Source organism: Thioclava pacifica DSM 10166 (genome assembly GCF_000714535.1).
Taxonomy (GTDB): domain Bacteria; phylum Pseudomonadota; class Alphaproteobacteria; order Rhodobacterales; family Rhodobacteraceae; genus Thioclava; species Thioclava pacifica.
In genome coordinates this window covers 54085-110223 of record NZ_AUND01000002.1, presented here as the reverse complement: position 1 = coordinate 110223, position 56139 = coordinate 54085, and the positions used below count along the sequence as shown (strand labels likewise).

Genomic DNA, 56139 nt, shown 5'->3' with positions numbered 1-56139 from the left:
ACCACTTCTTGGGACGCGATCTCTCCCGGTCGGAAATAAGCAGAAAACTCGGGTCGATTTCAGTTGCGGCCATCGAGGCGGCTCCCTTTCGGATGATGGATGAGCGAGCAAACGAATGTCTCTTATAACAGGTAGAGTTAAAACCGACATTGCGCGATTGCAAGGGGGTGAAACGAACGCCGAAAAGCCCCCTGCGCGACACGCTCGCGATCAACCTCAGATCACTGCGTGCAGAGCGCGGATGGTCGCAGGAACGTCTCGCGCTCGAGTCTGGTCTCAACAGAACCTATTTGAGCGCCGTGGAGCGTAGCGAGCAGAATATCTCCATCGACAATCTCTGGCGTCTCGCGCAGGCGCTCGATATCGATCCTGCTGCCCTGCTCCAGGCGAAGCTGCGGAGTTGACCGCTCACTTGGCTTAGAAAGCGATTGGCTCGAGTAGCTTCGCAATCGTCGCCAATCGACCGCCCGCCCCGTAGCGCTCACGCCCCAGCGCATGCCCCATCACGTCGCGCCGGATCCGCTCGTCGATCTCCGCCGCGAGCATGCGATCCTCGAGCGCGTGCCGCAGGCTGTAAAGCGAATGCCGCTCGCTCTCCAGGAGACCCGCCTCCCGGAGATATCCGTTCACCTTGGCGCTAAGCGTGGCAGAGCTTTCGCGATAGCGCGAAAACCCCTCCGGAAACGCCCGCATCGCCTCGAACGACACGCCGAGCAGAGGCATCACCCGCTCCGCATTCTGCGTCTTCAGGACCCGACCGATCGGCTGCAGGAGCAAATGCGGGATCGGATCGTCGAGCCGGATCTCCTCGGGCCGCAGCGCCGCGATCTCGCTCGGACGCAGCCCGGTATTCACCATCACCAGCAGGATCGCCCGCGCTTGCGGCTCGAGACCATCGAGCGCCCCAGGGGCAAGCAACTGATCCCGGATCCACCCATCCGAGAAGGGTGGCCGCCGCGCCGCCCTGCCTTGCCGGAAGCTAAGATCCCCGAGCGGCAGCTTGAGCCCCAGCCGCTTGTCACGGTTCACGCGCTTGAGCACAGCCCCGAGATGCGTCAGGTCCTTGTTCGCGGAATTCGCCGTGAGCCCCTCGCGCTCCAGCCGCTCCGCCCACCAATCGCGAAAATCGAGAAAATCGTCGATCGTGAGATCGGCCAGCGGCTTGTCTCCGACTACCGAGATGAAATTCTGCACCGCCTTGATATGCGGATAGCGCCACCGACGGATCTGGTCTGCACTCTTGCCCAGGGTCTTGTCGCGCGCGAGCCCCCAGAACAACTCGAGCGCCCGCGACACGGTGATCAGCGGCAACTCAGCCCCGCCAAGAAGCGAATCTGCCCCAAGCGGATCGCGCATCTCGTCGCCAGCGGTGAGCTCGATACGCGCAAGCAGCTCCTGCACCGGCAGCCGCGCCACCTTGCTTGAATCGAGAAACCGGTAGCCCTGAACCTTCGCAAGCCGCTTGGCCGCAGCGAACCGTGCCTCCGCATCACCCGTCGCGCCGTCGAGCAGCGCCTCCCAGGTCTCGACCTGCCGATCCCACAGGAGCGGCGCTTTCTGTCGCGCCACCTCTTCGGACCCCGTTCGAAGGCTGATCACCACCTCGCGGCGTGGATCGACCGGGGCATAGGCTTTCGGAACCCGCCGACGCAGATGCCAGACTTCGCCGCGCTTGGTGATATTCATCGCACACCTCCGGGAAAGAACCCTTGTGTATCAACATGTGTAGCACGAAAGCCGCCTGGACCGGGTGAAATTCTGCCTAACTTATTGATTGTGAAATATTCTGTTGTAATTTTGACTCGCAATCAGCTGCAAATATGTCGGAGAGGAATACCGAGCAGAAAACCCCACCAAAGGGCAACGTCGGCATCCCTTCAGCGCGCGAGCAGCAGTAAATTTCAGCGCTTCCGGATTGGTCGTCAGGAGGGCGAGAAATTGCCTCCAGCCGCCTCCATCATCCGAATATGACAGGCACCCCGAAAAGGGCCCACAGGAAGTCCGGCCGACCGACGCAAGGAGGCGACAGAAAACGGGTGTACGACGGCAACAACGCCGCCACTCACAGTCTTTATTTCAGGGATTTAAGTGGTGCCCGGAGGCGGATTCGAACCACCGACACGCGGATTTTCAATCCGCTGCTCTACCAACTGAGCTATCCGGGCACTTCGACCTGACGGTCTTGGTGGAGCGGTTACTAGACGAGGGCGCCGGGGCTGTCCAGAGGGATTTGACAGAAAAATCCGCGATCTCGCGAAACGATCTCAATGCGGCTTGCCGGGGGGCGTGTCCTCGCCGGTGGGACCGGTCGGGGCGCGCTCTTCCTCCTCGGCGATATCGCCCGGAATGACGTAGGACCCGTTCAGCCAGCGCGCCAGATCGACATCGGCGCAGCGCTTCGAACAGAAGGGGCGATATTTCGGATCGGTCTCCTTGTTGCAGATCGGACAACTCATGCCGCCCCCCCGTTCCGGCCACGCAGAAGATGCGCGAGCGGCACGCGGTCGCGCTTGCGCTGCATCTCGAAATTGCCAAGCGGCGTCCAGCCGGCGAGCGCGGCCTCGGGCTCGCCCTTGATCGCGCGTTGCAGCTGCTGTTCGAGCGCCTGGCGGTCGCGTTTGGGCATCGGCGCGAAGTCGATCGCGATCTGGCCACCCAGGCCCCGCAGACGCAGCTGGCGCGGCAGCTCGCGCGCGGCGGCAATATTGGCCTTGAGCGCGGCGGCAGGCGTCGTGTCATTGCCGGTATTGATGTCGACGGCGATCAGCGCGCGGGTCGGCTCGATCATCATATGGGCGCTGCCGGGCAGCTCCACGCGCGGGGACAAAAGCGCCTCGATGGCATCCGTCGCGCCGTGATCGTCAAAGCCGCCCTCGATCACCTCGTCAGGAACCGGATCGCCCCAGTCACGCCAAGCCTCTTCATGCGGGTCGGGTGCATCGACGAGCAGTTCGGGAGCCCCCTCTAGATCACCCGTGACCGCCTCGGCCAGCTCGCGCATCGCGGCGACATCCTCGCCGACCTCTTCGGGCGAGGCATGGGCCGCGGCCGAGCGCAGGATCACCCCCATATCGGAGCCTTCCATCACCGCCGTCGCAACCTCTTGCAGTTCCTCGCGCAGGCCTTCCTCGCGGATGCGGCGCGAGACGTTGATGCCGGGCGCGCCGGGGGTGACGATTGCCAGGCGCGATTTGAACAGAACCCTAAGCGTGACGGGGAGCGCCTTGCCGGGCTCGGTGCCGCCCGAGACCATGCAGATCACGCTTTGACCCGGAGCAAGTCCCTTGGCCTCGCGCAGAAAGCCGCGCGCGCCATCGGGCAAATCGACGAAGACCCCGCCCTGCCCTTTCATCTGGCGCCCCACGACGCCGCGAAGGATCGCACCGGGCGCGAAGGCCACCTCGTCAGAGGCATCCACGATCAGGTCTTCAAGCTGGCCGTCGACCATCAGCGCCGCAGCTTCGCGACCGCCGATCTCGCCCAGCAGAACCACGCGTCCCTTCATGCCACTTCTCCCCGGATGCCCGCGCTTGCGAGCAGGTTTGCGGTCTCGGCCAGCGGCAGCCCCACGACGCCCGTGAACGAGCCCTGGATCCACGGCACGAAGGCTCCGGCCCTCCCTTGGATCGCATAGCCACCGGCCTTGCCGTGCCATTCGCCGGACGCCAGATAGCCGTTCACATCCTCGTCGCTGAGCGGCTTGAACTTCACCAACGTATCGACAAGCCGCTCGCGCAGCCCATCCACGGTGCGCACCGCGACTGCCGTCAGCACATGATGCCGGCGACCGGACAGCAGCCAGAGAAACTCCGCCGCCTCTTTCTCGTTTTCGGGTTTGCCGAGGATACGGCGCCCGCAGGTCACCGTGGTATCGGCGCTCAGGATGGCTTCGCCTTCCGAGATCGTCAGCGCCATCGCCTTTTCGCGGGCCATGCGGGCGACGTAATCGCGCGCGGGCTCGCCCTTCAAAGGCGTCTCGTCGATATCGGCCGGGCGCACGTCATGCGGCTCCAGCCCGAGCTGGGCCAGAAGTTCGCGCCGTCGCGGGCTCGCCGAGCCGAGGATCAGCCTCACTTGAAGCGGTAATTGATACGACCCTTCGTCAGGTCGTAGGTGTTCATTTCCACCTGAACCTTGTCGCCAGCCAGAACGCGGATGCGGTTCTTACGCATCTTGCCCGCCATATGCGCGATGATCTCATGGCCGTTTTCCAGCTCGACCCGAAACGTCGCGTTAGGCAGGAGTTCCTTCACGACACCGGGGAATTCGAGCATTTCTTCCTTGGCCATGGTCACTCCAAAAATCGTTACCCGCGCCAGTTGCGGGCGAGCGTTAAATGCGCCCGTGAACCGAGAAATTCAAGGGAAATATGAACCTTCCACCATCATTCCAATCGGAAGAGGCGGTTTCAGGTCAGAACAGGTCTAACCTACGGCCGTCCCGGCCGCTCTGTTCACTTCGGCACGTTTCGCCTCAGTGCTAGCTTCGAAACGAAGCCCCCACTGGAGAAGAACACGGGCAGAAGCTTCATCCCGTCCCATCTTGCAACCGCAACTGCAAGAATGCTCGCGCTCAGAAAGAGCCTTTTTCCTCATAGCGCCACATTCAGGGCAACATTGGGAAGGCTTCAAAGCGCGCGTGGACGCTTCAAGTAACTCCGCACCAGCTTCTTCCGCTTTGTATCGGAGCATGTTCAAAAATGTTGAGGGAGCCGTATCGAGAATCGCTCGATTGAGACCCGCTTTCTGGGCCACGTTTCGCCCCGGAGCCTTGGCCGTGCCGCGCGCAGAGCGCGTCATATTTCGTGGGCTTAGCATTTCGGTCGCAATAAACCGGTGCTTTGCGACTAGCTCTTGAGACACCTTATGAAGAAAATCCTTACGCCGAGCCGAAATCTTTGCATGTTTCCGCGCAAGGGATTTGCGATGTTTACGCAGAGCCCTCGAAGAGATTTTTCTTTCACGGGCTACGATGGAAAGGCTACGCTGCGCTTTACGAAGATCTTCAGCCTCGGTCGCTAGATGCCGAGGATTGTGGATCACCTCGCACTCACCCGCCTCAGTCGCGATCGTCGCGAACTCTGACACCCCCCAATCCAAACCGATTGCAGGACCATGAGCACGTTCGCGCTGCGCACATCCGGTTTCTACAACGAGATTTAACATCCAACCGCGTGCCGCGCGGATGACATCCGCCTTCAGAACTCGTCCAGGCGTCCGTGCAATGCCACGCATCCGCATTCGACCAATGCCGAAGAGGGTAACGAACCCGTGGCGGCCACCGACTCCGATCTCGACCTTGAAACCATTGCCATGCTGCTTATACCCCCACCCCCTAAACCTCTCTGGGGCACGGAAGCGCGGAAATCCGGGAGCACCACCATTTCTTAGTCGACGAAAGAAGCTGGCGAACGCAAGATCGAGGCGCTTAAGGACAACCTGCGCCTCGTGCGTGTGCACATATGATGACCAACTTGGCACATCTGACCGGATGAACTTGAGCGATTTTTCCTGATCTGAAAGCCAGATGTGCACGCCCCGGCGCCACGCTCCAATCCGCTCCTCAAGTGCTGCATTCCAGAGATCAGTCAGGAGGCAGTGCTTACGCCAAAGAGACGCCGCCTGAGAGCGGCTCGGATAGCGCTTATAAGAAAGGGATCGAATATCTGACATTAAAGATATTATAATAAAAAACAGAAAAACCCACAACGCCAAAACAATAAATAAATAAAAAACATCATCCGCACCAAGCTTCAAACTCGCTTAAGGGAAGCCCAAGAAAACCAGAGCGGTAGCAATAATACCCGCGCCAAAAATAGTTAAAGTCACAAATAGAAAGCTTCTTGGCGCCAATATGCTTAACAAAGAAAACATTTTCGGAAATTCGTCTGGCGAGGAAACTCACCTTAGCTCATGGTGCCAGCCCCATTGGCCAAGGGTTAAGACGATGCGGCGCACCCCAAAAACCAGCCCCCTGCTCACACTGGTGACAAGAAGCGAAAGCTGGACCCAAAGTTAAAATTTGCCGACTGCGACAAACCCGGCCTCTGCTTCCTTCAGCACCCTCGGTCCTGACGCCTCTCGCCATTCTCGAAAGCTACCAAAGCTTCCTTGTCTGCTCCGCCCAATGTTTGAAAGGCAAAACGGTTCCCTCGGCGCGACTTCGGGCCACCTGATCGAGGTCCACTTTCGCCAGCACCCAGCCGGGTGAGTCGAGCCCTCCTTCGGCGACCACGCCGCTCTCGGGCCAGAGCCCGTCAGGCGGCGCGAAGATCGCGGCCGCGCCCCGGTTTTCATCCACCGCCGGGCACCAGAGCGCATCGCCCACGGTCGGCGCCTGCACGGTCACGCATTGGTTTTCCAGCGCCCGCGCCATCGTCCCGATCCGCACCCGGTTATAGCCCGCGACCGTGTCGGTGCAGGAGGGCACGAGGAGGATCTCCGCCCCGGCCTCGGCCAGTGCGCGCGCCAGCAGGGGGAATTCGCTGTCGTAGCAGATCGTGACGCCGATCTTGCCAAGCGCGGTGTCGAACAGCACCAGCCCGTCACCCGCATCGACATGCCAGATCTCGCGCTCGAAACGCGTCATGATCGCCTTGTCCTGATGCCCGATCAGCCCGCCGGGGCCGAAGAGGCTCGCGCGGTTCACGCGTTTCGCGCCTTCAATCACCGGGCCGGAGGGGGCAAGGATATGCACGCCATGCTGCGCCGCGAGAGACGCGAACAGCGCCTCCATCTCCGCGCGCAGCCCGGCGACATGGCTCAGCGAGGCGTCCAGATCGGCGGCCACTTCGGTCCCACCAAGGCTCGCCAGTTCCATCGCCGCGTATTCGGGAAAGACCAGAAGCTGCGCGCCCTGACCGGCCGCCTCGGCGACCCAGGCAGCAACCTTGGCCGCATAGCCCGCCCAATCCTCGAACCAGTCGAGCGGATAGGCCGCCGCCGCGATCGTGACCTCGCGGCTCACAGCTTGCGCCCCCAGAATTGCAGCGCCTTCTTGGTCTGGCGATCGTCCCCCAGATCGGTCCATTTGAACCGCGCGATCACGCCCTCCATCGGCGCATAGCCGCGCTTGCGCCAGAACCCGTCGAGCGGGCGGTAATCGGCGGGCTTCAAGGGGTGATCGTCGGGCCGGATCACCGAGCAGAAGACCGAATGGCTGCGCCCCAGCGCGCGCGCATGGGCCTCGCGATGATCGAAGAAGGCGTGGCCCAGCCCCTGCCCGCGATACTCCGGCAGCAGGACTGACTCGGCGCAATAGAACACGTCCTGAAGCTTGAGCCCCGTTCCCGCGAAAGGCGCCGCGAAATCATCGGAGTGATCTTCCAGCGGGGTGCCCGTGGCCGCCCCCACCAGTCGCGCGCCATCGAAGGCCCCGACGACCACCGCCGCCTCGGAGTCCCGGTAGCTCTGGATATAGCGCCGCTCATAGTCCAGAGAGCCGTCATAGATATAGGGCCAGTCCCGAAACACCGCGATCCGCAGCCGCGCCACATCGTCGAGCACGGCATCGAGCGTCTCGCCAGTGAGCCGCCGCACCTCCATCACGAGACCTGCGCGATCCAGTCGGCGAGGTTGTAATAGGTGACGACCCGCGTGATCTTGCCCCCGTCGAGCGAGAAGAACGCCCCCGCCGGCAGGACATAGGATTGCCCGCGCGCCTCGGGCAGCCCGTCATCGGTCTCCAGATAAACACCGTTCACGATGAACTCCGCCGCCCCGCGCGTGCCCGCGTCATTGGCCATGATCACCATCTCGGTCAGCTGCTCGCGATAGCAGCGGGTCATATGCGCGTTGAACGCGCGAAACGCCTCGACCCCGTGGCGGATTTTCCCCTCGTTCACATGATGCGCGAAGGGATCGCCCAGAAGCGCCTCCATCCCCGCGGTGTCGCCCGCGTTGAAAGCGTCATAGTAACGCGTGATCGTGTCGAGGGCGCGGGCGCGGGGCATGGGCTTACTCCTGAGGTGGACCGAAACGGTTGATGATATGGCGGCGGATCTGGTCGCGCGTGTCGCGATAGGCGGCAAGCTTGGCCTCGCGGCTCTCGCCGATCCCGGTCGGATCGAGGATCGGCCAATATTCCACGTCGAGATGGAAGAACCGGGTCAGTTCCAGCGCCTGACGCTGCGAAGCGGGCGACAGCGCGATCACCAGATCGAAGGCAGACAGGTCATCGCCCCATTCCTGCAATTCCTGGAAAGTGCGGGCGCGATGCCGTTCGAGGTTCACCCCGATCTCGGCCATCACGGCGATGGTGAACCCGTCGATCTCCAGATCGGATTTCACGCCGACCGACTGCACATAGCACTCGGTGCCATAGAATTTCTTCATCATCCCCTCGGCCATGGGGGAGCGCGTGGAATTGTGATCGCACGCGAACAGAACCGAGTTGGGAAGATCGCCCATTCCGCTTACCTCGGGGCGAGCACGGCAACGAGGGTGAAGAGGCGGCGCGCCGTGTCGATATCAATCTCGGCCTTGCCTTCGAGACGTTCCTGCAAGATGCGCGCGCCCTCGTTATGGATGCCGCGCCGCGCCATGTCGATCGCCTCGATCTGGCTCGGGGGCAGCTTCTTCACCGCCTCGAAATAGCTTTCGCAGATCTGGAAGTAATCCTTCACCGCCTGCCGGAACGGGCCGAAGGACAGATGAAACTCCGCCACTTTCGCGCCGCTCTCGGTCTGGGTGTCGAAAACCAGCCGCCGGTCGCGCACGCCAAGCGTCAGGGCAAACGGCCCTTCCGGCGCGGGCTGACCGTCCCGGCCCGGAATGTTGAAACTGTTATCCTCGAGCAGGTCGTAGATCGCGACCTTGCGCTCCTGTTCGATCTCGGGCGAGGGAGCTGGGATGCCCCCGGTATCAAGCTGAATATGAGAGATCCGGGCCATCACTGCCCTCCTTCGTCATTGAGCGCATCGAGCCGCGCGCGGACCGACAGCCCATGCGCCTCGAGGCTTTCCGATTTCGCCAGCACCTCCGCCGAAGGGCCGATAGCCTTCAGCGCGCCGGGCGTCATCTTCGCCAGCGTCGTGCGCTTGACGAAATCCATCACAGAGAGACCCGACGAGAACCGCGCCGAGCGCGCCGTGGGCAGGACGTGGTTCGGCCCGCCGATATAATCGCCGATCGCCTCGGGCGTGTAGGCGCCGAGGAAGATCGCGCCCGCATGGGTGATCGCCTCCGAGAGCCAATCGGGATCGGCCACGCAAAGCTCCAGATGCTCAGGCGCGACCCGGTTCGACAGCTCCGCCGCCTCCATCAGGTCACGCGCCACGATCACCGCGCCGAAATCGCGCCAGCTCGCGCCTGCGATCGCACGACGCTCCAGCGTCTCGAGCCGTTTCTCGACCGCCGCCACGACCGCCTTGCCGAAGGCTTCATCGGTGGTGATGAGGATCGCCTGCGCGCTCTCGTCATGCTCGGCCTGGCTCATCAAGTCGAGCGCGATCCAGTCCGGGTCGCCCGTGCCATCCGCGATCACGAGGATCTCCGAGGGCCCGGCGATCATGTCGATGCCGACGCGCCCGAAGACCCGCCGCTTGGCGGCCGCCACGAAAGCGTTGCCCGGCCCGGTGATCTTGTCGACCGGCGTGATCGTCTCGGTCCCGTAAGCCAGCGCGGCAATCGCCTGCGCGCCGCCCACCCGGTAGACCATATCGACGCCCGACAGTTGCGCGGCCAGCAGCACCAGCGGATTGACCGCCCCGCCCGGGGTCGGACAGGCGACCACCAGCCGCTCCACGCCCGCGACCTTCGCCGGGATCGCATTCATCAGCACCGAAGACGGGTAGCTCGCCAGCCCCCCCGGCACATAAAGCCCCGCCGCCGAGACCGGCCCCCAGCGCCAGCCCAGCTCCGCCCCGCTCGCGTCGATCCAGCGCGCGTCATGCGGCATCTGACGCTCGTGATAGGCACGGATGCGCTCGGCCGCCAATTCCAACGCCGCGCGCTCCTCGGCGGGCACCTTGGCCACTTCTGCTTCGATTTCCTCAGCCGAAAAGGCCAGCGTCTCGGGCGTCAGCTCCAGCCGGTCGAATTTAGCGGTCAGCTCGATCAGCGCCGCATCGCCGCGCGCGCGGATATCCGCGATGATCCCGGCCACGACGGCATCCACATCGGGACTGTCCTCGCGCTTCATTCCCAGAAGCTCGACAAACCGGGCTTCGAACCCATCCTCGCGCGTGTCCAGAAAATGCGGCATCGACAGTCTCCTATTCCGCCCCTCGGATTAGAGGCTCTGGCCCCGCCCCGCAAGCGCCACCCCTCCCCGCAAGGGCGATTCCGCTTCTTCTTGATGAAAATATCTCCGCCGGAGGCATCCCGGTCGCGACACGCGGCTCAGTCGGGGTGATGCGGCGCGTGGCCCGAGGGCGCACGATAGGGCCGCTCCACGTCACGCAGATCGACATCGAGGCATTCGACATCCGCCGCAAGCGCGCCATCCCCGGCCAGCGTCAGTGTTACACGTCCCGCGCCGTCCTCGGCCTCCTCGAAGGAAATATCGAGGACCGACAGCACAACATCGCGATCCGAACGATCAATCCCCATGCTCGCGACATGGGTCACATCCGAAAGCACCAGAAGCGACCGCACCCGCTCATAGGGGCGCTTCTCGGCCTCGGCCGCCGCCTTGTCCTCCCAGCGGAAGCGGTTGATCAGCAGCGCCAACCTGCGGGCCTTCGCTTCCCAGGCGATCTCGGTAATGGGCAGGATCGCGTCCTGCACCAGCGCCGCGATCACCGCGAGGTCGTCCTTGGTCTCGGCGCGCAGCGCGATCGCACCTTCGCCGCCATCTTCGAATGTCGCATCACGGGTCATGGGCCACCTCTGTTTCTCGATATGGGAAGACCTGGCGCGATTGCCAGCCGATCAGCTCGCTTTCACACGCTCGATATGGGCACCGACGCCCTTGAGCTTCTCCTCGACCCGCTCGTAGCCGCGATCGAGGTGATAGACGCGGCTGACCACGGTTTCGCCCTCGGCGGCGAGCCCCGCGAGGATCAGCGAGACGGAGGCGCGCAGATCGGTCGCCATGACCGGCGCGCCCTTCAGCTTCTCGACGCCGTGGACGGTCGCGTGGCCGCCATGCACCTCGATATTCGCCCCCATCCGCATCAGTTCCGGCGCGTGCATGAAACGATTCTCGAAGATCTTCTCTTCCAGCACGCTCGTCCCCTCGGCGGTGCAGAGCAGCGCCATCATCTGCGCCTGCAGGTCGGTCGGGAAGCCGGGGAAGGGCTCGGTCGTCACGTCCACCGCGCGGATTCGGCCATTCTTGCGCGACACCTTGAGCCCGGTATGGGTCTGCTCGACCGAGATGCCCGCCGCGTCGAGCTTTTCGCAGAAGCTCTCGACCAGGTCGATCCGGCCGCCCAAGCATTCCACCTCGCCGCCGCAGATCGCGGGCGCGAGCATATAGGTGCCAAGCTCGATCCGGTCGGCAACCACGGGATGGGTCGCGCCATGCAGACGGTCAACGCCCTGGATCACGATCTCCGAGGTGCCGTCGCCCTCGATCTGCGCGCCCATCGCGCGCAGGCATTTCGCCAGATCGACGATTTCCGGCTCGCGCGCGGCATTTTTCAGCACGCTCGTGCCCTTCGCCAGCGACGCCGCCATCAGGAAGTTCTCGGTCGCGCCCACGGAGGCGAAGCGCATCTCATGCGTTGCGCCCTTGAGGCCACCCTTGGCCTCGGCATGCAGATAACCATCCTTCAGTTCGATCTCGGCCCCAAGCGCAGAGAGCGCATCGACATGAATATCCATGGGGCGCGCGCCGATCGCACAGCCGCCCGGCAGCGACACGACGGCATGGCCCAGACGCGCCAGCAGCGGGCCGAGCACCAGATTCGACGCCCGCATCTTCCGAACGATATCGTAATCCGCGACCGGGTTGATCTCGCCATGGCACGAGGTCGCGAGAACCTTGCCATCCTGCAGCGCCGTCACCTCGGCCCCGAGAGAGGCCAGAAGCTCGGTCATCGTGCGAATGTCGGACAGGCGCGGCGCGTTGGTCAGCGTCAGGGGCTCGTCGCTCAGAAGCGTCGCCGGCATCAGCGCCAGACAGGCATTCTTTGCACCCGCGATCGGGATCTGGCCCGAAAGCGGCCCGTTGCCGCGCACGACGATGCTATCCATCTCAACTGCCCTCGCTCTTATTTTCCTCGGGCGGGGCGGCGTCTGGCTTGCGCGCACGCGCCTGCGCCTTGCGCCGGCGCAGATTTGCCCGCAATGCCTCGGCCAGCCGCTCTTCGCGGGTCTTGCCCGCGTCACGATCCTTGCCCGATCCGTCTGTCGTCCCGCCTGTCATGGCGCCCCGTTTAGCCTGCCAAAGAAATCCTGTCGAGAGAGAGCAAGATTTACCCTTGCACCCCTCGGCGATTGCGTCTAAATCCCCGCCCACGGTCGAAGCGACGGACCGAAAACCGGCGCTGCTGTAGCTCAGCGGTAGAGCACTCCCTTGGTAAGGGAGAGGTCGAGAGTTCAAGTCTCTCCAGCAGCACCACTTCCCCCCTGATAAAAAACGACCTGCGATTCGTCTGCGGCGTGCTTGTGTACGGCGCTCTCTGGCATCTGCCTGCGCACGCCCCTCGATACCTCTGACCTGCGCCGACGAAAAAGGGCCGCCTCTCGGCAGCCCCTTCCCTGCTTTCCATTCAATGCCCGTCATTCCGCCGAGGAGATCACCCAGGTCACGCGCGGGTATTCCTCTTCGGGGCTGGAGCTCGGCAGGCGCATCAGAGCGCCCGGACGGGTCACACCCGCAGGCGCGCCGGAGGTGGTGTAGGGGAAGCCGAGGATATCGGTCTCCACGCCCACCTCGAAGCCGTAGCCCTGGCCACCATTGATGCCCACGCCGCCGAGGCGACGATTCAGCACGAGCCCCTCGGTCACCGTCAGGTCGATCCGGTTCGACTGGCTGAAGCTGTACTTGCCGTCGTTGATCGCCAGCGTCTGCGCATCGGCCACGGTCGAGAGCTGATCGTAGACCGCCTGCGCCAGCACCGAGAAGCCTTGCTGGTAGAACCAGACATCGCCGCCGATCACCACGTCGAGACCATTGAGCACCGGCCCGGCATGGCTCACTTGCCCCGTCGTGATCCGACCGCGAACGAGGTTGAGCGTGCCGCGCGCCGTGTCACGGCCCGTCAGGCGGTCGCGCACATCGTCGAAATACTGACCCTCGGGGATGAACAGGATCGGACCGTCCCCGATCGAGGCCACATCGACATAGGAGGCCATGCCGTCGTCATGCCCGTCGATAGTCAGCGCGAGCGCATCCTCGGGGGTCATGTCATAGAGCTGGGCGTCGATGTAGTCGGCATGCAGCCCCAGCGTCTTGCGCACGTTCACGAAGCCCGCATAGAGCGTCGAGCCCGGATTGCGCGCACGCAGATCGGCATTGTCGGGCGCCTGCGCCTCGCGCAAGCCGTAGAGCTCGGGATGGATCAGCGCCATCGCGGTCTCATCGGCCAGATCGACGCTCGCCCCCCCGATGATGTTCACGTGCAGCGCATCATCGGCCGCCAGTGTCACATCGGTCCGCGCACCCAGCACGCCAAGCTCCATCGCGCCACCCATCGTGTCGAGATAGAGCCCGCCATTCTGGGACAGCGCGAAGCCCACCCGCAGATCGCCTGCGGTCTCCCTGTAGTTCACGTCACCATCAGCGTAGAAGTGGCCCGTGGTGCCGGGGGACATGTCGCCCATGAAGGTCGCGCTCGTCTCACCGGTGATCGCGCCACCGAAGGCGAAGAGCCGCACATCGCCGCCCGACATCGTCGCGCCATCCGAGCGGATATCGCCCGTGCCCGCCGAAATCACGATCGGCGAGGCATCACCGGAGATGACATCGCGCACGGTGATCGGGCCACCCGCATAGAGGTCGATCAGCCCGCCATCGGTGCGCAGCTGATCCAGCCGGATCGCGTCGCGCTCGTTGAGGTGCATCGGACCGTTCGCGACCTGCGCCGTGACATGATCGAAGGCGACCGGCAGCCCATCGGGGCCGACCGGGGTCAGCGCGCCGAGGGTCAGGACCGCGCCCGCACCGGCAGCATTCGCCTCGAGCACCGTGCCGCTCTGGCCCGAAGTAATCGAGAGCGCGCCATCGACCGTGACGGTCAGCGCCGGGTCAGCCGTGCTTTGCGTCACCACATGCGATGCGATCATATCGCCCTTCACCCCGATATTGATCGTGCCGGTTCCAGCGTCGATCGAGGTGCCGGCCGCCTGTTCCAGCAAGCCCGCGGACAGGATCGAGATCGCACCGTCATGGCTGAGGATATCGGCATTCGCGACGAAGCTCGTCACATCCAGACCGATTGCCCCGCCCTGCGTGGTGATCCCCGGCCCCGCCAGAAGCGTCAGCGGCGCGTTGGTCGAGCTCAGAGCAATCGCACCCGAGCCGCCTGCCGTGACCTCTTCGATATCGGTCGCACGATCGCTCAACCCGATCCGGATATCGCCATCCACGGTCTTCGCGTAGAGGCGCCCGGTGGTCACGTTCAGCGGCGCCACCGACCCGATCGCGCCATCTGCGCTCAGCTGGGTGCGGCTCGCGATGATGCGGCCCTCGGTGATCGAGCCCGCGGCGATGTGGACTTCGTCGGGCGACGTGAAGGTGCCGATGGTCAGCGCTCCACCCACGACCAGATCGGTCATCGAACCGGTGGTGATCTGGGTCAGGTTGGAGATCGTCAGATCATCCGCCTCATGGAGCCAGAGCGGCGTGAGCGCGGTACCGGTCGCGGTGTAGTTCAGCCCGACAAGCGCGGTCTCGAAGCGCTTGGTTTCGGTGCCAACCGAACCGCCAGTGACGATGCTGAGCGTGCCGCCCTGCACATCGGTGCCGTTCGACCCAGTGAGATCAATGCCGCCTTCCGTGCTCAGCGTCAGCGCCGATCCGGTGCCGAAGCTTATCGTGTCAGTGCCAATGAAGGACAACAGCGCATCGGTGCTGAGGGCCCCGCCGCCCGCGATCGAGGCCCGCGTGATCGGCAGGTCTCCCGTGGCCGTCAGCCAGGCATCACCCGAAAGCGTCTCGAGATCGAGTGCGCCGCCATTCGCGGTATCGGTCAGTTCGATCGGAAGCGGCGTCGCCTGCGTGCCGACCGAGGCGCCCGAGAGCACCAGGCTGCCCGCGCTGATACGCACCGCACCCGTCGCCACCGCATCGGTGATCGCGCCAGTCGCACTGATGCGCGCGGCACCCGGTGCATAAATCTCGGCCAGGGGCAGATCGCCGGTCGCCGCGATATTCACCTCGACGCCCGAACGCGCGGTCAGCATGCCGCCCGCACGCACCGCAACGGTCAGCGGGTTGTCCTGCGTCGCGATCGGTGCGTCATTGCCGCTTTCGAGAATGATGATCCGACCGGTGACCGCCGGAGCGCCGTCATGAGCATCCGACATCATGCCATTGATCTTGACCGTCACGTCACGCGCTGCGTTCACTTCATGCAGCGCGGCCGGGGTCTCGGCGCCGAGATAGACATCGGTGCCCGCCGACAAGGCCGTGAGCGTGCCGACCGGCACATTGTTCACGTCGAAGCCGGTGAAGGCGAAGTTCAGATCCTCGGCGCGACGCACGACAACCTTGCCGTCATCGGTGAAGGTCAGATCCGACGGCTCGGCCTGCGACAGGATTTGAAGATCCTGCGTAAGGTCATTGGTCGAGCCCACCGTGTAGGGATCGAGCATCTCACCGACCGTTCCGCCGGCGCTCAGCGTGATGCTGCCATAGGCGGTGACATTCGGATCCTCGATCCGGGTATTGGTGTCGCCCGTGCCCTTGATCAGACCCGCGCGGATCCAATGCTTGAGCTCATCCGTGGTCCAGCCGATCCCTTCGAGGATCTGCGCCTGATCGGTGGCGGTCGGCACGTAGGTGAAGCTCTCCTGCTCCGCGGCCTCCGCGTTCCACTCCGCGTAGAGCCCCTGCTGCTCGGCCACGTAATTGTCGAGCTGCGCCTGGGTCCAACCGCCAGAGGTCAGCGCATCGGCCGTCGCCTGATCGATCGTGTAGTCGATCGGATCGCCGCCCGCCGCACGCCGCTCGCGCCAGTATTCGCGATAGGTATGCTCGCGGGCATTGGCCAGCGCATCGAGTTGCTGCTGCGCGCGATCGTCCTGCGCGACCGTATCATCGAGGCCCATATCCTGGGTCCAGAGCTTGGCAAGCTCGGCCTCGGACCGGATATCGCGCACCTCGACATTGTTGCGATCGAGGATCGACCCGTTATCCGCCGTCAGCGTAACCGAGCCCAGCTGCGAGGTGACGCCATGCAGCGGCAGATCGCCCGCAAGCGCGCTCACATAGACATCGTTGAGCGCGGTCACATCGAGCACACCACCCTCATGGGTCACCCAGATCGGGGCGCCGGACTGGCCGACCGCGCCGTTGATCGACACCATGTCGATCGAGCTCGCGACGATGCCGCCATTCGAGGAGTCCGCCATGGTGATGTCACCATCGGCCGTCAGCGTAACGACCCCGGTCATCGGCGCGTCGGTTGTGGCCGGACGGTCCTTGGTGGTCACACTCACGAGGTTCATCGCCCCGGACAGCTCGCGGATATTGACCGCGCTGCCGCCCGCTGCCGTCAGCGTCGAGCCTGCCGACTGGTCGATGCGGAACGCGCCCGAGCTGCCAGCGATGCGGCCATTGACCGCCGAGACATCCAGATCGGCCAACGTCGCGGTGACTTCCGACCCTGCCGTCAGCACCGAGCCCTCGCTCGAAGTGATCTTGCTATCGCCCACCACGTTGGAGACCGTATCGGTGAAGATCACATCGCCTTTGGAGGTGATGTTGAGCCCGCCCGTATCCGAGCCGCTGAACACGATGTCGATCGCGTAATCGGCCTTCAGGCGGTGCGTGTAGAGCACGTTCGACGTGACCGTCTCGTTCCAGGTCTTGTAGACGTCACCAATCCCGAGGATGCGGCGGTCATCTGTGGTCACCGTGCCTTTCTTGGTGTTCTGCGAGGTCAGCGAGCCGGTAAAGCCATAGTCATACGAGCCGCCGTTGATCGAGGTGTTTTCGGGCGCGACGTAATTGCCATCGGCCCCGAACGCGACGGTCGGATCGAGCGGCGTGACCTTCGGATCGTAGACCGTGGACGAAATCGACTCGCCAAGCTTGAACCAGAAATAGGAGGTCTTCTGGCTGTACTGGACGACCTGCGTCACGATCTCGGATTGCAGCACCACGAAATCGCGGTTCGTGACCGGTTGGTAGCTGCCTGCGCGTCCATCACTGACGGTGCTCGACGAAACCAGGGTCGTCGGGATCACGCGGGTGACGCTGACACTGTTGGGATCCGTAGGATCGCCGTAGGTAAGCGTCTCGGTGTCGAAAGTGCTGGAGTTGTCCTTGACGTAGAGCGTGCTGCCGATGCGGGTGTATTCGGTAACCCGCGCGGCCCCGTTGACCGCCTTGGCCGGATCGGTGTCGGTGATGCGCACCACGCCTTCGATGCCCTGCCCGTTCGCTCCCGGATCGCCGGTATCGACGCGACCGAGCACAACCGGAAGCGAGGTGTCGTTGTTGACGGTGATACTGCCATAGCCATCGAGCGACTCGATCTTGCCGCCGCCGGTGGAGAGGATCTGGCCAGTGATTTCGACGCGGCCACCCTGCACGACCATCGGGTCGATCACGATCGCGCCGGTCTGCTCGCCCTTGTCGTTGAGCATGGTCGGATCGTATTTCACCCAGACGTCCGAAGTGACATTGGCATTGCGCGTCACATTGGGCGTGACCGGCTCGGACGGGTCGAACAGAACCGTCGGCGTGGTCGTCGAGAAGCCAGAGATGTCATTCATCAGCCCTGCGGCAATGTCGATCTCGTAGGAGCCCACACCGGCCTGGATCAGCCCGTTGATGTTGAGCTTGTCGGCGGTGATGTAGACATTGCGCCCGGCACGGATCGCAGTCGGTCGCGCGCCAAGCGCGAAAGTGGCGACATTGCCAACATCGAGCGTGGTGGTCGAGATCGGGACCGTCAGGTCGCCGCCTGAAATGCCCGTCACGGTGAAGCCGCTGGTGATCCAGGCGCGCGCATCGTCATCGACCTGCTGGAAGTAGCTGTCGTAGATCGCACGCGGATCGCCCGAGACATTGCGCAGGCCCGGCGTGTAGCCCTGCGTGAAGTCGCGCCCTGCGCTCAGACGGATCGTTTTGGCGGAAATGTCGGCCTGCACGTCGAGATCGCCGAAGTTGGAGTTGATCAGGACCGTGCCACCCATGTTGGTGATCGGTCCACCAACCTCGATCGAGCCGTTGCCATAGGTCACGACCTCGATCTTCGGCTCGCCCGCATCGGTGCCCGAGATCATCGTGTAGTCGATCGGGGCGCCTTTGGGATTGGCGAGGTTCTGGATGTCCTGCGGAGTCTTGACGGTCACGTCATTGAAGACAATGCGACCGCCCTCGTTCCACGGGATCTCCATCGAGCCGGTGTTCACATAGGCGTCGGAATAGACATGCACGAGGATCAGCGCATTGCCCGGCGCATCCAGCGTACCGGTCGAAGCGCCCTGCACCGTGTCAGCGCGCAGGTAGATGCTGCCTTCCGAGGCACGGATATCGGGCAGGTCGATGAAATCGGCATTGCCGCTGAAATCGGCCTGGCGGGTGATGAGCGAGGCGAGCTCGTCATTCCACGCCTGCACGGCCTGTGCATCCTGGCTCAGGATCGGATCGTTGATCTTCGATTGAAGCTCCGCGATGCGTTGGTCGAGCAGATCGCTCAGCGGCACGTTCTCGCGGATCATTGCCGCGATTTCCGCAGCAGAATTGGTCGGATCCTCGAGGATGCCACGGGCGTCCTCGTCGGTGAACCAGACCTGTTGGCCCGAGCCGTTGACGTAGTATTCCGACGAATTGTCGAGCTGGTTGTTCTGATCGAGGATCAGGATCTGCTTGTTGCGCGAGCCCGCGCGGACATAGCCGTTCACGGTGATCAGGTTGTCGCCGGTATCGGTCGAGGTACCGCTCTCGATGTCGAGGCTGACCGGATCACCACCGAAGGCTTCGCTCAGCGCCGAGCCGATCGCCGCCGCGACCTCGCGATAGAGATCCTTGCCTCGGCCATAGCCCAAGACCTCTCCACCGCCACGCTCGGCGAAGATGTAGACGTCATGCACTGCCGTTACGCTGGACCCGGTGCCGATATTCACATGCTGGTTGGCATTGGCCGTTGCATCCGCGACCGGGGTGATCGGGATCGGGATCGCGGTCTTGTTGAAGACACGCGTCTCGGCCTTGACCGCGACCTGCTGCGCCCCGTTCGAGGTATAACCGGCCTTGAGCTGGACATCGGTAAGCGATTGCAGATCCGCACCCGAGTTCAGCGTGATCTGGTTATCCGCGTTATAGGTCGCGTAGGTCTTGCCCGAAGCCGCGCCCGAGAGACCGTAGGAGGTCGTGTCCACTTCGGAATAGAGGTTCGCATCGCCGCCCGCATAGAGCTGGAGCACGTCGACCGCGAGCAGCTTGGCCGAACCGATCGTCAAATGCGCGGTATTGCTCTGCACGTCGAGCGTGCTCTGGCCGATCGGGCTCGCGATCGCGCCGCCGGAGTCGAGCTTGAGCCGGTCGGTCAGCGCCATGTTGGTCGCAGCCCCGATACGGAAGACCTGGTTGTTATCCGGCAGACCGGTCTGCACCAGCGCCGCGCCATCATTGACGAAGACATCGGTGGTGGCGTTGACGGTCACCTGACTGCGCATCGCTGCCACGTCGATCGCACCGCCCGAACCGGAGACGACATTGTAGCCGTCATCGGGCCGGTTCATCGAGGTTTCCGCCCCGATATCGATGTTCTTCGCCGCGATCGTGGTCTTGCTGCCCAGGGTCAGCGCGGTCGTCGCGCCGATCGTGGTTTCGCTGAAGGCGCCCGAATAGCCCACGGCCGCCGCGCTTGTGGAATCCACATGGCTGCCGAAGCTGCCCGATTGCGCCGCAGTGATCTGGAGCTGATCCGATGCGGTGATGACGGTGGTGGCCGTCGCGCCGATATTGAAGATCGAACGCGTGTCGGTAATCACGTGGGTCTCCGCGCCCGAGCCCGAAACAAGCCCGCCCGAGCCCGAGTCCGAATTGGCTTTCGCGCTCGGCGCGTTTCCGGTCGAGAGCGTGATCACGCGGCCGCGCAGCATGGCGCCGTCGAGGTTGAAGACCACGTCGCCGCTACCGCCATTCGCGGTGTCCTGACCGGCGGTCGCCAGCGTCAGGCCAACCGCGACCGCGCCGCCCGAACGCCCTGTGGCATAGGCTTCGGCGCTCACCGCGCTTGCATCTGCGCTCAGCTGGATGGTGCCCGACGCGATGAAGTTGCCCGTCATCGTCGAGGTGATCCCGTAATTCGTGAAGGCCTTGGCATCCGCGCCATTGCCCGCAAGCAGACCGCCCGAGGTGGACGCGGCTTCGGCATAGCTCGTGACATTGCCAGCGTTGAGCAGGATCTCGGAATTGACGGTGATGTTGTTCGCGGTGACATCGGAGGCGAAGATCGTTGTCACGTTCATCCCGGAGCGCGAGGTCGCAACCCCGGCGCCGATGGCGATACCGCCGCCCACCGCGATGCCCTTGGCATATGCTCTGGCCGAGCCCGCGCTGGTGTTTTGCAGATCGAAGTTGCCCGAGCTGGTGAACGTATAGTCGCGCGCCGTGACGAGGCTATTGCCGCTGTTCGTCGCGGTCACGATCACCGCGTTGACACCGCCCGCGATGCCGCCAGAGCTGCCCTCGCCCGTCGCCGTGACCCGCGTGGTGTCGCTGGTCGAGATATTGGTGCCGCCCGAGCCGCTGCTGATCGTTCCCGAATTGCCGCCTGCGGCGCCGATCGTGATCGCGCTGGTGCCGACGCTCTTCGCATCCGAGACCGCAACGCCCACCGCGCCGACGAGTGCGACGTTCACATTATAGCTGTCCGTGCTGACCAGACCCGAACGATCCGCGCTCAGCGCAACCGACTTGCCCGAGATCCCGACGGAGTCGCCCACGGTGACTGAGGATCCCGCGTCGAGCTTCGCAACCGCAACGCCCGCGCCGCCGGTATATCCACCCGAGGCCGAGGCCGTGGTGACCGAGGTGGAGATCAGCGGATTGGCATCGAGCTGACCGGTCGCGGCGCCGAGATCGACCGCCCCACCCGCGCTCAGCACCGCGCCGTTTTGCACGTCGATGCCCGCACCCGTCGCGACATTCGAAATCGCGATACCGCTCGAGGCGCCGCCGAAGATCGAACCCGACCCTGCGCCCGCGTTCTGCGTGAGGCGGATCTTTGCTGAACTGTCGACCTTGATGTCGCCGTCGGAATAGAGCTTGGCCGAGCCGATCGTGACCGAGACCTGGTCGGTGCCCGCCGCAGACGGGTCGAGGCCCTGACGCGTGGCAACGATCTGGCTTTGGGTATCGGAACCGCCTGCGAAGCCAATCACCGATCCGCCGGTATTCTGCCTGTCCTGTTCGGTCGCATCGGCGTCGAGACCGCCATCGCCGCTCTGATCGCTCGACAGTTCGCTGTTGATTGAGGCGAGCGCATCCGAGAGATTGCCGCTTTCGTCATCGACAGTGCCGCCCAGCTCGGCGATGGACAGCGCCGCACCGACGCTGATTGCACCGCCGCCGATCGCGACCACGGTCGAGCCGAGTTCACGCTCGGACGCGGCCGAGATGGTGATGCCCTTCTGGCCCACCCCGCGCGTGCCGCCTGCGTTGTAGTTCGCAGTGATCGAGGCATTGTCGCCGATATTGACGGTCGTCGTGCCCTGGAGGTTCGCGTAATCGAGGCCAAGCCCAACGCCTGTTGCGCCCGCGCCAACGGAGCCTGCGACGCCGGTGATCGTGGCCTTCTCGAAGGCGGTGATATCGACCCTTCCGTCGGCGCTCAGGCTCTGGTTGTCGGAGAGCGTCACGCCGGTATAGGTCCGGTCGACGAGGACATTTGCCGAGAGCGCGACGCCCACGCCACCGACAGCCCCCGCACCGACATAGCCCTGCTGGGTCAGGTAGGATTTCGCGTTGACCCCGAGATCCCCCCCTGCCGTCAGATACGCCTTCTGGCCGGCGCGGCCATTACCGACAGTGATCTTGGAGCTGCCATTGGCCACGGCCACCTGGATCGCGCCGCCTACCGCGACGAGGCCTCCACCGCCGCTGCCGGTCATCGCATAGATGTCGTTGTCGATCTTGCTATCGATGCTCAGCGCGCCACCCGCATTGAGCGAGCCGCCACCGATGGCGATATCCGCCGTCGAGGAAAGCACGTTGACATTGCCGTTGCCGGTCACCCCGACGAAGCCGCCACCGATCCCGGCCACGAAGCTCGTGAGCACGGATTTGCTGTTGGCGTTGATCGTCAGTGCGTCGGCGGCGCTGACCTGTGCATCGTAGGTCGCAACCTTCGCGGTCGAAGTAACGACCGTGGTCGCTACGCTCGCGCCAACGCCCGCAGTGCCGCCGATACCCACATTGACGGTGTAGGAGGTCGAAGAGTTCGCCACATCGGCATTCACCAGAACATCCTGACCCGCATTCGCGGTCGTGGTGCCGATATCGTCCCCGAAATCGGTGTCGGATTCCGGGTTGATCCGCACCAGGCTCGAACCCGTCTCGGAACCGAGCTGCACGCGCGCTTCATCGTCGACCAGGTTAAGAGCGAAGAGCGCGCTCACACCCGCGACCCCGCCAACCGAGCCATTCGCGGTCAGCATCGAGATCGCGCTGCGCGCCTGCGCATTCACCGCGAGCCCGCGCGTCGTGCGCGTCACACCATCAGCATCGTTCCAGCTGACCGTACTCCCACCCAGCGCGGTCACGCGCGCGGTGTCGAGAACCGCCGCCTTGACCCGGTTCTTGATCGTATTGATCGAGGCCGAGACGCCGACACCCGCCGCCGCCCCGCCCGAGAACGAGAGGTTGAGAGCCGGCGTGTCGCCGCGCGCATCTTCGGTCGAGCCAGGCTTCGATTCCTCGGACCCGCCAAGAAGCGAGATGATGGTCCGCGATTGCGCATCAACCAGCATCGAGCCGCGCGCCACCACATCCGAGCCGTAAAGCGTATTCGCACTCAAGCCCGTATCCGGATCGACGAGCGAGATCGGCTCACCCTGGATCAGCGCCTCGACGGTGTTCGCGGCGGTGTTGTTCACGCCGGTGCCGGTCACGCCGACCGTGCCGCCAGCTCCCGAGATCGCGCTGCCCGAGAAGGTCGTGGTCTCGTAAGCGCCAAGGACCACAGAACGTCCGCTGCGCACGGTGCTCGACGTGATGTCGGCGCGCACGGTCTGGTTGGAATTGTTGATCACGATGCCAAGGCCGACAGAGGCTCCTCCCGAACCCGCGAAGGCACCGGCCTTACCCGTCAGCGACGGCGTCGATGTGGCGGTGACCGAAAGGCTGCCCACCTGGACCTCGGAGCGACGCAGCCCTGCATAGACCTCGCCATTGGCCACGTTGACGGCAAAGCTGCCTGCGAAGGCACCGCTGCCACCGCCGCCCGCGCCGACCGAGAGCGAATCCAGCGTCATTGTTTGCGTCGCCGCGATCGTCAGCGCTCCCGCATTCTCCAGCGGCTTGGTCGCATCCTCGGTCTCCTGCCGTGCGAGGATCGTCGCATCCTCGACCGCCGCCTCGGTATCGTCGGACATCACATTGACGACGATCGCGCCGCCGATACCCGCCTGACCGCCGATCCCGGCAGAGCCGGCCAGCGCCTGGATCGTGCCGGTTTGCGTCGTCGTCAGCGAGACATCACCGCGATCGGTGCGCAGCGCCGCGCGCGCGCCGGATCCGTTGCCACGGATATGCGCGTCGGCCTGACGGTTCATCACGTTGACGAGGATCGAGCCCGCCCCGCCGACACCGCCCGAACCACCGCCCGACACGGCGGCCGTCTCGATCGTGCCGGTCTGCGTCGCGCTCAGCGCGACCGAGGGCGCAAGCGTTTCCGCATCCGACGGAAGCACGAGTTCGGCTTCAGTCTTGCCAAAGAGCAGGTTCACGCCGAGGCCAACGCCGACCCCTGCGCCGGTGCCGCCAATCGCAACCGCGCCCGCAAGCGAACGGATCGTGCCGGTGGTCGAGGCATTGATCGTGGTCGCAGGAAGGGCAGGCGCCGTGCCCGAAAGCTCGACCCGCGCGCGGGTGACCGCATCTGCATCCAGCGTCAGCGCGAGTTTATTCGCGTCGAAATCGGGCGCCTTGGTCGTGTTGCTGACGCTCGTCGCGAGATTTGTCAGCGCGGCATCCCGAAGGTCGGAAACCTCGTTTTGTGCGCCACCGACCGGATCATCACTCGCCGGTCCGGGCAGCGGATCGACGCTTGGGCCATCCGTGCCGGGCTGGCCGATCTGCGTATAGACAACAGAACCACCAACCGCAGCCTGGCCCGAGGCCGCGCCCGAGACCGCAATCGCGTCGATCCCGGCAGTATCGGTCGCCGTGACGGACAGCGAGTCGCCGGTCACAGCCTTGGAACTCACGAGATCGGCGGTCGTGCCGCCATGAATCGACGCCACGGTCAGTGCGACACCCACCGCGGTCGCGCCACCCGCACCGGCAGCAGCACCTGAGAGGATAGAGATCTGCCCCGTGCGCGTCGCGCTAAGCGAAATCGCCCCGGTACCCGCGTCGATCGAGGTGTCGGTCGCATTGACGGAGGTCGTGTTGCCGATATCGCCGATCGCGAGCGAGCCCGCCACGGCCGTCGGACCTGCGCCCGTAAGCGTCAAGCCAACGGCAGCGGTTTTGAGCGTCGAGCCATTCGTCGCCGTCAGGTTCACGCCCTCGCCCGAAAGCGTCGCGCCATTCGTCAGAACGCCGGTGTCATGGGCGATGAAGTTGGCCGAGACCGCACCGCCGACACCGCTGCCGTTCGCGCTCAACACAGCGCCGCCCGCGAGGCTCTCGATCGTACCTGTATCGTCCGCGGTCAGGCTCAGTACGCCGCCCGCGTCGAGCGTCGCGCCGACGCTCGAGACCTGCGTGGTCGCTTCCGAATAGTTCACCGTCACCGCCCCGCCCAGCGAGGTGTCGCGCGAGGCGCTCAGCGCCACGGCAGCCGAACGGATCGTGCCATTCGCAGTCGCCGTCGCCACGATCGTGCCCGCCCCGGCGGTGCCAAGATTCGCGCCGTCGAGATTGATGCTCGTGGTATTCTTCGTGAGCAGGTTGAGCGTGCCCGCAAATCCGCCCGCGCTGCCATTGGAGGCCGCCGCGCCACCGCCAATGCTCGAAATCGTGCGGGTGCCGGTCGCGTTCAGCGCAATGCTTTCCGCATCGAGCGCCTCGGTGCCAGCCGCCGAAACGATGACGCCTGCACTGATATTGTTCGCCGAGAGCCCCACGCCGGCAGCCGTCTGTTCATTCGCCACCGCACCAGCGACAGCAATCGAGAAGATCGTGCTCGTGCCGGTCGCAGTGAGCGAAATCGCACCCGTTCCGCCGGTGCCGCCCTGCCCGGTGACCACCGCATCGGTCATCGTCGCCCCGGTATCGGCGGTGATGACGTTAACGGTCGCAGCACCGCCATAGGCATTGTCGCCATTGGCAAGCGCACCGCCGAGCGAGAAGATCGAATTTGCCTCGGTTGCGCCGATATTGATCGAGCTGGCCGAGATGCTCAACCGGTCCGCATCCGGCCCGTTGCCGGTCACATCCGCCCGCGCGCCGCCGGTGATGTTATTGACCGAAACAGAGCCCGCGATCCCGGTCTTGCCGGAACCCGCCGAAACACCAAAGCCGTAGATCGACTGGGTGCTGTTGGCGATGATCCCGAAAGCGCCAGTGTCAATCGTGCTCGCCCCGGTGAGCTTGGCCGTGGCGCTGCGGGTGACCGTATTGACCGCGATGCCGATACCGACGCCGTAGCCCTTGGTCTTGTCCATGTTGATGCCGACGCCGCCGCCGATCGAAACCGTCGTCGAGCCATCGGTGGACGAAAGATCGAGCTGGCTCGACGTGATTTTGGCATCCGAGATGCTCGCCGTCGTGCCGCCATCAAGCACCGCCACCGCAACCGAGCCGGCCAGCGCGATATCACCGCGCGAGGTGCCCGCGCCGCCCACGGCCACGTTCACCACCGTCGCGTGATCCTCGGCCCCGATCGTCACCGCATCGCCCGCGTTGATCGTGGCGTTTGAGACCTCGGAATTGAGCTTGCGCGTATCGACCATCACCGAGAAAGCCCCGGCGAGCGCGTTCGTATCCTGCGCCTGGCCCAGGCCCGCCGAGACGGCGCCGCCAACCGCGATCTGAACCGCGTTGTTCTTTGCCGTCTGTGTCAGCGTCGAGGCGAGTTCGATCGTCCCTTGGGTATTGATCGCCGCCGTCGTCTCGTTGCCGAGCGACAGGTTGAGCGACGCGACCCCGGTGACCGCCCAGCCCGACTTCTGCGTATTCCCGTCGCTGTCGGAGGGCGTATCCATGTTCTGCTGAGAATTGATCGCGTCATTCTCGTCCTCGGCAAAGAGCCAGGACGGAATGATCATGTCATCATTCTGATTGGTCTGGGCCGGTTGAGGTTCCTGCGAGGGCTTGCCCTGCACCTTGGAACCGGCCACGCCGACGACCACGTCGACAGTTGCGTTCTCGGCAGTGATGACGAGGCTGTCAGCGTCGATCACCGTCTTGCCAACGTTGGCGGCCGGCGCTGCCGGATCGTCCGGGCCAATCCCTGCCCAGACCTTGCGGGTGGTGATGTTGAGGCCGATCGAGGCGCCGACACCGATGTTTTCCGAAGCAGAAATCGCACCTGCGGCCGCCCAGTCGACGGACTCGTCCTTGGCCGAGATCAACACCGCCCCGGCCGTAACCGCGGCATCATCACCGATCCGCGCCGTGGTCTCGGCATCTGCGATATTGGTCGCCACCGTCGCGTTGACGGCGGTGCTTGCGCCCTGCCCGCCCGAGAAGCTCAGGATACCCATGATGTTGCGGGTATAGGCGGTGACATTGGTCGCGTTGCTGCCCGCATTGATCGTCGCACCGGATTCGATCACCGAGGAGACCTTGCTGCCGACGCGGTCGAGATTGATCGCGACACCGATCGCGTCATTGACCTTGGCATCGCCTGAGATCGGGTTCTTCTTGGGCAGGTTGGCGACGTGGAGGAACCAACCCTCCTGGCTCGAAAGCACATTCATATCGCCGGTCAGGTTCAGCACCGCCCCGTTTCGCACCACGGCCTCGGTGGTGTTGTCGGTGTTGAAGACATTCGCGGTGATGCCGATGGCGAGCTTCTGCTGATCTTCGGGAACGACCGGGCGCGAGCCATCGCTCGGCACGGGGGCTTCGGCTTTGCTCTTGACGTCGGTGGTGATCAGGTTGAGCGGATTGAGCGTGTCGAGAAGCCCCGGCGCGTCAGGCGTCTCGAGATTGGCGGCATCGGTCGGATTGTCGGGCAACGCTTCGTAAGCGGTGACCTGACCCACGAATTGCTCCCACTTGTCGCGAATATCCTGAATCGGATCCGCATGCGGGAACCTGGTCTGGGCCTGCACCGTGGCACCGGCTGCATTCACCGTGGCGTCCGACCCGATCTCGGCCTGCGTGTCGCCCGCCATGGTCGAGACTGATGCGGTCAGCATCAGCACCTGCGAATATTTTCCGAGCAATTCATCTTGGGTGATCGTCGCGTTCGGATGCGCGGCATTGTACCGGTCGAGCACTTTCTTCGCCGCGAAGTTCAGCGTTCCAAAGGCCGCCGAAACGCTGCGCGAAAGTGAACTGCCACCTTCGGTCACCGAGGCAAAGCGATAGGCTGAATTCACAGATACATTCTGACCCGTCGCGGTGACCGTGGTCGTGCCCAGCGCGGTGAGCGCATTGGCATTGCTCAGGTCGTGGTAATTCCCGCCCAGCGTCGCGTAGGTGCTGTCATTGTCGACCTGCACATCAATCGCAACGCCAAAGCCGATATGCGGCGCGCGGTTCGGATCGACCGGCTTGCCCTGAATCTTGCTCTGCGCGCCGGGGATCGCCTGAACGAGGGTGCTGTCGGCTGCCTTCTGCTTGGCGATCTTCGTCGTCGGATTGGCCACGCCCATCGTCGCGGTGGTCGCGTGAACCTTGTTGAAGAACAGCGTCTCAGCGTCGAGATCGAGTGCACCGCCGGTATTGACCGTGCCGCCCAGCGCCGCCTCGGTAAGCGATTTGGACACATCGATGCTGACCGCGAGCGCCCCGAGGCCTTCCATGCCGGCATTGGCGCCGGTGGTGATCGAATGGGATTTGCCGGTATAGGCGCCGGCATAAAGCGCGCCCGCCGAAGTCGTCGTGCCCCCTTCGACAAGCAACTGATTGGTGAGGTTGCGCGTCGTGACCACGACCGCCGCCGCGACATCCTTCACCTTCTTCGCAGCGATCGAGACCGTGTGATCCTCGGCCGCGGTGCTGGCGAGGCGCATGTTGCCTGCCTCGGTCGTCAGCGTATTGCCCGAAAGCAGCACCTGGCTCGCCACCTGGCTATCCGCCACGACAACGCCCAGCGCATAGGCCTTGGGTGCGATCGAATAGCTTGTCTGAGCATGCGACTGGATCAGCATCGCATCTTGCGAGGGATCCCACGCCGCCGGCAGGTTGATCGACAGGCTGTAAGGCACGCCGCCGCCCAGCAGGCTGCCGGTCGCGTTATCAATAACGTCCTGCGGGGTCGAATTGAAGCTCAGCGGCGGATCGGACAGGAAGCCATAGGTATTCTCGAGAAGGCCGGTAGCACCAAGCTGACCATTATCGGCCGCCGTGTCCGTGTTGAGCACGCGCGGTGCGAGGTTACGGTCCTTCCAGTTGCCATCCGCCGTCAGGGTGCTGTCGGTGATCGTCACATTGGACTGCGCGTTGAGCACCTGAACCTGAAGCGGCACAAAGCCGTTTGCGGCCGTCGCCCCTTGGGTGAACAGCCCCTCCATCATGTCGATGCCGGAATTGACGGTGGTCAGCAGGCTGTCTTCGTTCGTCGCGTCGTCGAGCCCCTCGACTTGCGCCGCTTCGACGCTGTCGACATCACTGCCCAGCGTGTTCGACACGGTCGCGACCGAGTTCACGACGATGGAGCCCGCCTTCAGATCGGCACTGGTGATCGTGATCGAGGCGGTCTCGGTGTCGGGGTTGATTGCCCAGACGATCCCCGTGTTGAACGAACGCGCCGAGAGCAGCAGCATCCCGCCGCCATCGGCCCCGTTGCTGTCGGCCCGGATCGTGGTTCCAGCTTCGACGCTGATATCCTGCGCTGCGACATAGATCGACCCTGCGGTGCCCGCACCGGGGCCGCCGGTGATCGGATCACCCGCGCCATCGGCGCGCGTCGAGATATTGTTGCTCAGCGTGACGGTCTTGTCCGCCGCAATGGCGAGATCGCCGCCATGGGTCGTGATCGTGCCCGCCGTCGAGATATCCTGCCCGCGCAGGAAGACCGAGCCCGCCGTGCCGCTCGGCGCTGACATGTCGAAATCGCCCTGAGCGCTCAGCGTATTGCCATCGGTGAGCCCAGCGCGCAGCACGAAGGCCCCGCCATCGCCCGCGGTCGAGCTCGCATCGACCTTGAGGCTCGGCTCCATCGAGGCCGACCCTTCGGTATAAAGGAAGATCGTACCGCCCTTGCCCGTGCCGGTCGGATCGCTCGCCCCCGTGCCGGAGACATCGTAGGTGCCGCCCGCGCTCAGCGTGCCCTGCGCTTCGCCGAGGACAACACCGCCTGTTGCCGTCGGTCCCGTGCCGCGCTTCGCCGTGATCGTACCCGAGCTGGAGATCCCGCCCTTCGACACGAGACGGATCACCCCGCCCTGACTGACAAGCCCCGCCGCCTGCGGCGTTCCGTCAACGTTGACGCCGACCGAAACCGGACCGAGCGCCGTCGGATCCTCGACCGTGATCCGGCCGCGCAACAGCATCCCCGCGCCGCCCGAACGCAGCGCCAGTCGCGCCGCGTTGATCTGCCCGTCGATGGTGATCTGGCCGGTATCGCTGAGCGGTTCGGATCCCGCGAAAAGCTGCGCCGTAGGCGAGTCGAGACCCACTGTAAGGTTGCCATCCGCTTCATTCGTCAGGTTCGTGACAAAATCCGATGTCGGGGCGCTCATCGTCAGCTGCCCGGCATTGATCGTACCGGTCGCACTGACGACGAACCCGTCAGAGTTCACGAAGAAAACGTTGCTGCCGATCGCGGTCGCCGAATTCAAGACATTCGGATCAACGATTTTCATCGCATTCAGCGTGCCCGCGATCGTGCTCTGCCCGCCATTGATGATGTTGACCAGCGCATCCGTGTTGAGCGGCTGATACACATTGACGGTCGTGCCAGCATTCACGTTGAACTGGCTGAACTTGTTATAGGCGGTCGAGCCCTGAATGTTGGAGGTGGTGACGTCGGTGGTGTTGCCCGAGGTCGCGACAGTCGTTGTGGAGGTGGCCGCGATCACATCCGCAAAAGTCGGAAGGGCTGCGAAGAGCGCCGCCGCAGAGACGCTGGAGAACCAGCCGAGCCGCATGAGGATCAGGCGGCCCAACGGGCGGTTCGTCGTCTTACGGCGGTCGATCATCGCAATCCCCTAATCGAATTCGCGGCCCCCCACAGGCCGCGTCAGGCACTTAGCCTTCGGCTTTCTTCAGAACTTCGAGAGCCTTATTGAAATCCTTGGTGCTGACGCGCAGCACGATCGGTTTTCCGGTCGGGGTCGGCTTGTAGCCGAACAGGATCGCCGGGTTTTCATCGAAGAGCTTCAGCTCATCCGCCGAAAGCGGCGCGGCGGCTTCGCAGATACCGTTCAGGCAGGTTTGCCAGACCATGTCGCGCTGCTTTAGGTCTTCTTTGTTTTCAAAACGATAGACCGCACCGCCCGGCAGATAGACACCCATGGGAACCTGCGCGATCAGTACCGCGCCATCCTTGGCGGGCATCGCGATGAACCGGGCCAGAAGCTGGTTGGAGCTCTTGACGCGCTGCTCCTGAACGAGCTGGCAGACGGTCTTTTTCACGGTCGCGGCCTGACACGACAGGATCCAGTCACCGAAGGCGGTATTGTTGGCGATGTCACCCACTTCGGTCGGGGCGGTGGTCTCGGCAGCCTGCGCCATATTCGCCGGCTCGGCGGCGGGCTTGGGCGCATCCTTTGCGGCAGTTTCAGCCCAGCCAGCGGGGGCGAGGCAGCTCAGCGCAAGCGCGCCCACTGCAAGCCCTTTCGCGATCCGCGACCCCGACACGCCCTTGTCTTTCATCCAATTCATTCGCTCTTTTCTCCTCAGAATTTGTAATCGAGCCCGACATAAACCGTCGGCTTACCCACATCGGTGAACCCGAGCGTTTCCTTCAGTGGAACGCCCACGCTTGCCAGCATCGCCGTCTTCTCCTTGAGCATCACCGCCGCGCCGACCCCGGCCGATGCCAGCACATCCTGGCTGGAATCGAACCCGCCCGACTGGCGATAGGGAACGATCACGGCCGCATCGATGAAGGCGAAGGGACGCACGTTCAGCTTGCCATCCATCAGGCTCCAGGGCTGGGCGCGCGAGAGTTGAAGGTTCAGCACGAAGCCGGAATCGCCGCCACGCACCTCGCTGGGATAGCCGCGCACGCTGCCTGCGCCGCCCGCCGTGATCAGGCGCGACACCGGCAGGTTCTGGCCCGGCGCGATCTGGTAGGTGGCGGTCGCGTCGAATTGCAGCCGCTCGCCCAACCGCGTGGTCAAAGAGGCGTCGCCATAGAGAAGCTGATAGGAGCCTTCGGTCTCGGACGTGCCTTTCGCATCCGCCCGCCCGATCCGCGCACCGACGCCGAAGCTGACCTGCGTGCGCGGCCATTGCCGGTAGAAACGACCGACCGCGTAGATCTCGCGCAGCGTGATATCGGAAAACCCGAGCGTACCCGCCTTCGATCGATCGCGCCCGGCATCGACACCTGCCTCGAAGGTGAAATACCGATCGGGGCGGATCTTGAAGGGCTGGCGGTAGTTGATCGTGAACTCAGTCGAATCCGAGGTGATCTGAACCGGTGTGAACTCACCGCCGATGATCGAGCTGTTCGAGCGGCTGATCGCACCGGTGATCACCCCCCCGCGCATGCCGATGGGCCGCGAATACCCCAACGAAAGCGCATAAGCGCCTTTCGATTTCTGAGCCTGGAAGGAAAGCGCATCGCGCACGCCCGACACGTTCGACCAACGCAGGAAGACCGAAGCCCGTTCGCGCCCGGTCTCGGGGCGGCCGTAATTGTCGAGTGAAAGCGTCGCCGCCAAGCGTTTCGGCGGCTCACCATAGATCGTTGCAATGGTGGTGCCGGGTTCGGTGCCGGGCGAGAATTTCAGCGAGGGCTGGATGTCATACGACAGGTCGAACACCCGCAGCTCGCGCGAGATCTGGTCGAAATCGGGCTTCTGGCCGGGAGTGACGGTAATCCGATCATTGAGGAAGGTCGGGTGGGTGCGCGGGAAACCGTCGATGCGCACGCTCTCGATCTTCGCCTCGATCAACGCGACATGAAGCACCCCGTTGCGGATTTCCTGCGGCGGCAGGATCGGCTCGGCGGTCGGCACCCCTTGGGTGAGGTAGAGCCGCTTGATCTCGGCGATCATCGCTTGCAGGTCGGCGAAGCTGATCGCGCGGCCGGTATATCGGGCGGCAACTTCCTGAAGCTGCTCGGGGGTGAGATAGCTCGATTGATCGAAGACGACTTTGGTCAGGGTGAAGGTCTGCACCGCGGACGCCTGCGGAGCCGGTTGTTCCTGAGCGCGGGCCTGCGAGGGCATCGCCAGCGGCGACAGAAAGAGGGCTGCGCCTGCGAGAGCGAGAGAAAGAAGCCTCGGTTTCACTGTGCGGGTTCCTCCTCGCGGGCGCGCTCGAGCGCCTTGGTCAGCCCCATCAGCGACACGTCGAAGCTGATCGGCGGCACATTCGGGGCGGGTCGGTAGGTCAGAATGACGGAGGATGCGCCTTTCCAGTCCGCAAGCGTCTGCACGTCGAGATCGAGACGCGCTTCGCAAGCCCCCGGAACACATTCGATAAGCCGCAGTTCTTGCGCCTTATGGCCCGGAATTTGCGCGAACGCACCCGAGCCGAGATGGATCTGCTGCGGCAATAGCACCTGCAAGCGCACGCCCCCCTTGTCCGCGGGCTGCACCCGCAACGTCGCCAGCCAGGTCCTGTCTTTCGCGAATGTCGTCGTCGATGCGATGCAGGGCTGAGGCGCGCCAGGACAGGTCACCGACCAGTCTCGGAACGCCCAACTCTGCGGCGCAGCATTGGCGGAACTCGAAAACAGGGCAATCCCGACCACACACAGGATCGCCCGTGTCAAAGACACTCGCCACCAACCCGCCATCAGACATTCACTCATGCGTAATCCATTTGAAACCGGCTTGAAGGCCGAGACAAATGATCAAAACGCCTGGACCGGATTTACGGCATTTCCACGATGATGACCGACATCGTGCGTCTTCAGACACGCAAAGGTTAATTTTGGGTGCGACGTTTTGTCAACACACAGAAATGTCAAAGATCGGTTTTTTGTTTCTGCAACTCTCGGATTTATAATCCAAATTACGGGATCCGAAATGTGAAGCACACGCCAAGGCTGTTTTCGCCAACTCGAAAATCGTCGGGAATGGCGATCCGGAACTCACACCACATCACGCCGCCGAGTTTTCTTGAGGATGGGCTTCTATGTTGTGCGCCCCGATCGAAACATCCAAGCGCGCGCCTTACGCCCGACGTTTCGGGGGACGTTTTCGCGATAGGTTTCCGCGATAGGTTTTCGCGACACGACATCCAAAGAAAATGTGGCCTTCGATCCCCCACCACGAATGCAGAGCCCGCAGTCGCGAGCTCGCTCAGTGCATCTGCAGCGACATGTCGAGCATACGGTTCGAGAACCCCCACTCGTTATCATACCAGCCGAAGACCCGTATCAACCCATGCGTGGTGGCGCGGGTTTCGGGCAGCGCCATGACGACGCTCTCGGGCCGCGCACGCAGATCCGTGGAGACGAGCGGGCGCTCGGTGACACCGATCACCGCGCCGGGCAAAGTTGCCGCTTTGCGGAGCAGCGCATTGACGGCATCAACCGTGGCAGGCCGCGCAACCGTCACCGCGAGATCCACCGCCGAGACGGAAGCCGTGGGCACGCGCACCGCCTGCGCGACCAACCGGCCAGCAAGATCGGGCAGCACCTCTTCCATCAACCGCCCCGCCGAAGTGGTCGTCGGCACCATCGAGAGCGCCGCCGCACGCGAGCGCTCCATCGGACCGCGTGGCTTGTCGACCGTGGGTTGCGAGCCGGTATAGCAATGCACTGTCGTCATCGAGCCCGTCACGATCCCGAATTCCGCATCGAGCAGTCGCGCAAGCGGCGCCAGCGCATTCGTCGTGCAACTCGCGTTAGAGACGATCTTCTGCCCGTTGAGGGCCGCATCATTGGCCCCAAGCACGACCGTGATCTCGGCGGCCTGCGAGGGTCCCGAGATCAGAACCCTCGCCGCGCCCGCAGCCAGCCCCTGCCCTGCGATCTCGGCACTCTCGGCGCGACCGGTGCATTCCATCACCAGATCGACGCCCGTCAGATCAAGTGACGAGATATCGGGCACGCGATGCAGCGCGATGCGCCGACCGTTCACCACAAGCGCAGCATCCTCAAGGCTCACCGTCCCGCGCCAAGGGCCGAAGACGCTGTCATACTCGAAGAGATAGGCGAGCATCTCAGGTGCTTCGATATCGTTGACACCCGTGATCTCGAGCCCCGGCCAGCGATCGGGCGCCTCGGCCCAGGCTCGCAGAACCGAGCGTCCGATCCGCCCGAAACCATTGATGAAAACACGCATCGCGCACCTCCTGCCTCGGCCTTACCCCCGCGCGGGACAAAGGGGAAGCGCGCGATTGTCACCGATACGGAGGCCTGGCCCTCAGACGGCGATCTCTCGCACAGTGATCTCGTAGGCAAAGCTCGCCGGATCAAGACTGTCGCGGCGCACCCCGTCCAGCTCCGCCTGGGGGTACATCAGATAGGGCACGGTAGGCCCTTCCGAACCGGGAAGCGCCACGTCATGAGCGTAGTTATAGGCCACCCAGTTGCCTTCCCACGCCCCGAACAGCGCGCGGCGCACATCGACCACTTTCGGATCGTCGAGCTTGAGATTCCCGGGCGGCTCTTCAAGCATCACCTTGCGCACATCGGCCGGATCGACCGGCACCCAGCCATGCGCCTCAAGGAAGACCTCGGCGCGACAATGCTGGGCCTTGGTGATATCGGCCGATTTCGCACCGAGGCTCTTGTAGCCGAACCGCGAGGGCGCAACGCGCAGGCCATAGATATCGCGCGCCGGCAGTCCCGCCGCGCGCGCCAGCCCCACGAACAGCGCGTTGAGATCGGCGCATTTTCCACTCAGATCGCCCATCGTCAGCATCGAGGCGATATCGCCCAGACCGCAGCCGCGGGTCTTCGGATTGCGCGCGGTATTCTCGACGATCCATTCATAGATCGCGCGCGCTTTCTCGAGATCGCCGCGCTTGCCATGGGTGATCTCGTCAGCGGTCTGGCGCACGATCCCGTCGGTCGGCAATAGATCGGTCGGCGCGAGATAGCGCTGACGCTCCTCGGCGCTGAGCGGCGAAACCTCCTGCGCCGCGCTCAGATCAACGACGAAATCCTGCGTCGACGCGACGGCATTGAGGACCAGATCACGCGGGGCGCCGGACGGCCGCCAGACCGCGTGGAGCATGCGCGTGCCCTTCACCGGGTCGGTCACCATCTCGGCGCTTTGCGCGCTGCTCGTCCAGCTCACCTCGCCCGGCGTCATCCAGCCCGTCTCAGCGACCGACGGCACCGGCAACCAGAGTTGCGCGCCCTTGGCGCTGGCGGGCAGCGTGACCTTGGTGACCAGTTCGAACTTGCGCCAGCCCTCGGGCTTGGGCGTGAAACCAGCCTGCGAGACGCGCGGCATCATCATCATACCCATCGCCGCCGCACCGCATTGCATCAGGTTGCGTCTGTTCATCGCCTCGCCTCCGGCTGTATTCGAGTTCGCCAAGCTTCTAGGACTGCCACCCGCCCCCCACAACCTCGCAACTGCCGTCCTGGCAAAGAAATTTCTGCGATTGCGCTCGGCTGGCGCTGAACTATCTTGCCCCGGTCACTGAGGCACTGTCACGAAGGACACCCGGCATGAGCCCCGATATCACCATCGCCCGCGAGAGCCCGCTCGGCGCCGATCTGTCCGAGCTGCACGCCCGTCATACCGCCGCGATGCATGCCGATACCCCACCCGGCTCGATCCATATGCTGCCCGCCGATGCGCTGGCCGCGCCCGGGATCGCCTTTTTCGTGATGCGCCGCGCAGGCGTGCCCGTGGGCATGGGCGCCTTCAAGCGGATGTCGGCGCAGGAGGCCGAAATCAAGTCGATGCATGTGCTCTCGGAGCTGCGCGGACACGGGCTCGCACGAGTGATGCTCGACCATCTCATCGCCGAGGCCCGCGCCGAGGGGATTACGCGCCTCAGCCTCGAGACCGGCGCTCAAGCGTCCTTCGAGGCCGCGCGCCAGCTTTACCTGCGGGCGGGCTTCACTGAATGCCCGCCCTTCGCCAGCTACCGCCCCGATCCCAATTCGGTCTTCCTGACGCGGTCGATCTGAGCTTGCGCGCCCGGGCGTGATCGCGCATTTAAGGGTCGCGCGGTCCCTTAGCTCAACTGGATAGAGCAGCTGACTTCTAATCAGCAGGTTCGGGGTTCGAGTCCTCGAGGGATCGCCAGCATCTCACCAATCGACGGGAAAGCAGAAGCGCGCCAACGGCAGCAAGCGTGAGCGGCCCTATGCGGAGATTTTCTCACATCGCCGCGAATGGGAGGTTGCTCGCATGCAGCCTACGCGACCTTTGCGACCGGGGCGTTTTCCGAGTGACCTGCCACGGGATTTTTCCTCCACCGTTGATTAGAGTCCGGCCCAACTTGAGGACGGACAATGAAGCGAACGAGATTCACGGACGAGCAGATCATCGGCATCCTGGCCGAGCACGAGGCAGGCGCAAAGTGCGCGGACCTGTGCCGCAAGCATGGCATGTCGGAAGGAACTTTTTACAACTGGAAAGCCAAGTTCGGCGGGATGACGGTATCGGAGGTCAAGCGGCTGAAGGCGCTTGAGGACGAGAACGCTCGGCTGAAGAAGCTGCTGGCCGAGCAGATGCTGGACATGGCCGCGATGAAGGAACTTCTGGCAAAAAAATGGTGACGCCCGCCGTGAAGCGCGAAGCTGTCGCGCATCTGAAGGCCCGGTTCGGGCTCTCGGAACGGCGGGCGTGCCGGATTTCCGGGGCGGATCGCAAGATGGTCCGCTATCAGGCGCAGCGCGCGCCGGACACGGTGCTGCGCGGGCGGTTGCGGGAACTGGCCAACGAGCGCCGACGGTTCGGCTATCGGCGGCTCTTCGTGCTGCTGCGGCGCGAGGGCGAGCCTTCCGGCATCAACCGGATCTATCGGCTCTACCGCGAGGAAGGGCTGACGGTGCGCAAGCGAAAGGCACGGCGCAAGGCTATCGGGACGCGAGCCCCGATCCTGGTCGAGGCGCGACCCAATGCGCGATGGTCGCTGGATTTCGCTACGCGGACCTTCGGTTCGTTCACGACCAGTTCGCCAACGGTCAGCGCTTCCGGGTGCTCAACGTAGTCGACGATGTCACCCGGGAGTGCCTCGCGGCGATCCGTTCGCCATCGGCCTCGAACCGATGGCGGCTCGATGGCTCACCCTCGATCTCGGGGCGCCGTGTGGCGCGTGAACTAACTGCCCTGATCGAGCGCCGCGGAAAGCCGGGGATGATCGTCTCTGACAACGGCACCGAACTGACCAGTAACGCAATCTTAACCTTCACCGCCGCGCACCGGATCGAGTGGCATTACATCGCGCCGGGCAAGCCGATGCAGAACGGCTTCGTGGAGAGCTTCAACGGCCGGATGCGGGACGAGCTGCTCAACGAGACCATGTTCCGCAACCTGGCCCACGCCCGGGTCGTAATCGCCGCCTGGGCGGCTGACTACAATACCGAACGCCCGCACTCGGCCTTGGACTCCCAAACCCCGGCTGACTACGCGCGGGCCCTGACCACCGCAATCGCCCGCCCCGCTGCGCGAGATGATAGCTCCGCGCGTCGGGCGATTGCTCAACCTGCGCCGATCGGCGTGAACACCAACCGGGCTCCGGTCACGGCTGGATGAAAGACCCGTGGCAGGTCACGAGGACAGTCTGTCTGTCATCAGCGATCCAGCATACGCCTTGCGATACTGAGCGTCGGCGTTGTTTTCAGATTTCCGACCATCCGACACGCCAAAGGCTTCGTGACGTCTTCAGCTCCAGAACGAACGGCGCCAACTGACTGATGCAGGGCTTCAACGCCGATGCAGTCACGCATCAACACGAGAGAGAAAGTAAACGCTCAAGCAAGAAAACTTCTGCGCACTTACCGAAAAAATATAAATTATCTTTATTATTCATATCATTAACAGAATCCGACTAATTCTGGAATAAAACTTGCATGTAGTCTCGGTGAAACGCGAGTTTGACCGGGAGTTTCTCCAAATGACGCAAGACAGCCTCGTCGCCGACAATCTGCCCTATCTCGACATCTCGGATCCCGGGTTCTCGATCCGCTCCGACGCCGTCATGGAGGCGCGTGAGGCGTCCTGGTGCGCGCGCACGAATTATGGCCTCGCGGTGCTGCGTTATGACGACGTGCAAAAGCTTCTGCGTCACCCCAAGCTGCGCCAGGGCTCTTATCGCTGGCCGGCGCTGAACGATGTGACCGGCGAGTTCGCGCGCTGGTGGGAAAGCATGCTGCTCAGCCAGGAGGGTGACAACCACGCGCGTCTGCGGCGCATGGCGAACCCGGCTTTCTCTCCGAAACTCATCACGACGCTCGCGCCGAAATTCACCGAGCTCGCGACGATGCTGATCGACGAGTTCGCCCCGAAAGGCGAATGCGACTTCATCGCCGAATTCACCGAGCCCTACGCGACCGGCGTGATCTGCGAGCTACTGGGCCTGCCCTTCGAACGCTGGCGCGAACTGGCTGATATCGCTGCGGAAATGGGCCTCGCCCTCGGCGTGACCTTCAAGAAGGACCTGCCGACGATCGAGGCGGCGACGAAGCGGCTCTTCGACTATGTCGAGGAGCTGGTCGAGGCCCGCCGCGCCGCGCCGAAAGACGATTTCATTGGCATGCTGATCAAGGCCAACGAAGACAAGAGCCAGCTCTCCGATCAGGAACTGCTCGACATGATCGTGCTGGCGATTTTCGGCGGCATCGACACCACGCGCAACCAGCTTGGTCTCGCGATGGCGACCTTCATCGAGAACCCCGAGCAATGGGCGCTTCTGGCCGAACAGCCCGAGCTGGGCCGCGCTGCGGTCGAAGAGGTGATGCGCGTGCGACCCACCGTGACCTGGGTTACCCGCGAGGCGGTCGAGGACTTCACCTATAACGACACCCCGATCGAAAAGGGCACGACGCTGCACCTCTTCTCGCAATCGGCGACCTCCGATCCCCGCGTGTTCGACGATGCGAGCTTCGACATCACGGCCGAGCGCAAGGCGCATTTCGGCTTCGGCGGTGGCGCGCATCACTGCCTCGGCCATTTCATCGCCCGCGGCGACATGACCGAGGCGCTCAAGCTGCTTTCGCAGCGCCTGAAGAACCCGCGCTTCAACGGCGAAGTCGAGTGGCTTCCCGACAGCGGCAATACCGGCGCGATCCGGATGCCGATCGCTTTCGACCCGGCCTAAGCCACGCAAAAAACCAGCCGCAAAATTCCAAGAGGGACCATTAAGATGAAAGTTCACGTCAACATGGATATCTGCCTGCTGCACGGGCAATGCGTGATCGCCGCGCCGGAGATCTTCTCCTTTGACGATAACGGCGATCTCCATTGGGTCGAGGTGATCGATGACTCGCAGGTTGCCGATGCCGAAGCCGCTTCCGATGCCTGCCCCGAGCAGGCCATCATCCTCGGCTGATCGGTTATGGCAGGGCCCCGGATCACCGTCGTCGGCGCCTCGCTCGCGGGGCTGCGCACGGCCGAAGCCCTGCGCACGGCGCTTCCGCAGGCGCAGCTCACGCTGATCGGCGACGAGCCGCATGCGCCCTACAACCGACCGCCCCTGTCGAAGGACGTGATGGAGAGCTTTGCAGGGGGCGATGCGGATGAAACCGAGGCTTTCGGCAAGCTCCTGCTACGCTCGAAGCTGACGCCGGAGGACGTGTCGACACGTCTTGGCGTGGCCGCAACCGGGATCGAGAAAGCCGGTGTGCGTCTTGCCGATGGCTCTCTGGTCCGCTCGGACTGGGTGATCGCGGCGACCGGCATCCGGCCGCGCCGACTGCCGCTTCCCGGGAACGAAGACATCCGCCACGTTCTGCGCGGCTTCGACGATGCACGCGCGCTCGCGCCGATGCTGCAACCGGGCGCGCGTCTGGCGGTGATCGGGGCCGGGTTCATCGGCTGCGAGATCGCCGCAACCGCGCGCAAGCTGGGCCTGCATGTCACGATCGTCGAGCCCGGGCCGCAGCCGATGATGCGCGCGCTCGGCCCGCGTGTCGCGGCTGCGATGGCCACGCTGCACCGGCGCCATGGGGTGACGCTGCTCACCGGGCGTTCGGTCGAGGCCTACCAGCCGGGCCGGGTGATCCTCGACAATGGCAAGGAAATCGAGGCCGATGTGATCGTCGAGGCGCTCGGCTCGCTACCCAACACGGAATGGCTTACCGGGAGCGGCGCGGATCTCAGCGATGGCGTTCTCGTCGATGATACGATGCGGGCGATCGGCGCGCCGAACCTGCTCGCGGTCGGCGACATCGCACGCTTTGCCAATCCGCTGTTCGACGATGTGCCGCGCCGGGTCGAGCATTGGTGCATCCCCGGCTTCACCGCCAAACGCGCCGCCCAGACCATCGCCGCGCTTGAGGCTGGCGATACGCCCGAACCCGGATTTTCGCCGCTGCCGAGCTTCTGGTCGGACCAATACGGCATGCGCGTTCAGGCCTTCGGCGCCCCGGCGCTGGCCGAGACGCAAACCGTTGTCGAAGGCGATCTGAGCCAGATCGGCGAGGCCCCCGTGATCGTCGAATACGCCCGTAACGGCGCGCTGACAGGCGTGATCGGCCTTGGCGCTCCGCCCGCACTGATTGCCAAACACCGCGCCCGCCTGATGGCCGCGCTCACCCCGAAAGAAACCGTATGAGCCCCCAGATGAACGACCTCCTCGAAGCCGCCCTCGCCAAGTTCGACGCCGAGATCGTGCATGTCGGCCAATTCGATTACGCCTCGGTCCTGCGCGAACGCCGGTTGCGCAAGGCGCAGTTCCTCGACTGGGCCGGGGATGCGCGTTTCGCCAATGTGCTGGCCTATTGGGACAGCGGCGACGACCTCTTCGGCGGCAGTTCCTATTTCACCGAAACGGTCGAGATCGACCCGACCTCGATGCGCGCGAACCCCTCCGAGCCCGATGCGGTCACGGTCATCGCTGAGCTGTCGGGCGAGGCGAAGGAGCTGATGCCGCGTCAGGTGTTGCGCCGCCAGTTGGAGCGCGCCGAGGCGATGGGGTTCAAGGTCGATGCCGCGTTCGAATTCGAACTGATCGTGCTTGAGGAAGATGCGACGACCGCCCGCGAGAAAGGCTTCGCGGGGCTCGCGAAATTCGCCCCCGACAACAAATGCTGGTCGGGCGCCACCGCGAACACCCATGCCGATTTCATCGCCGGCATGGAGGCCGAGATCCTTGGCCATGACGTCTCGCTCTATGCGCTGAGCGTCGAGCTGGGGCCGGGCTGTCTCGAAGCCACGACCGCCGCGACCGAGGGGCTGCGTGCCGCCGACGACGCGAGCTTCCTGCGTCTGGCCGCACGCTCCTACGCCCGCAAGCAGGGCAAGACGGCAAGCTTCATGCCCTATATGGGCGCGGACTATCCCGGTATCGGTGGTCATTGCTCGATGAGCCTGCGCGACGCGAAAACCGGCACGAACGTCTTCGCCTCGCCCGATGGCAAGACCAATGATCTGGCGAAGAAATTCATCGCCGGGATGATGGCGGTCGTGCCCGAGGCCTTCGCCATGTGCACCTCGAGCGTGAATGCCTATCGCCGCCTTGCGCCGGGAAGCTGGGCTCCGAAGTCGCTCACCTGGGCGGAATATCCCTTCACCGTCGCGGTGCGCTCGGTGCCGCATACAGGTGCGCGCGCGCGGCTCGAATTCCGGGTGCCGCCCGCCGATTGCAATCCTTACCTGACGATGGCGCTGATGCTGGGCGCGGGGCTCGACGGGATCGAGCGCGACTTGCCCGCGCCCGAACCGAGCGCCGCCGCGCATCCCGATTTCGTCCCCGAAGGCGCAAGCCGTTTCCCGCGCGATCTCGCCGAGGCTGCGGATCGGATTGCCGCCAGCGACGATGCCGCGCGGATCTTTGGGGCCGCTTTCACCGAGAACTTCGCGGCCGCCTGCCGCGCCGAATACGCCAGCCTCTCCAAAGCAGTCAGCGCAGAAGAACGTGCCCGCTACCTCGAAGGCTGAGACACAAGAAAACCAATAGGGAGCCAAGAATGACTACCGATACCGATTATCACTGCGAAGTCGATGCGCCCGGCCGGGCCGAACTGGTAGAACGGGTGCGCAAGAAGATCGACGCGCTCGGGGTCGATTACATCTACTACCAATATATCTCGATCACCGGCCGGGTGATGGGCAAGGCCGCCCCGGCACGTCACTGGGAAACCCAGGCGCGCAAGGGTGTTCAGACATGGATGGGCGGCGTCACCAACGTGCTGCCGGATTTCAAGGGCAACCTGATCGGCTTCGATGCGAATGCGATGGAATGTATCGCGCTGCCCGATCCCGACACGTTCGTTCAGCTCCCCTGGGACAAGCGTGTGGCACGCGTGTTCTGCACGCTGTTCTACAGCCTCGAAGATCCGAACTTCCCCGGCCAGTATTACGAATACGACACCCGCGGGAACCTCAAGCGCTTCGACCGTGAATTCCGCGAGACCCATAACGGCTTGCATCTGCGTGTGGGCCTCGAGCCCGAGATGCTCTGGCTCAAGCCCGAGGCCGGCGAGGTGCGCCCCTATTCCGGCGTGACCGAGCCGCTCGCCTATCACATCGGCCAGTTCGAGAGCGCCCGCGATATCTGGATGCAGGTTTCCGACTACGCCCGCGCGATGGGTCTCGATATGATCCAGGGCGATTGCGAGGACGCACCGGGCCAGATCGAACTCAACTACCAATTCGACGATGCGCTGCCGACCTGCGACCGGATGACGACCTATCGCCAGATCTGCGCCGAGGTCGCGCGCCAGCGTGGGCTAATCGCGTGTTTCATGGCGAAACCCTTCATGGGTTACGCGGCCAACGGCTGCCACCACAACTGTTCGATCTGGACCGGCGGCGAGCGCCAGGTGCAGGACATCGTGCCGGGCGAGTTGCCGGGCATGGAAGAGAACTGGATGTATTCCAAGGGCGGTGTGAACGAGTTCGAGAACACCGAAGGCGGCTGGCTGCCAACGGAGCTCGGGCATCACGTTCTGGGCGGATCGCTCAAGCATATCAACGCGCTGACCTGTATCGGTGCGTCGACGGTGAACTCCTATCGCCGCTTCAACGACTACGGCCTCTGGGCGCCGATCGGGGCGAATTGGGGCCTGCAGAACCGCTCCTGCACGGTGCGCATCTCCTCGCCCGACCGGTTCGAGTTCCGCGCGGTGGACAGCATGGTCAACCCGCATCTGTTCTGCGGCGCGCTGCTGAAAGCGATGGATGATGGCATCCGCAACAAGATCGACCCGGGCGCGCCCGAGTCGCGCAACGTGACCGAGGTCTGGCAGTCGGGAGGGGAGGTCAATCTTATCCCGCTCAATCTTCGGGACGCGCTCGACGCGCTCAAGGAAGACGAGGTCATTCGCTCGGCACTTCCGGGTCGGCTCTACGAAGTCTTCGACGAATACAAACAGGATGAGTGGACACGCTTCCTGCGTGAGGTCACCAATTGGGATGTGGAGCAATACCTGCATTGCGTGCCGTAACCCGTTGACCCCCCCATAGGAGCCCAGAGCATGACAGATCCAACCAGACCAGAGACCGAGATGATCGACGTTCTCAGCCGGGACGGACGGATCGTGTCTGCCTGCGCTTCGCAAGAAACCGCGCTCGGCCTCGCGCCGGGCGCGGTGAAGGGCGAGCCTTGGTCCACGATCTATCCGCTCGCCTCTCGCAAGCGGCTTGAAGAGGTCTTCACCGAGACCACCGCCGGGCCGCATGTTGTCACGCTCGAGCTGCGCCCCCCGCAAGGCGCGCGGATCGGCGTCACGGCGATCGTGACCCGCTTCACGGACCCGGAGCTGGGGCTTTGCCTGCGCACGGTGAAATGGCCCGCGGGTGGTGCTCTCGGAGAAGTCGCGACCCTCGCCGAGGAAAAGGAGATCCTCGAGTCGATCCTCGCGGCCTCCGACGACGCGGGCTGGTGCATGGAATGGGACGAGCCCGTGGATCTCTCGGCCCCGGAGCAGGAGATCATCCGGCAGGTCTTCGAGAACGGTCCGCATTGGCGGTTCTGCAACGATGCGATGGCGCGGCTTTATCGCACGCCCGAGGGCAAGGATTTCAACGCGCTTCCCGTGCACGAGACCTTCCCGCGCTCGCCCGAGAACGAAGATTTCGTGCGCCGCCTGATCCGGGCGAGCTTCGATGTGAACGCGTCTCCCTCGCGCGATCTGCGCTACGACGGCGTGTTCATCGAGGTTGAAAACGACGTGCGCGGGACCATCCGGGGCAACTTCCTGCACCGCATGTGGGGCACGGTGCGCGATGTCTCGAAACATGCCCGCCGCGCAGCGGTCCTGCGCGACGAGATCGACACGCTCGAGGCGATCCTCGACGCGCTGCCCGACGCGGTTCTGGTCGTGGATCGCGACGCCCATATCCTGCGCATCAATACCAGCGCCGAGGAGATGCTCGACCTCAACCCCGACCTGCTTCCCGGCAGAAGCCTTGATGACCTGATCGAACTGCCCGTGCCGCTGGGCGAGATCTTCGCCGTCGCGGGCGAACATCTGCCCGGCCATCCGGGCGACCGTTATCCGGCGCTGCTGCGCAATCCCGACCGCCCGATCCGGGCCGAGCTCGCGGCGCGCTGCGTGACGCTGCGCGAAGCGGATTACCTTGTGCTGAGCCTGCGTGCGCGGCTTGGACCGGCTTCGCATGACGGCGATCGCGCCAGCGTCACACCGCTCAGGGCACGGGGACGGTGATGGGGGCGAGAGAGATGAAACAGACATCTGCGCCGTCGCCCCGCCCGCTCGATCAGGCTCTCAACGCGCTGGCCGATGGAATCATCGTGCTCAATCCGGACCATTCGATTTCCTTCGCGAACCGCGAGGCCGCCGCTCTGTGCGGGCTCAATGCGAAGGAGATGGCGGGTTTCGATTTTGTACAGTTCAATACAATGTCCTCGCTGAACTGGACCCTGCTGGGCGAGATGCTCGAAGCGGGCCGCACCGGCAGCCTCATCTTGCGGGGGGAAGCGACAGGCGCGGTCTTCGTGACCTTGCGCCGGATTTCCGCGACCGGTGCCAACGAAGGCCATGTCGTCACGCTGCGAGATCTGGCCGTGTTCGACCATGCCCGCAGACAGGCGACGGGAGCACGAAGCGCGCCCACTTTCACCGGCGCGACCGACCGACGGATGCGTCCCGATTTCGCGCGGCAGAGGGCGATCTCACCCTGGCTCGACCGGATGATCTCGCGCGGGGAACGTGCGCTCTTGCAGGGCGCGCGGGTCATCATCACCGGTGAGTCCGGCGTCGGCAAAACCGAGATCGCGCGCCATCTGCACAATTTCGTCGCCAATGGCGTGGACCCGTTCATCGCGGTCAACTGCGCCGCGATCCCCGAGAGCCTCTTTGAATCCGAGCTTTTCGGCTACGAGAAGGGCGCGTTCACCGGGGCATCGACCGAGGGCAAGAAGGGCCTGATCGAGGCGGCCGAGGGCGGCACGCTGTTTCTTGACGAGATCGGCGAGATACCCCTGCCGCTTCAGGCCAAGCTGCTCTCCTTCCTCGAAGAGGGCACGATCCTGCGGATCGGCGGCACGCGCCCGCGGCGGGTCAATGTGCGGGTGATCTCGGCGACCAATTGCGACCTTCTGGAAATGTCCGAGGATCGCCGCTTCCGAACCGACCTCTATTACCGGCTCGCGGTCGTGAACATGCCGATGAAGCCGTTGCGCGAGGTGCCCGAACTGCTCGATCACCTGATCGACCGGTTCCTGACCGCGATCAACCAGCGCCGGTCCGTGCCGCTGCATCTGTCCGACGATCTGCGCGGGCGGCTGCGCAGCTATCACTACCCGGGCAATATCCGCGAGTTGTGGAACCTGATGCAGCAGATCTCGGTGCTGGGCGATGACGAGGAAGAGCTGCCGCGTCGGCTCATGGCACTTGATCCGACGGAAGCGTCGCGCCGCTCCGGCAGCCCCTCCGACACCACGCCGTCCCCGCTCGCCGAAGGCACGAGCCTGCGCGACGCGGTCAGCGAATACGAACTACGGATCATCGAAGAAGCGATCCGTGTCCACGGCAGCAAACGCAAGGCTGCTGCCGCCCTCGGTGTCGATATCGGCACCATTTCTCGAAAGACCCGAAAAGAGCCGTAAAGCGGCCGAACAAACCAACAGTGGAGTAAGACAATGACGATCAAGAAGACGATGCTAGGCACGCTCGGCCTGCTCTCCCTCACCGCATCGCCGGTGCTGGCGGAAGGCACGATCAATGTGCTGACCTGGGAAGGCTATGCCGACCCGTCCTTCATCTCGAAATTCGAGGAGACCTCGGGTTGCCAGGTGAACGCCACCTATGTCGGCTCGAATGACGATTTCGCGCCGAAGCTGATGGCCGGGGGCGGGGTCTATGACCTGATCACCCCGTCGATCGACACGACCAAGCTGATGATCGACCTCGATTTCGTCGAGCCGCTCGACACCACGAAGATCGAGGGCTGGAACGATATCTATCCCAAGTTCCTCGCTCTCGACGGGATCCAGAAGGACGGCGCCTATTACGGGATGCCCTATGTCTGGGGCGCGATCGCCTTCATGTATCGCGATGATGCGTTTGAAACGCCCCCCACCTCGATCGCCGACCTGTGGCGCGAGGATCTCAAGGGCAAGATTTCGCTCTGGGATGACAAGAGCGCAATCTACGTCGCCGCACGCAAGAATGGCGACATGAACATCTACTCGCTGACCGACGAGCAGATCGCGGCCGCGCAGAAGAGCCTGGTCGAACAAAAGCCGCTGATCCGCAAATACTGGGCCACGGCGGGCGAGCTCGTGGATCTCTACAAGGCCGGCGAAGTCGTGATCTCGAACACCTGGGCTGGCTATCAGTCCAGCCTTCTCGCCGATGAGGGTATCAAAGTGACCGAGTTCATCCCGACGGAGGGCGCCGAGGGCTGGATGGACAGCTGGATGATCGTCAAGGGCAGTCCCAATCAGGAATGCGCCTACAAGTTCCTCAACATGCAGCTCTCCGAGCAGGGGCAATGTGGCGTCGCCAATGTCAACGGCTACTCTGTTGCGAACGCCGCCGCGGCGAAGTCTTGCATGAGCCCCGAGCAGTTCAAGACGTTGCATCAGGACGACCCCGATTACCTCGACAGCCTGCTGATCTGGCAGCCGCTGGGCGACCGGTTCGAGGCCTATACCAACGCCTGGAACGCCGTGAAGGCGCAATAAGCGACAAAAGACCCGCGACCCCGGCAACGGGGTCGCCTCAGGGACCAGGGGAACAGGCGGTCGGGGAGGGCCGCCCGCTCTCGAAAAAAGCAGGGAACAAGGCGACATGGCCGCAATCATCGAGTTGGAGAACATCTCCAAGCATTACAGTCCGACCATCATCGGCGTGGACGACGTTTCGCTGACCGTTGAAGACGGCGAATTCGTCACGCTTCTGGGGCCCTCGGGCTGTGGCAAATCCACCCTCCTGCGCATGATCGGCGGGTTCGAGGAACCGACGGCCGGAGCGATCCGGCTCGCCGACAAGGACGTGACCTTCGACCCGCCCTACAAGCGCGAGGTCAACATGGTTTTTCAGGACTACGCGCTCTTTCCGCATATGACGATCGGCGAGAACGTGGCTTACGGCCTCAAGACGTTCAAACTCGACAAGGACACAGTGCGGACGCGCGTGAAGGACGCGCTGATGCTGGTGGGGCTCTACGACAAGCTCAACCAGCGTCCGCAACAGCTCTCGGGCGGACAGCGCCAGCGGATCGCGCTGGCGCGCGCCATCGTGCGCCGTCCGAAGGTCCTCTTGCTCGACGAACCGCTCTCGGCCCTTGACGCGAAACTGCGCGAGCAGATGCAGATCGAACTCAAACACCTGCACGAGAAGGTCGGCATCACCTTCATCATGGTGACCCATGACCAGACCGAAGCGCTGGTGATGTCGGATCGCGTCGTCGTCATGGACAAGGGCAAAATCGCCCAGGAAGGGCGCCCGCAGGATCTCTACGATCACCCGGCGAACCCCTATGTCGCGAATTTCATCGGCACGACGAGCTTTCTTCCCGGCAAGGTCCGCGCGCTCTCGGGCGAGGTCGCGACGATCGCGGCGGGCGGCACGCAAATCACCGCCCATCCCGATGTCACGCTGAGCGAGGGCGCGACCGTCACCGTTGGCGTGCGCCCCGAAAAGGTGAAACTGCTCGCAGAGGGCGAAACCGCAGATAACGTCTTCGAAGGCACGATCTCGGAAGTGATCTATTACGGGCTGGGCCTGCGGATCTCGGTGACCCTCGCCGATGGCAGCAAGATCGACGCCGATACCTTGCTGCCCGACAAGCTTTCGCACTCCACCTTGCCGCAATCCGGCGCGCCGGTTCGCCTCGGCGTGGCGGCCCATAACGTCTTCGTCTTCGAAGGGACGGTGACGCCATGAGCTTCCTGCGCCGCAACCTTCCCAGCATGCTGGTGATGGGCATCCCGCTTATGTGGATCGCGCTGTTCATGCTGCTGCCTTACGGGATCATCGTCACCTATTCCTTCTGGCTGAAGAAATACCCGACCTTCATCCCCGCCTTCCAGTTCGGGAACTACGTCACGATCTTCACCGATCCCCAATATGTGCGGGTCTTCCTGCGCACGCTGAAGATCTCGGTTCTCGTCTCGGCCGCCTCTTTCCTGCTGGCCTATCCCTTCGCCTATTACCTCGTCTTCCGCTGCCGTTCGGTGGCGCTGCGGACCTGGCTTTACATGGCGGTGATCGCGCCCTTGTGGGTGAGCTACCTGCTGCGGGCCTATATCTGGAAGACGATCCTCGGCACCGAGGGCGTTCTGAACTCCTTCCTGATGTCGCTGGGGATCATCGACGAGCCGTCGAGCCTGTTTCTCTACAACCAGTTCGCGATGGTGGTGACGCTCACCTATATCTTCATCCCCTTCATGGTGATGCCGATCTATACCGCGCTCGAGAAGATCCCGACCAACCTGACGGAAGCCTCGGCCGATCTCGGGATGGGGCCATGGCGCAGCTTCTGGACGGTCACGCTGCCCTTGTCGCTGCCCGGTGTCGCGGCGGGGTTCACGCTGACCTTCTGTCTCTCATTCGGGGACTTCATCGCGCCCTTCCTCGTGGGCGGGCCTGACGGCAACCTCATCGCCAACGTGATCGCCACGCAATTCGGCGCGGCGCTGAACTGGCCGCTGGGCTCGGCTCTGGCGATCGTGATGCTCGTCGTCGTTCTCACCATCGTCTCCCTCTCCGACCGGATGGAGCGCAAAGGCATGACGGGAGGCGTCTGACGATGGCACAGAAAACACCCGGCCTCCTGTCGCGCTTTGGGGCCGACACGGCCTTCATGAGTTTCGTCGCGATCCTGATGGCGTTTCTCTACATCCCGATCTGGGTCCTGATCGCGTTTTCCTTCAACGACTCGCGTTCGCTCACCTGGCCGCTCTCGGGGTTCACGCTCGACTGGTATCGCAAGCTGTGGAGCAATTCCGACCTGATCGCGGCGATCGGCAACAGCTTCTATGTCGCGACGCTGGCGACGGTCGTGACCCTCGCGGTGGGCGTGCCCGCGGCGATGGTGCTGCACAAGTTCGACTTCCCCGGCAAATCCGTGTTCCGCAGGCTGATCCTGCTGCCGATCACGCTGCCGGGAATCGTCACCGGTATCTCGATGCTCAACATGTTCAAGCTGATGGGCTTTCCGCTGAGCCTCGAGACGGTGATCCTGGGCCATGCGACCGCGCTTCTGGGCGTGGTGGTGACGCAGGTCTATGCGCGGCTGCAACGCCTGCCGCCGTCGCTCGAGGAAGCGGCCTTCGATCTGGGTGCCTCGCCCTGGCGCAGCTTCATCGACATCACCTTGCCGAATATCCGCTCGGCGATCATCGGCGCGGGGCTTTTGAGCTTCGTTCTCAGCTTCGACGAGATCCCGGTGACCTTCTTCCTGACCGGGCGCGACAACACGCTGCCAATGTATATCTACTCGACGATGCGCCGCGGCGTGACGCCGGAAATCAACGCGGTGGGCACGATCATCGTGCTTCTGTCGCTCATTCTCATCGTGGTCGCGGTCATCGCGACGCGCGAACGCAAAAAATAACGACATGGAGGGAACGCCAATGACCATGACTCTGAAGGACTGGCAGGCTCGCGCCGCCGCACTCGTGCCCGAAACGCGGATGTTCATCGACGGCAAGTTCGTCGATGCGGCGTCGGGCGCGAAATTCGAAACCATCAACCCGGCCAATGGGCAGGTTGTGGCCGCTGTCGCGCGCGGCAGCGCCGAGGACGTGGACCGCGCCGTCGCGGCCGCGAAGAAGGCGTTCAAATCGGGCGTCTGGTCGCGGATGGAGCCCACCGCGCGGATGGCGGTGATGAGCCGTTTCGCCGATCTGATCGAGGCACATGCCGAGGATTTCGCGCTGCTCGACACGCTCGACATGGGCAAGCCGATCTCGGACATGTTCAACATCGACATCCCCGGCTCGCTGATGACGATCCGCTTCTTTGCCGAGGTGATCGACAAGATGGAGGGCGTGGTGACCAACACCAATGCCGACGCGCTCCATTACATCCTGCGCCAGCCGCTGGGGGTCTGCGGGCTCGTCGTGCCGTGGAACTACCCGCTGATGATGGCCGCGTGGAAGATCGCGCCCGCGCTGAGCGTCGGCAACTCGATCGTGCTGAAACCGGCCGAGCAATCGCCGCTCTCGGCGCTGCTTCTGGCGAAACTGTTCTCCGAGGCGGGCGGGCCCGATGGCGTCTTCAACGTCGTCACCGGCTTTGGCGAGGATACCGGCAAGCCGCTGGCGCTCCACATGGATGTCGACAAGATCGGCTTCACCGGCTCGGGTGAGGTCGGCAAGCTGATGATGATCTATGCGGGCCAGTCGAACATGAAGCGGGTCAGCACCGAATGCGGCGGCAAGTCGCCCCAGATCGTGCTGGCCGATTGCGAGGATCTGGCGAAGGCCGCCGCCACCGGTGTCGCGGGGATCTACGGCAACCAGGGCGAGGTCTGCTCGGCCGGGTCGCGCATCCTCGTCGAACGCGCGGTCTATGACGAGTATATCGCGCTCTTCACCGAGGCCGCAAATGACATGCACATCCCCGGCGACCCGCTTGATCCCGATACCACGATGGGGCCGCTGGTCACGCCCGAGCAGCAATCGCGCGTGCTGGGCTATATCGAGGCGGGCCGCAAGGAAGGGGCCAAGCTCGCCTTTGGCGGCAATGTCCCGGCCCAGTTCAACGCGGGCTGCTTCGTCGAGCCGACGCTGTTCACCGATGTGTCGAACAAGATGAAGATCGCGCAGGAGGAAATCTTCGGCCCGGTCGCCTCGATCATCCCGGTGGACAATCTCGACCATGCGATCGAGACCGCGAACGACACGATCTACGGGCTGGCCGCCGCGATCTGGACCTCGAATGTGAAGAACGCGCATCGCTTCGCGCGCGATGTCGAGGCGGGGATCGTCTGGGTCAACGCCTATGAGGCGGGCGATGCCACGACGCCGTGGGGTGGGTTCAAGCAGTCGGGCAACGGGCGCGACAAGTGCCTCGAGGCTCTGACGCAATACACGCAGACAAAATCGGTCTGGATCGAGTTGAGCTGACCTCTCCCGGCCGGGGTGCTGCGCGTCCCGGCCGACCTATCCTCAGGACGACAATGAAACTTTGTATTCTCGAAGCCGATCGCCCCGCCGAGGCGTTCCGGCCCGCCCATGGCACCTATGCGGGGATGTTCGAACGCTGGCTGGCACCGGCCTTGCCCGAGGCGACGTTCGACAACCTCTTCGTCGCGGGAGGCGAAACGCTTCCCGGGGATCCCGATCTCTATGACGCCTATCTCGTGACCGGGTCGCGCGCGGGCGTCTATGAAGACCATGCCTGGATCGCCCCGCTCGAGGCCTTCCTGCGAGAACTTCGCGCGCGTAACCGCCCGGTGGCAGGGGTCTGTTTCGGCCATCAGGTGATGGCACAAGCCTTTGGCGGAACGGTCGAGAAATCCGCGGCGGGCTGGATGCTCGGGCGGCAGGAGCACATGCTTTCGCCGGAAGGGGCAGAGGTCTTCGGCCCCGATCCGCTCACCGCCCTGTCGTTCCATCAGGACCAGATCACCGCGCTGCCTCCGGGCGCCGCGCGGCTTTTGTCGAACGATCCGTCGCCCAATGGCGGGCTGGTCTATACCGGTTTCCCCGCGCTCTCGGTGCAGTTCCACCCCGAGTTCCAGCCGGGTTACATCCATGATCTTCTGCTCGCCTATCAGGGCGAGCGCGTGCCGATGGATAGGGCGCAAAGCGCGCTGGCGACGCTTGACGGGGCGCTCGATAACGACAGAGTGGCAAGAGGCTTCGCAGAGTTTTTCCGCCGCAACGTCTGAAATGTCATGGAACTCACTCAGAAGGTCACCCAGCGCCTCGACACCAGGCTGAAGCTCACTCAGGACCTGCACCGGGCGATCGGCTTTCTGGAGCTTTCAAACCTGGAGCTGGCGCAGACGCTGCGTGAGGCGGCCTCCGATAACCCCTGGCTGAGAGTGCGCCTGCCTCCGGCGATGGAGGATGGCGCGGCCGATATCGCCGCACCCGGACCTTCGTTACACGCGCACGTCTTGGCCCAGATCGACCGTCTCGCACCGCTTCCGACAGACCGGCGCATTGCGCTGGCACTGCTCGACGCGATGGGGGCGAACGGCTTCCTTGAGATGCCTGTCGAGAAGATTGCGGCCACGCTTCGACTACCGACCGCGCGTGTCGAGACCGTCCTGGCCTGCCTTCAGACGATCGAGCCCCGCGGTCTCTTTGCCCGTTCTCTTGGCGAATGTCTCAGCCTGCAACTGGCCGAAGTAGAAGAAATTTCACCGCAGATGCGCCGGATGCTCGACGCGCTTCCGGTTCTCGCGGAACGTGGACACGCCGGTCTCGCGGAGGCGGCCGGGCTCAGCGCGGATGAGTTGGCCCCATTGCTGGCGCGGCTCCGCGATCTGAACCCACGACCCGCTGCTGGTTTTTCTGTCGATACGGCGCGCACACGCATCCCCGATCTCATTTTCGAAAAAGAAGGCGACAGCTGGTCCGTTCGGCTCAATCCCGAGAGCCTTCCCCGGATCGAGGTCAATGACTTCAAGGGGGGCGCCAGCCCCGCAGTGTCGTTTTCGCGGGAGAGAAGCGCCGCAATGCAGCTCGTCAGGGCTATCCAAAAGCGAAATGAGAACCTGCTGGCGCTTGGCAGCCTGTTGGCCCGTGAGCAGGCGCAGTTTCTGTCCGATGGGCCGGTCGGTCAGCGTGTTTTGACGCGCCGGGACGCTGCGCGCCAGCTTGGCCTTCACGAAAGCACGGTGGGACGGCTGGCCAGTTCATCCTCTGCGGCAACGCCCGCGATGGGCGTTCTAGAGTTGCGACGGTTTTTCTCGCGCGCGCCAAGCAAGCAGACGGAGATCTCTTCCCAGCAGGGATCCCTAGCCCTCACGACGCGTATCGAACAGATGATTTCCGAAGAAGACCCGGCCTCTCCGCTGAATGATGGCCAGCTGACCGACGCGCTGCGCGCAGAAGGTATCCGCGTTTCACGACGCGTTGTCGCGAAGCTGCGGGCCGGTGCAGGGATCCCAAATCGCACGGTTCGCAGAGCCTGATCGGATTGAGGCGGCGAAAAAGGGCTGCAAGCTATCGTGGCATTGTCAGCTGTTTCGTCACTGGGCCTACGGCGAAAGACTGCCCCAGCCGGTCGAATTCTAAGAGATACCGCGGCCCCATGACCCGCAGCAACTGAACAACCTCGCCTACAGTTTCGCGGTCGAGGCCGAGTTCATCATTCCTCAAACCTTGAAAGAGCTTTCGATCGCGGCTTCGCGATGTATCAGCTCCCGCAGGATCTCCACGCTTTGAGGCGTATCTCTCTGCACCGCAGCATGGGCGAGGGTTTCGAACATGTCTTTCGGGAATTGCGGCCAGTGGTCTTCGGCGGCTCTGCGATAGCGTTCTTGCGCGAGGTGCAGGGTTTCGACGATCTGCCTGAGCCGCGGCGGCATACCCGGAGCCAACAGGACGAGAATAAATCTTCGAACCGAACTGCCTGATGTCAGCGCCGCGTTCGCTTTGAAAAGATGCAGCGCCGCCATCACCTCGCTTTCCCAGTCCAGTGATCCCTGTGCGATCGCACGCGTCATGGCCATCGGTTCCAGTTGCTCGCGAAGCTCCACGATCGAATGCAGATCCGCGTCCGACATCGGCGCGACGGAATAGCCCAACTGGTCCTGAAACTGCACAAGCCCGGTGGCCACGAGGCGCGAGACGGCCTCGCGCAGCGGGCTGATCGAGACCTCGAGCTCCTTGCGCAACCGGTCGAGATTGATCTTCTGCCCCGGCGCAAGCGCACCGCTCAGGATCGCTTCGAGGAGTTCCTCCGCGATCCGGCTCGACAGGGTCATCTTGCGGTGTGTTTCGGTCAAGACGCCCTCCTTCAAGATCCGGAAAGGCTATTTGGCACATCGAAAAATGGCAATCGAAATGGGAATCGTGGATTTTCTTTGGTCAGCCCTCCCCTATACTCGGCGCAGGAGGAGAGAGACATGGCCAAACCCCGCGCCCCCGAGCTTTACAAACGCCTGCGCGCCGAGATCGTGCTGGGGCGGCTTGCGCCAAGCCAGCGACTTCGGCTCGAGGATCTGCGCACCCGCACCGGATCGTCTGTGCCGACCCTGCGCGAGGTTCTGACGCGGCTGTCGGCGGACGGGTTCGTGATCGCCGAGGATCAGAAGGGTTTCATGGTCGCACCGATCTCGGTCGAGAACCTGCGCGAGCTGGCAGATCTGCGCAAGCTCGTGGAAATGGAAGCGCTGGCGCGTTCGATCGAGGCCGGCGACATGGAATGGGAAAGCCGTGTGGTGGCGGCGCATTACAAACTCTCGCGCTCGGAGGCGCGGATGCAGGCGGGCGAAGCGGCCGCGCGCGACGACTGGAAGCGCTACGACTGGGAGTTTCACCAGACTCTGATCTCGGCCTGCGGCTCGCGTGAATTACTGAGCGTTCACGCAATGGTTTTCGACAAATACCTGCGCTACCAGATGCTGTTCCTGACCTTTCGCGGCGGCATCGCGCAGGCCGAACATCAGGCGCTGCGCGAGGCCGCGCTCGATCGCGATGTGGCCTCGGCGCAGGCGATCTTGTCGAAACATATCGAGGGCGGCGTGGCGCATGCGCTCGCCGCCTATGCCGATCGCGAGCGCGCGGGCTGATCAGCCGACCGCGCGGCGCGGCGGGGTGTCAGGGCTGTGGGTGATCAGGGCGCGCACCCAGTCCGCGTCCTCGACCTTGCGCTCGGAGAAGATTTCGAACGCGTCGACGCCTTGATGGAAATAGAGCTCGTAACCCGACAGGAAGCGTGCGCCCATCCGCTCGACCTGCGCCCGGAACGGCGTGTGCAGCGGCGTGTAAACGGCGTCGAAGGCCCAGCCAATGTGCCCCGCGGCATCCTCGGGCAGCGGTGAGGCGGGCGGCTTGCCGACCATGCCCAGCGGTGTGCAGTTCACCACCCCGTCGAAGCCCGACAGATCGCGCAGCATCGACGGATCGCCCGCGATCACCTTTGCGCCGCAATAG

Annotated in this window: 40 protein-coding genes, 3 tRNA genes and 1 pseudogene (1 of these 44 only partly in view); 20 read left to right on the top strand and 24 right to left on the bottom strand. The window is 63.9% G+C overall.

The window, feature by feature from the left end; genetic code table 11:
• Positions 1–167: 167 nt before the first annotated feature.
• Positions 168–404, top strand: coding sequence for a helix-turn-helix domain-containing protein (locus TP2_RS03870; RefSeq protein WP_038073737.1), 237 nt, complete (start codon positions 168–170; stop codon positions 402–404).
• Positions 405–417: 13 nt separating this feature from the next.
• Here the strand turns inward: TP2_RS03870 and TP2_RS03865 are convergent, their stop codons facing one another.
• From TP2_RS03865 to TP2_RS18390, 16 genes are all read right to left on the bottom strand, one after another.
• Positions 418–1686, bottom strand: coding sequence for a DUF6538 domain-containing protein (locus tag TP2_RS03865; RefSeq protein ID WP_038073719.1), 1269 nt, complete (start codon positions 1684–1686; stop codon positions 418–420).
• A 403-nt stretch (positions 1687–2089) separates the two neighbouring features.
• Positions 2090–2165: transfer RNA gene (locus TP2_RS03860), tRNA-Phe, on the bottom strand.
• Positions 2166–2264: 99 nt separating this feature from the next.
• Positions 2265–2456 carry a DNA gyrase inhibitor YacG gene (locus TP2_RS03855; protein WP_038073709.1) on the bottom strand — a complete coding sequence of 64 codons (192 nt, stop codon included), beginning with the start codon at positions 2454–2456 and terminating at the stop codon, positions 2265–2267.
• On the bottom strand, positions 2453–3505 hold the full coding sequence (locus TP2_RS03850; protein ID WP_038073706.1) for a ribonuclease E/G: 1053 nt from the start codon (positions 3503–3505) through the stop codon (positions 2453–2455). The genes TP2_RS03855 and TP2_RS03850 overlap by 4 nt, the downstream gene beginning before the upstream one ends.
• Positions 3502–4074, bottom strand: coding sequence for a Maf family protein (locus tag TP2_RS03845; RefSeq protein WP_038073703.1), 573 nt, complete (start codon positions 4072–4074; stop codon positions 3502–3504). Before TP2_RS03845 ends, TP2_RS03850 begins: the two co-directional genes overlap by 4 nt.
• Complete coding sequence (infA, locus tag TP2_RS03840) at positions 4071–4289, bottom strand: translation initiation factor IF-1 (protein ID WP_010397442.1); 219 nt, start codon at positions 4287–4289, stop codon at positions 4071–4073. Before infA ends, TP2_RS03845 begins: the two co-directional genes overlap by 4 nt.
• Positions 4290–4424: 135 nt before the next feature.
• On the bottom strand, positions 4425–5756 hold the full coding sequence (locus TP2_RS18195; RefSeq protein WP_157617032.1) for an RNA-guided endonuclease InsQ/TnpB family protein: 1332 nt from the start codon (positions 5754–5756) through the stop codon (positions 4425–4427).
• 340 nt (positions 5757–6096) lie between these two features.
• A complete protein-coding gene (locus TP2_RS03835; RefSeq protein ID WP_038073700.1) occupies positions 6097–6966 on the bottom strand; it encodes a carbon-nitrogen hydrolase family protein in 870 nt (289 codons plus the stop codon).
• Positions 6963–7544 (bottom strand): GNAT family N-acetyltransferase, encoded by a 582-nt coding sequence (locus TP2_RS03830; protein WP_038073699.1) that lies wholly within the window; start codon positions 7542–7544, stop codon positions 6963–6965. Before TP2_RS03830 ends, TP2_RS03835 begins: the two co-directional genes overlap by 4 nt.
• Positions 7544–7951: a ketosteroid isomerase-related protein gene (locus tag TP2_RS03825; RefSeq protein ID WP_038073693.1), complete on the bottom strand. Its 408-nt coding sequence runs from the start codon at positions 7949–7951 to the stop codon at positions 7544–7546. Before TP2_RS03825 ends, TP2_RS03830 begins: the two co-directional genes overlap by 1 nt.
• A gap of 4 nt (positions 7952–7955) precedes the next feature.
• Positions 7956–8408 carry an arsenate-mycothiol transferase ArsC gene (locus TP2_RS03820; protein ID WP_038073688.1) on the bottom strand — a complete coding sequence of 151 codons (453 nt, stop codon included), beginning with the start codon at positions 8406–8408 and terminating at the stop codon, positions 7956–7958.
• A gap of 5 nt (positions 8409–8413) precedes the next feature.
• A complete protein-coding gene (locus TP2_RS03815; protein ID WP_038073687.1) occupies positions 8414–8890 on the bottom strand; it encodes a UPF0262 family protein in 477 nt (158 codons plus the stop codon).
• Positions 8890–10203: a histidinol dehydrogenase gene (hisD, locus tag TP2_RS03810; protein ID WP_038073686.1), complete on the bottom strand. Its 1314-nt coding sequence runs from the start codon at positions 10201–10203 to the stop codon at positions 8890–8892. Before hisD ends, TP2_RS03815 begins: the two co-directional genes overlap by 1 nt.
• A 137-nt stretch (positions 10204–10340) precedes the next feature.
• Positions 10341–10820 carry a DUF2948 family protein gene (locus TP2_RS03805; protein ID WP_038073685.1) on the bottom strand — a complete coding sequence of 160 codons (480 nt, stop codon included), beginning with the start codon at positions 10818–10820 and terminating at the stop codon, positions 10341–10343.
• Positions 10821–10871: 51 nt separating this feature from the next.
• Positions 10872–12140, bottom strand: coding sequence for a UDP-N-acetylglucosamine 1-carboxyvinyltransferase (murA, locus tag TP2_RS03800; RefSeq protein ID WP_038073681.1), 1269 nt, complete (start codon positions 12138–12140; stop codon positions 10872–10874).
• A gap of 1 nt (position 12141) precedes the next feature.
• The gene (locus TP2_RS18390; protein WP_157617031.1) at positions 12142–12312 is read right to left on the bottom strand and encodes a hypothetical protein; all 171 of its coding nucleotides are present in this window, start codon (positions 12310–12312) and stop codon (positions 12142–12144) included.
• 120 nt (positions 12313–12432) lie between these two features.
• Between TP2_RS18390 and TP2_RS03795 the strand changes: the two genes are divergently transcribed.
• Positions 12433–12507 (top strand) — tRNA-Thr (locus TP2_RS03795).
• A 161-nt stretch (positions 12508–12668) separates the two neighbouring features.
• On the opposite strand, the gene TP2_RS03790 is transcribed toward TP2_RS03795, so the two are convergent.
• From TP2_RS03790 to TP2_RS03765, 6 genes are all read right to left on the bottom strand, one after another.
• Positions 12669–30551 carry a leukotoxin LktA family filamentous adhesin gene (locus tag TP2_RS03790; RefSeq protein WP_038073680.1) on the bottom strand — a complete coding sequence of 5961 codons (17883 nt, stop codon included), beginning with the start codon at positions 30549–30551 and terminating at the stop codon, positions 12669–12671.
• 49 nt (positions 30552–30600) lie between these two features.
• A complete protein-coding gene (locus tag TP2_RS03785) occupies positions 30601–31236 on the bottom strand; it encodes an invasion associated locus B family protein (RefSeq protein ID WP_038073674.1) in 636 nt (211 codons plus the stop codon).
• Positions 31237–31250: 14 nt separating this feature from the next.
• Positions 31251–32816 carry a ShlB/FhaC/HecB family hemolysin secretion/activation protein gene (locus tag TP2_RS03780; protein WP_038073672.1) on the bottom strand — a complete coding sequence of 522 codons (1566 nt, stop codon included), beginning with the start codon at positions 32814–32816 and terminating at the stop codon, positions 31251–31253.
• The gene (locus TP2_RS18190) at positions 32813–33340 is read right to left on the bottom strand and encodes an invasion associated locus B family protein (RefSeq protein ID WP_084713911.1); all 528 of its coding nucleotides are present in this window, start codon (positions 33338–33340) and stop codon (positions 32813–32815) included. The genes TP2_RS03780 and TP2_RS18190 overlap by 4 nt, the downstream gene beginning before the upstream one ends.
• A gap of 493 nt (positions 33341–33833) precedes the next feature.
• Entirely contained in the window at positions 33834–34820 is a 987-nt protein-coding gene (locus TP2_RS03770) for a type I glyceraldehyde-3-phosphate dehydrogenase (protein ID WP_038073669.1), read from the bottom strand.
• A gap of 81 nt (positions 34821–34901) precedes the next feature.
• Complete coding sequence (locus TP2_RS03765) at positions 34902–35993, bottom strand: transglutaminase-like domain-containing protein (protein WP_038073666.1); 1092 nt, start codon at positions 35991–35993, stop codon at positions 34902–34904.
• 167 nt (positions 35994–36160) lie between these two features.
• Here TP2_RS03765 and TP2_RS03760 point away from each other — a divergent pair, with 167 nt between their 5' ends.
• The 17 genes and pseudogenes from TP2_RS03760 (at position 36161) to TP2_RS03675 (ending at position 54173) form a co-directional block, all read left to right on the top strand.
• Complete coding sequence (locus TP2_RS03760; RefSeq protein WP_038073664.1) at positions 36161–36628, top strand: GNAT family N-acetyltransferase; 468 nt, start codon at positions 36161–36163, stop codon at positions 36626–36628.
• A 41-nt stretch (positions 36629–36669) separates the two neighbouring features.
• Positions 36670–36746, top strand: a tRNA-Arg gene (locus TP2_RS03755).
• A 209-nt stretch (positions 36747–36955) separates the two neighbouring features.
• Positions 36956–38201, top strand: a pseudogene (locus TP2_RS03745) (IS3 family transposase).
• Between the two features lie 361 nt (positions 38202–38562).
• On the top strand, positions 38563–39765 hold the full coding sequence (locus TP2_RS03740) for a cytochrome P450 (RefSeq protein WP_038073658.1): 1203 nt from the start codon (positions 38563–38565) through the stop codon (positions 39763–39765).
• Positions 39766–39810: 45 nt separating this feature from the next.
• Positions 39811–39996 (top strand): ferredoxin, encoded by a 186-nt coding sequence (locus TP2_RS03735; RefSeq protein WP_038073655.1) that lies wholly within the window; start codon positions 39811–39813, stop codon positions 39994–39996.
• Between the two features lie 6 nt (positions 39997–40002).
• Positions 40003–41220 (top strand): NAD(P)/FAD-dependent oxidoreductase, encoded by a 1218-nt coding sequence (locus tag TP2_RS03730; protein ID WP_038073654.1) that lies wholly within the window; start codon positions 40003–40005, stop codon positions 41218–41220.
• Between the two features lie 8 nt (positions 41221–41228).
• Positions 41229–42545: a type I glutamate--ammonia ligase gene (locus TP2_RS03725; RefSeq protein ID WP_169739503.1), complete on the top strand. Its 1317-nt coding sequence runs from the start codon at positions 41229–41231 to the stop codon at positions 42543–42545.
• A 29-nt stretch (positions 42546–42574) separates the two neighbouring features.
• Positions 42575–44053 carry a glutamine synthetase family protein gene (locus TP2_RS03720; RefSeq protein WP_038073652.1) on the top strand — a complete coding sequence of 493 codons (1479 nt, stop codon included), beginning with the start codon at positions 42575–42577 and terminating at the stop codon, positions 44051–44053.
• A gap of 30 nt (positions 44054–44083) precedes the next feature.
• Positions 44084–45277: a PAS domain-containing protein gene (locus TP2_RS03715; RefSeq protein ID WP_084713908.1), complete on the top strand. Its 1194-nt coding sequence runs from the start codon at positions 44084–44086 to the stop codon at positions 45275–45277.
• Between the two features lie 14 nt (positions 45278–45291).
• A complete protein-coding gene (locus TP2_RS03710) occupies positions 45292–46680 on the top strand; it encodes a sigma-54 interaction domain-containing protein (protein WP_051692161.1) in 1389 nt (462 codons plus the stop codon).
• A 33-nt stretch (positions 46681–46713) separates the two neighbouring features.
• Positions 46714–47760: an ABC transporter substrate-binding protein gene (locus tag TP2_RS03705; protein ID WP_038073651.1), complete on the top strand. Its 1047-nt coding sequence runs from the start codon at positions 46714–46716 to the stop codon at positions 47758–47760.
• 106 nt (positions 47761–47866) lie between these two features.
• Entirely contained in the window at positions 47867–48964 is a 1098-nt protein-coding gene (locus tag TP2_RS03700) for an ABC transporter ATP-binding protein (RefSeq protein WP_038073650.1), read from the top strand.
• The gene (locus TP2_RS03695) at positions 48961–49827 is read left to right on the top strand and encodes an ABC transporter permease (RefSeq protein ID WP_038073649.1); all 867 of its coding nucleotides are present in this window, start codon (positions 48961–48963) and stop codon (positions 49825–49827) included. The genes TP2_RS03700 and TP2_RS03695 overlap by 4 nt, the downstream gene beginning before the upstream one ends.
• 2 nt (positions 49828–49829) lie before the next feature.
• Entirely contained in the window at positions 49830–50636 is an 807-nt protein-coding gene (locus tag TP2_RS03690) for an ABC transporter permease (protein ID WP_038073648.1), read from the top strand.
• Between the two features lie 19 nt (positions 50637–50655).
• The gene (locus TP2_RS03685; RefSeq protein WP_038073647.1) at positions 50656–52152 is read left to right on the top strand and encodes an aldehyde dehydrogenase; all 1497 of its coding nucleotides are present in this window, start codon (positions 50656–50658) and stop codon (positions 52150–52152) included.
• A 53-nt stretch (positions 52153–52205) separates the two neighbouring features.
• Positions 52206–52919: a type 1 glutamine amidotransferase gene (locus tag TP2_RS03680; RefSeq protein WP_038073646.1), complete on the top strand. Its 714-nt coding sequence runs from the start codon at positions 52206–52208 to the stop codon at positions 52917–52919.
• A 6-nt stretch (positions 52920–52925) separates the two neighbouring features.
• Positions 52926–54173 (top strand): RNA polymerase factor sigma-54, encoded by a 1248-nt coding sequence (locus tag TP2_RS03675; RefSeq protein ID WP_038073645.1) that lies wholly within the window; start codon positions 52926–52928, stop codon positions 54171–54173.
• Between the two features lie 183 nt (positions 54174–54356).
• On the opposite strand, the gene TP2_RS17855 is transcribed toward TP2_RS03675, so the two are convergent.
• On the bottom strand, positions 54357–54989 hold the full coding sequence (locus TP2_RS17855) for a GntR family transcriptional regulator (RefSeq protein ID WP_051692160.1): 633 nt from the start codon (positions 54987–54989) through the stop codon (positions 54357–54359).
• Between the two features lie 120 nt (positions 54990–55109).
• Here TP2_RS17855 and TP2_RS03665 point away from each other — a divergent pair, with 120 nt between their 5' ends.
• Complete coding sequence (locus tag TP2_RS03665; protein ID WP_038073644.1) at positions 55110–55775, top strand: GntR family transcriptional regulator; 666 nt, start codon at positions 55110–55112, stop codon at positions 55773–55775.
• Here the strand turns inward: TP2_RS03665 and TP2_RS03660 are convergent, their stop codons facing one another.
• Positions 55776–56139: the final stretch of a shikimate dehydrogenase family protein gene (locus TP2_RS03660; protein WP_051692159.1), read on the bottom strand. Its footprint extends 539 nt past the window's final position; the window shows 364 of its 903 coding nt (coding positions 540–903); the start codon falls outside the window, past its right edge; its stop codon occupies positions 55776–55778.

What these genes read in the sequence shown, in the direction of transcription:
- TP2_RS03865 (WP_038073719.1), bottom strand. Translation starts at nt 1,686, where the DNA reads ATGAATATCACCAAGCGCGGCGAAGTCTGGCATCTGCGTCGGCGGGTT.
- TP2_RS03855 (WP_038073709.1), bottom strand. Translation starts at nt 2,456, where the DNA reads ATGAGTTGTCCGATCTGCAACAAGGAGACCGATCCGAAATATCGCCCC.
- TP2_RS03850 (WP_038073706.1), bottom strand. Translation starts at nt 3,505, where the DNA reads ATGAAGGGACGCGTGGTTCTGCTGGGCGAGATCGGCGGTCGCGAAGCT.
- infA (WP_010397442.1), bottom strand. Translation starts at nt 4,289, where the DNA reads ATGGCCAAGGAAGAAATGCTCGAATTCCCCGGTGTCGTGAAGGAACTC.
- TP2_RS03830 (WP_038073699.1), bottom strand. Translation starts at nt 7,544, where the DNA reads ATGGAGGTGCGGCGGCTCACTGGCGAGACGCTCGATGCCGTGCTCGAC.
- TP2_RS03825 (WP_038073693.1), bottom strand. Translation starts at nt 7,951, where the DNA reads ATGCCCCGCGCCCGCGCCCTCGACACGATCACGCGTTACTATGACGCT.
- TP2_RS03820 (WP_038073688.1), bottom strand. Translation starts at nt 8,408, where the DNA reads ATGGGCGATCTTCCCAACTCGGTTCTGTTCGCGTGCGATCACAATTCC.
- TP2_RS03815 (WP_038073687.1), bottom strand. Translation starts at nt 8,890, where the DNA reads ATGGCCCGGATCTCTCATATTCAGCTTGATACCGGGGGCATCCCAGCT.
- hisD (WP_038073686.1), bottom strand. Translation starts at nt 10,203, where the DNA reads ATGCCGCATTTTCTGGACACGCGCGAGGATGGGTTCGAAGCCCGGTTT.
- TP2_RS03805 (WP_038073685.1), bottom strand. Translation starts at nt 10,820, where the DNA reads ATGACCCGTGATGCGACATTCGAAGATGGCGGCGAAGGTGCGATCGCG.
- murA (WP_038073681.1), bottom strand. Translation starts at nt 12,140, where the DNA reads ATGGATAGCATCGTCGTGCGCGGCAACGGGCCGCTTTCGGGCCAGATC.
- TP2_RS18390 (WP_157617031.1), bottom strand. Translation starts at nt 12,312, where the DNA reads ATGACAGGCGGGACGACAGACGGATCGGGCAAGGATCGTGACGCGGGC.
- TP2_RS03790 (WP_038073680.1), bottom strand. Translation starts at nt 30,551, where the DNA reads ATGATCGACCGCCGTAAGACGACGAACCGCCCGTTGGGCCGCCTGATC.
- TP2_RS03785 (WP_038073674.1), bottom strand. Translation starts at nt 31,236, where the DNA reads ATGAATTGGATGAAAGACAAGGGCGTGTCGGGGTCGCGGATCGCGAAA.
- TP2_RS18190 (WP_084713911.1), bottom strand. Translation starts at nt 33,340, where the DNA reads ATGAGTGAATGTCTGATGGCGGGTTGGTGGCGAGTGTCTTTGACACGG.
- TP2_RS03770 (WP_038073669.1), bottom strand. Translation starts at nt 34,820, where the DNA reads ATGCGTGTTTTCATCAATGGTTTCGGGCGGATCGGACGCTCGGTTCTG.
- TP2_RS03765 (WP_038073666.1), bottom strand. Translation starts at nt 35,993, where the DNA reads ATGAACAGACGCAACCTGATGCAATGCGGTGCGGCGGCGATGGGTATG.
- TP2_RS03760 (WP_038073664.1), top strand. Translation starts at nt 36,161, where the DNA reads ATGAGCCCCGATATCACCATCGCCCGCGAGAGCCCGCTCGGCGCCGAT.
- TP2_RS03740 (WP_038073658.1), top strand. Translation starts at nt 38,563, where the DNA reads ATGACGCAAGACAGCCTCGTCGCCGACAATCTGCCCTATCTCGACATC.
- TP2_RS03735 (WP_038073655.1), top strand. Translation starts at nt 39,811, where the DNA reads ATGAAAGTTCACGTCAACATGGATATCTGCCTGCTGCACGGGCAATGC.
- TP2_RS03730 (WP_038073654.1), top strand. Translation starts at nt 40,003, where the DNA reads ATGGCAGGGCCCCGGATCACCGTCGTCGGCGCCTCGCTCGCGGGGCTG.
- TP2_RS03725 (WP_169739503.1), top strand. Translation starts at nt 41,229, where the DNA reads ATGAACGACCTCCTCGAAGCCGCCCTCGCCAAGTTCGACGCCGAGATC.
- TP2_RS03720 (WP_038073652.1), top strand. Translation starts at nt 42,575, where the DNA reads ATGACTACCGATACCGATTATCACTGCGAAGTCGATGCGCCCGGCCGG.
- TP2_RS03715 (WP_084713908.1), top strand. Translation starts at nt 44,084, where the DNA reads ATGACAGATCCAACCAGACCAGAGACCGAGATGATCGACGTTCTCAGC.
- TP2_RS03710 (WP_051692161.1), top strand. Translation starts at nt 45,292, where the DNA reads ATGAAACAGACATCTGCGCCGTCGCCCCGCCCGCTCGATCAGGCTCTC.
- TP2_RS03705 (WP_038073651.1), top strand. Translation starts at nt 46,714, where the DNA reads ATGACGATCAAGAAGACGATGCTAGGCACGCTCGGCCTGCTCTCCCTC.
- TP2_RS03700 (WP_038073650.1), top strand. Translation starts at nt 47,867, where the DNA reads ATGGCCGCAATCATCGAGTTGGAGAACATCTCCAAGCATTACAGTCCG.
- TP2_RS03695 (WP_038073649.1), top strand. Translation starts at nt 48,961, where the DNA reads ATGAGCTTCCTGCGCCGCAACCTTCCCAGCATGCTGGTGATGGGCATC.
- TP2_RS03690 (WP_038073648.1), top strand. Translation starts at nt 49,830, where the DNA reads ATGGCACAGAAAACACCCGGCCTCCTGTCGCGCTTTGGGGCCGACACG.
- TP2_RS03685 (WP_038073647.1), top strand. Translation starts at nt 50,656, where the DNA reads ATGACCATGACTCTGAAGGACTGGCAGGCTCGCGCCGCCGCACTCGTG.
- TP2_RS03680 (WP_038073646.1), top strand. Translation starts at nt 52,206, where the DNA reads ATGAAACTTTGTATTCTCGAAGCCGATCGCCCCGCCGAGGCGTTCCGG.
- TP2_RS03675 (WP_038073645.1), top strand. Translation starts at nt 52,926, where the DNA reads ATGGAACTCACTCAGAAGGTCACCCAGCGCCTCGACACCAGGCTGAAG.
- TP2_RS03665 (WP_038073644.1), top strand. Translation starts at nt 55,110, where the DNA reads ATGGCCAAACCCCGCGCCCCCGAGCTTTACAAACGCCTGCGCGCCGAG.